The sequence below is a fragment of the Pseudoalteromonas sp. genome, from assembly GCF_036960685.1.
Taxonomy (GTDB): domain Bacteria; phylum Pseudomonadota; class Gammaproteobacteria; order Enterobacterales; family Alteromonadaceae; genus Pseudoalteromonas.
Genome location: NZ_JBALXK010000025.1, coordinates 1 through 57,671, shown reverse-complemented (window position 1 = coordinate 57,671; position 57,671 = coordinate 1). Strand labels below are relative to the sequence as shown.

Sequence of the window (57,671 nt, the reverse complement as noted above, 5' to 3'; positions counted from 1 at the left end):
CGGAACATGGGGTCGCGTCTTGCCTTTTGCCATTTATTTTTTGAATGACCGCTCATGGCATATATGCGACTATCCGATTTGATCAAAATCTAAAAATCACACCTGACAGATTAAGTTAAGACTTATTCAAATTACACTACTGTCGCCATAAATGACGACTTACATGCTAAGTTGATCTGGTCAATTGATTTAATATTCTACCCTCATTCACTTCTCATTTTCTTCTCTTTGTGGAAACACAGTACAATAATAAGTTAATTTTACTTTTTCTCATCCAGTAGCGTGACCATCATTTGCTCGATGTTTTTTACACTGTAGGTGAGTGCGCGGAGTAATTCGACTTGGCTTTGTGGCTCATCAGCTTTAGCCTTGCTTGGTTTTGTTTCGGCTAGATTGTCTTTTTGCGTTAATATCGCCTCGCGAAACTCACTGGCATCAACTACCCCAAGTAACGATACTAATGCGCCATGGCCAGACTGCCCTGCCGTTTCAAAGCTTAGTCGATATAAACCAAATAAACGCATCAATGGTCCTTGGCTTAAACCAACGTCAGTAATTTTTTCAAGTGGGATGGACTTTTCTTCTTTAAAAAATACCCCACGCTTTACCACCAGCTTACGCTCTAAGAGCACTGCTGACATTGCTTTAAGCATACGCCCTGCCACGATCCAAATTATTAAGGCTACTATTGGAATCAATGGGATACCAACCAAACACACTAAGCAGGTAATGACTCCTAACGTGATCCAGTAAGATTTCACTTTAGGGTTAAAACTGGCGGTTTTCAGGGCTAACTCAGACATTCATTACCTCCTTGATATTTATTCTATTAACCTAGGGAATATTGTGGCTGAATGCAACTATAATAAAAAAGCCGAGTATAAAACTCGGCTTCGGCTATCTTAGTGAAAGCTTATTGTAAGTTAACAATAATAAAAGGCGCTTCGAGATCATTTGCATTAACCACAAAGCGATATGCTCCTTCGGTTTCAATTAACAAGCTCAAGTTATTATTAGAAGCCGCTAAAGGTGTTTCACTCCCTAATATTACTTCTGAGCTATCTCCACCAGCTCCTAAATTTACAGTACTCCAATCACTGGTGGCCACTTTAAACTCATATGCATCACTTTGTGCACTAAGCTGTTTAGAAAAAGTATATAAACCATCACCACTGTATGTGAATTGATCGTCCGTCCCCCACAAACTACCAGCCTCATTTAAACTGCCACGTAAATACAACGACACATTTCCAAATGGCCCTATTTTTACCACTGTCAGAGTTGGGTTTTCTTTATCTGAAGCATTAAACGAGAACAAATAGTTATCCGCTGTGTCAGCCGTAAAACTAATATTAGCTCCGTTAGAACTAAGTTGTTTTTCTACTTGCAATTGAACAACAGCTTCTTGTTCTGAGGTGGCACCAAAATTCACGAGGTTCCAACTCTCTGAAGCAACTTTGAAACCAAAGCTTTCCCCAGCCGTTAGCGCCTTCATAATTTGATACTCGCCGTTACCAACATATTCAAATTGATCAGAGAGCCCCCACTCATTTAAATCACCACGAAGATACACCTCAGTGCTGCCATAAGGGACGATATCTGGCGCACCAACAGTTGCATCAGCACTCAAGCCAGCGCCTTGGCTCTCGCCTTGTGGTTTAACAAACACAGCCATAGTGTAAGCAGGCACAGTGAACGTGCCGTCGGTTTCACTGGCCGTAAAACTCACTTCCGTCATGCTACTATCTACACTGTTTTTAAGAGTTGGGTGTAATTCAAACCCAGTAGCCGTAAGTACCGTGTGTGAAAGTGCTTGCTGCGTCGCATTAATAACAACAACAACAGCATCTACTGCGGTATCTAAATCAACGAGACCTTCACCATCGTCAATACTCATTACTATCAAACCATGCTGCTGGTTTTCACCCACATTATGAAAGCCCACACGATCAATTACATCTTGTTCGGTGGTTAATCTAAATAATGGGCTGCTACTGCGAATTGCTAAGAACTCTTGGAACACATCGCCTGCATAAGCAATATCTTGTGGCATTGCCTGTGCATCAGAGTTAGCAGAAATAGGCATGATCTCAGGCCATTTCTCTTGGTTCTTCTCGGCATTTGGTAGACCAATGTTCCAGTTATTATTCTCTTTGGTTAAATCAACAGCATTAAACCAATCACCGGCATTATAACTATCACGATCCATTGACTTAGAACGCAGTAAATCAGCACCCAGTTGCATAAACGGAATGCCTTGGCTCATAAGTGGAATAGACAACGCCATGTTGTGCGCACGCACACGTTGCTCAATACTCATGCTTGATGCATGCTTATATTGCAACTGATCCCACAGTGTTTCGTTATCATGCTTAGATACGTAGTTAATGCTATCTGCTGGGTCTAACGCATAAGCCGTCGGCTGGGTGTTCCAACTAAAGCTATTGCCCTTTGCTGAGTTACCGTTAAAGTCTTTTAGTATGTAGTTTTGTAAGTTACCCGCCAGCGATAAACGTAACGTATCTTGCTCCGCTAGGTTGCCATCTGTCGGGTTATTACTAAACATTGCACCACCACGCACGGCTTCACGAATACGGTCGTTAAATGTACCAACCTCTGAGCCTGCCATATCAGCTTGCTTAGCTTGAGTGAATAAACGATTGTTGGCTACTTCACCAAAATCCCAACCTTCACCGTAGAAGTAGTTATCTGGGTCAACTGCTTGTACTGCTTCGCGCGCTGCTAAAATTGATGATTTAGGCATGTGGCCCATTACATCAAAACGGAAGCTGTCATAACCAAAGTCGCGAGCAAGAATAACCATTGAATCTGTAACGAATTTGTCCATCATTACATGTTCTGTAGCTGTGTTTTCACAACATGTTGAGCGCTCTATCGTACCTGATACTTCATTGTATCTGTGGTAATAACCCGGCACGAGTTTATCAAAAACAGATTTTTCCCAAATGCCTGATGACGTTGTGTGGTTGTATACCACATCAAGTACCACACGAAGTCCTACTTCTTGTAATGATTGCACCATGGCGCGTGTTTCAAGTACGCGAGCAATACCTTCGCTGCTTGATGCATATGAACCTTCAGGCGCAATAAAGTGATGAGGGTCATAACCCCAGTTAAAGCCGTCTAAATCACGCATCGCACTGGCTAGTGCTTGTGCATCATCTGAGCCAGGTAGGTAACTTTGCATAATATCGACAATGGTGCTGTTTTTATCTTCGATTTTACAGGCATCTGCTTCATCGTTTATACGCTCACATAATTTACCTAAGGTGTCAGTGATTTCAACGCGTTGCTCTGCATCTTCTTCAATAGTGCCAATATCAGTCACTGGGAGTAAATGAAAGTGTGTTAAGCCTTTATCAGCTAATTGCTTAAGGTGCTGCATTGGCACGCTTTCAAGTTCAGTGAATGCCAGGTATTTACCGCGATTTGCTTCGCTCACTGACTGATCGCGAACACTAAAATCACGTACATGGCCTTCATAAATAACCGCATCTTCTGGGTTAGTAATTGTCGGCACGATACGCTCATCCCAGCCTTGTGGTTTAGTGTCGTCATCGCTCAAGTTGATCAGCTGTGAATAAAGCCCATTACTAGATACATTTAACGAATAAGGGTCTGTACTCCATAGGCTTTCGATTGCTTTGGTGGTTGGATGATAAACATCAAACGCAAAGCGATAATAATGGCGGTCGTATTGGCTGTCTAAACTGACTGACCAAATACCTGTATTGTTATCTAACGTCATGGCGGTGCTATGCACTTGTGCTTTATCAGCGTCAAATACATTGATCATCATATTATTTGCAGTGGGTGCCCATACTGAAACATCAATTGCATTGTTATTATAATGCACGCCTAACATGGCTTCATTCGCGTCACTTTCACCTTGGGTGTACAGTGCATCAAGGGCTTTTGCTGTTTGTACAAAACTTGCTTCAAGTAGCTTGCCTTCTGCATCGTAGCCCGCTACAACGAGCTGTTGTTTTATAAGCTGCTTTGCAGTAGAGGCATCCCAATTACCTTGATAAGCAGTCCACTCAGCTAAATGAGGTACTTTTGCAGCTTGCTCATCACTTAACTGTGTTGCTGTAAGCTCAACGGTTTCACCATTTAAACCTGTATCTAAGTCAACCTCTAGCTCAGCGGTTGTAGATGAGTGTAACTTGATGATTTGCGAAAGCTCATTACTAGGCTTATACAATACCGTATTTAAATCAATCCAATGTGCTGATGCGCCATCAATCGCAACCGGGCGTTCACCTAGGCTTGCAACTGGAAACTCAAATACAGATGGCTCACCATCAAAAGTAAAGTTCATACGTACAAAGCGCTCATCGTCTTGCATCAGTGGCATGGTTAAATCCACATCACCATGCGCTTTGCCTGAGCCTTCTGTGCCAATATGAATAATAAAATTAGCGCACTCGGTGTAACCGTCTTTGAGTGCCACAATCCAGTAAGCACCATAATTTGGATCAATACCGTCGTATTCGTGGCCATCAGCCCAATCTGTTGCATCAAACGGTGGCGCATAAGCATCACAGCCGTCGGTATTCCATGAATGTAAGCGGTAGCCTTCGTACCCTTCATTTTCATCGCGCTTATAAAATAAAATAGCCTCGCCTTCGCCTGCAAATACAACTGGGTCTGGTAAGTCAGGGTTATAGCCATTGATACAGCTTTCATTGTTCGCATCAGGAAACAACGGTGCGTCGCAAGAAATAGGCTCGGGATCAACGCATTGAGTCCCTTCGGTGTTAGGAACTTGTGGTACATCACACGTTAAAAGAGTTTGCCCTGCTTTTACATCGCTACTACCTGAACCACCACAGCCAAACAGTAACGTTAAGCTCACTGCAAGTAGCAAATGAGTCATTTTAGTTATTATATTCATTATGTATGCTCCAATTTGCATTAATGGCTATAGGTAAAACCTAAATAAACCTGACGTCCAAAGTACTGGGTAGTCCCAGTAATACTTTCATTTCCAAAGTAGCTTTGAGTGGGTTCATCGGTGAGGTTATTAACCTGTAGCAACATGCCAAATGAGTCTGTAAATTGGTAAGAGGTTTGAAAATCGACTACGGTCTCGGCGTCAAAATTTACCACTTGTTCATTAATTGCCACTTGCTCTGAAACAAAGTCTGAGCGATAGCGCACGTTAAGGCGGGTTTCAAAGTTATCTTGGCTGTAAAACAAAGTGCCGTTTAACACGTTTTTAGATAAACCAGGTAAACCTTGAGTCGTCGTGTCGCCCCCTAAACTAGTGATAGATTCAACTTCGCTCTCTGTGTATGAGTAGCTGCCGTTAAAACCTAAACCATCAAAAGGTGCGGGTAAGAATGAAAATACTTGTGTATACGCAAGCTCAATACCGCGAATGTAACCGCCATTGGCGTTATTAACCGCCGTTGTGTAAGTGCCGTTAGTGGTGGCTACTTGCTCGCCACTTTCTGGGTTTTCAATATACTCGGGGACGTTAAAACCATTGCCTTTAAAATCAAATCCCTCTATCGCAATAGTATCGATAAACGAATCTATATTTTTATAAAAACCAGCCACAACAAGCGCACCATCTGATTCATCAAAATAATGCTCGTAAGAGATATCGTATTGGTCGGCATAAAATGGTTTTAAGAATGGGTTGTTAGTACTTGAGCCATTTATTTTACCGGTGGTTTTATCTGCCTGCGCACTGGCATCCCCTGCCAATCGGTTGATTGGCGGACGCGACATCACTTTAGCCGCCGCTAAACGCAATTGCGTGTTATCAGTTAACTGAAAGTTTAAGTTAAGCGATGGCAAGTAATCGGTGTAAGTAGTGCCAAGCACATTAGGTAGATAGTTTTGATTTACAATGCCGATGCTATCGGTAATATTTTGTGCGCCCAGCGCTAAATCCCCGTTGACGTTCTCTAAAATCGTGGCCGATTGGTCGGTATCGACACGGCGAATACCAATATTACCCAGCACGGGCATATTGCCAATCTCAGCATTAATATTAAGCATAGCGTACGCTGAAAGCACTTCTTCATACACTGAGCCACTTTGTAACATAGTCCATGAATAGTTTGTGGTGTAACCTTGTGGGTCAACCACCCCATCAGCGTTACCCCAGGTGGTCACCGGTGTAGGCGCACCTTCTGGGAACCACGCATTGAGCGCTTTATCTACATCAATCGCTAAATACGATGGAAAGTAACTAAACTCGCCTTGCCAATCCACAACATCAACCATGTCATCAGTTAAGTGCAGTGGCGGCTCGCTTGCTGAAAACGCACCATCATCACCATACTCAAACACAGAGCGGTTATTGCTATATTCACGATCAGAATAACGCGCACCAAACTCAACAGAGCTAAACCAGCTGTTATCCAACTCGTATTTAAAATCAAGTCGATAAGCACTTACTTCATCTTCATTTTGATATGGATAAATACCGTATTTACTTACCATTACCCGGTCGATATCGCTAAATGCAGCTGCTTGATTAAAGCCGACATCCGGTAAATTTAAACCATTAAGCTGATAGTTTATTGATACGTTTTTATCTAACACTGGCTCTTGCGCTGTCGCATCTTCGGCAACCAATGCCCACAATAAACCATTGCGAAAATTACTCTTTGCTCGCGACAAAGACACATCCATATTGACGTTTAAACGCTCTGTTACTTGCCAGTCCGCGTTAACGCCGTAACTGTCTACTTCGTCAAAATCTTGGTTATCATCGTTAACGATTTCAATTCGGGTATAGCTTTTTGAGGTGCGATTAACAGAGGCGCCAACCACTGAATTGCCCTCTAGCTGAGCGTTTGTATAAGTGGCCGTTGGGCCGCCTAACTTCACTCGTAAACCACGGGCAAATGACTCAGTGTCAAAGCGTGATAAAAACACATCACCCTTTAGCTTAAAGTTATCTACAGGTATCCATTCAATTGCTGCCATGTAACCGTTACGGGTTTCTTCACCACCTAAATGCTGGAGCTCAAAACCTTCACTAATGTATTCATTTTCTGGGTTTACTTCAGGGCCATTAGTATCATTTGCCAAGCCATCTATATCTTTATTATCGTTATAAGCTAGACCAATAAACTGTGTTGCTACACTAGGTTGAAATAAACGCGCATAGCCAAGCGCAACACCTAAAGTGTCGTCAAGATACTTACCTTGGTAGGAAAAGCTAATGCGGTCGCCAAACTCAGTGGCATCGTTCACCTCAGACGCTCGGTCGTTGTACATGCCTCTAGCGTTGACCACAAACTTATGCTGCTGTTCATTATCAAGCGGGCTGGCTGTTTGCAGCTCTACCGTACCTGCAACACCGCCTTCAATAAGCGAAGCTTTTGGTGATTTATACACGGCTGCTGAGCTGATCAATTCAGACGGGTACTGATCAAACTCAATACTGCGACTGCCACTGGTTGATACTTGCTCACGGCCATTTAGGGTTGAAAACACAAACCCACCCGACATACCACGAATGTTTATTTCGGCGGCTTGACCACCGGTTCTTACAGCTGAAATACCTGGTAATCGCGTTAGTGCATCTGCCATTGATACATCAGGTAACGCTCCTAAATCATCGGCAGATAGCTGCTCTGACACTGTATCTGTAAAACGTTTTTGGTTAAGTGATTGAATTAAGCTTCGGCTAAAGCCGGTTACTTCAATAACTTCTAAATCCTCATCTAACTGTGGATTGACTGTTGCTTGTGCCTCACTTTCAGCTGCAGCCAATGCACTGCTGGCTGCAAACATTGCGAGCATTAATGCACTCAGTTTAAATTTCCCCATGAGCTTCCTACCCTATTGATTTTATAATTGTATGCTGTTTATTTTTAAATTGTGGATAAAATAAAACCAATAAAGTGTAACTAAAAAGTAAATTAAGTGTGATGAATACGTATGCACTAATAGGGGTAACGTCTAGCCTTGATAGGTAACGAGTAGCTAAATGCTACAATTGTGCAGCTAACGTGAAATGAATAGAGGATTTAGCATAAAAAACAGGCAAGCAATAAATGTTCAGCCTGAGCTAAACAACGGCTTTTTGATAAAGCACTATAGGATGATTCAATGCAAACAAACTAAACCATTAGAACCACTCGCACAGCAAGGGCTATAAAAATCACCGCTAATATTTTATCAAGCCAAGGGGAGGATTTAGTAAAAGCAAAGCGCTTTTTTGAAAGCTCAGTCAACGCTGCAACAATCAAATACCAGCCAGTATCAATAACAAATACGGTCAAGCACATGATCATACCCACTTTAAAAGTTAGGTTTGCAGGGTCTATAAACTGTGAAAATAACGCTAAAAAGAACACCGCAAGTTTGGGATTCAAAAACGCAATAGCAAATCCATCTTGCAGTGCTTGCTTAGAGTTGCCACTTTGCTGCGCAACTTGAAGCTCATCACCACTGGGTTTTGCTAATAAAATTTTAACACCTAAATATGCTAAGTAGGCTGCACCTAAGTAAACTAACACTTGATATACAGTGGGAAACTGTAACATCAGTGCGCCAAGGCCAAGCAAGGATGCCGCGGCATAAAAGCCAACGCCGACCCCATGACTAACAGCCGCCAGCATGCCGTTTTTCATACTGCCATGAATGCTATGCTTTAACACTACAGCCAAACTTGGTCCGGGAGACATCGCACCCATCATACAGACAGCGACTAAACTGAGCCAAAGTGATAGTGTCATTTATCACTCATTATTTTCAATCAGAAGAACATAACCATAAACTTGGCCATATAGCCCCGTTGAGGCGCTAACATTTATTACTTTCCAGCCGCCTTGGTTTAATTGATAAATTCGCTCGTTAAGTGCATCAATATCAATGCCACCTCTAAAATAACCACGCTGTTTTTTAAATTCTATTATTTTTTGCATTGCTATTACCTTTTAAAGTTGATACTCAAAATCATAAAAATGAATACCAGCTTCGATGCGAATTGCCATTTTCCCGCTAAGGCCGGTAAGTTCATGGCTACCAGAATCTGGCACTACATTTAAAATCAATGAATCTTGGCCTTTATCCATAGAGCCAAAATGCTGCAATACAAAACTACCTTGTTTGCCTGCAAGAGTGCCAACTACTTGCTCAATTGCCACATAACCGGCACTACCTTGGGTGGCGGTCATGGCGCTGAGCATTTCGCCAGTACTGGTTGCATCAAGCTTCCCAGTAAAGGTTTTATCAATCGACATACGACCTAAATTTACGCCATCAATGCCTTTGGCATAGCCTTCGATTGGGTTGAGTTTAACGTTAAATTCACCTGTTACTTTATGAGTTGCCATGATAGTCCCTTTGTTGTTATGAAGTTAGTTATTGAAATTACGATTTAAGCAACCATATCTATACCCTATTGAACAAAAAGAATCCAGCATGAGCACCAGCAAAGCCGAACCAAAAGACAAAGCAGCTTTTAGTAGTTTAATTCCTATTTTCCAGTTTATTAAGCCTTATAAATGGGTGGTTTTTGCAGCTCTTGCAGCATTACTTGTTACTGCTGGGGTTAATTTATCATTGGGCCAAGGAGTTAAATTTGTAATCGATCATGGCTTTATTGCCGGCTCCCAAGCGCAATTAAAACAAGCCATAATCGTGCTAATTGGTTTGATCAGCCTATTAGCCATCGGTACCTTTAGTCGCTTTTATTTAATGTCGTGGATTGGTGAGCGGGTTAGTAACGATATTCGCAAAGCAGTATTTGATCGCATAGTTACCCTGCACCCAAGCTACTTTGAAGAAAACCGCAGCGGTGAGCTCATGTCACGCTTAACCACTGATACCACCTTACTGCAATCAATTATTGGTTCGTCATTTTCAATGGCACTGCGCAGCGCACTGATGCTGGTAGGTGGTTTAGCTATGTTGTTATTCACTAACTTAAAACTCACGTTAGTAGTGGTGGCCTGTGTGCCTTTGGTATTAGTGCCTATGATGGTGTTTGGCCGTAAAGTACGCAAACTTGCCAGCTCCAGCCAAGATGCCATTGCTGACATCAGCACTTATGCGGGTGAAATAATTCAAAATATTAAAGTAGTGCAAAGTTATAGCCACGAACAACGTGAGCAACAAGCCTTTGCCCTAGAAACAGAAAAAGCCTTTAAGGTGGCTAAAAGTCGTATTAAACAACGTTCGTTTTTAATTGCCGCAGTGATCTTTTTAACCTTTAGCGCCATTAGTGTGATGTTATGGGTTGGCGGTAGTGACGTACTGGCGGGGACGATGAGTGGTGGTGAGCTGGGTGCATTTGTGTTTTATGCCATTATGGTGGCAATGTCGGTGGCGACCGTGGCTGAAGTTTATGGCGAGCTACAACGTGCAGCGGGTGCTGCCGCAAGACTGCTTGAATTACTCGCGGTGAAAAGTGAAATAGTAAACCCAATCCAGCCACTTGATGAAAAGTTACAAAGCAACACTGATGCAGCTGCTATAGAACTCAATAACATTACCTTTAATTACCCATCTCGCCCTGATGTAAGCGCACTTAAAAACGTTACGCTTAATATTAAACAAGGCCAAACCGTGGCAATTGTAGGCCCCTCTGGTGCGGGTAAAACCACCTTATTTGAATTACTACAGCGCTTTTATGATCCAGCCAATGGCGAGATTAAATTCCACGGCATTGATATAAAAGATCTCTCCCTAAACACGTTACGCAACAGCATGGGTATGGTGGCACAAAACCCAATTTTGTTTAGCTCTGATGTAATGCACAATATTCGTTATGGCAACCCAGATGCAAGTGATGAGCAAGTATATGCTGCCGCTAAGCATGCCCATGCCGATGAGTTTATTGCACAACTACCAAACGGCTATGCCAGCTTTTTAGGTGAGCAAGGCGTTCGCCTATCAGGTGGCCAAAAACAACGTATTGTACTAGCACGCGCAATATTAAAAGACCCTGAAATACTGCTACTCGATGAAGCAACCAGTGCGCTGGATGCGCAAAGTGAGCATCATGTACAAGCCGCGCTTGAACATTTAATGCAAAATCGGACCACACTGATCATTGCCCACCGCTTAGCTACAGTAAAACACGCCGATGTTATTGTAGTGATGGAGCAAGGTGAAATTATCGCAACCGGTACTCACCAACAATTATTAGCGACAAATCCGCTTTATCAAAAATTATGTGAGCTGCAGTTTAATAGGGATTGAAGCGGTAAGCGGTAAGCGGTAAGCGGTAAGCGGTAAGCGGTAAGCGGTAAGCGGTAAGCGGTAAGCGGTAAGCGGTAAATAATCTCAATCACCAGCTAATAAACAAGTGATTGAGATAAATAAATGTAAATAACTAGCCTTCGGTGTTTGGTACGATTTGAATTTCTACTCGGCGGTTTTGTGCGCGGCCGTTGGCGCTGTCGTTACTGGCGATTGGTTGGGTTTCACCGTAACCACGGGTGCTGATACGCCCAGCTAGGATTTGTTGATTCACTAAGTAACTTTTAACACTCTGAGCACGTTGCTCAGACAAGGTCATGTTGTAGCTGTCTTTACCTGTGCTGTCAGTATGACCTTCAATGCTTAGGTACGTTTTTTCATATTTGTTCATTACTTTTGCAATGGCATTTAAGGTGTTATGAAACCCAGATGAAATATACGATTGATCTGTTGCGAAGGTAATATTAGATGGCATCACTAAACGTAAGTTATCACCTTCACGTACAACTTCAACACCGGAGCCTGCCAGTTCATCGCGAAAAGCCGCTTCTTGCTTATCCATGTAATCACCAACAGCAGCACCTGCTAGCGCACCAATAGCAGCACCAATGAAGATACGTTTATCATCATGATCTCCCGTTGCCTTACCTAGTACAGCACCCGTTGCAGCACCAATGCCAGCGCCCATTCCTGTGTTGGTGGTTTCACAACCTGTTAGTAATAGTCCAACAATTGTTGCCGTTAGTAATGGTTTGGTTAAAGTCATGGTATCTCCTTGGTTATTATTTCTTTCATTAACATCTAGTATGCAAAAATCGCAATGAACGAATCATGAAGAAAGAGTTAAAAGCGCAGCATCTGCCCATAAATTGCCATGGTTTTCATTTTTACGCAGATACAACCATCATGAAGCATCTAAATGTCACGAAAATTTGTCATAATGCGATAATCTCAATATTAAGAGCGATAAATTTATGTTGTTTGTTATTTTTAAACAGTTTTTTTTACTTGGATGTATGAGTTTTGGCGGCCCTGCGGCACATCTAGGTTATTTTAAGCGCCACTTTGTTGATAACTTGCAATGGCTCAATGCGCAGCGTTATGCGCAACTGATCAGTCTTAGCCAAGCACTGCCAGGGCCAGGTTCTAGTCAAGTCGGTTTTGCTATTGGTGTTGAACGTGCAGGAGTATTAGGTGGTATTGCGGCATTTGTTGGCTTTACCTTGCCTTCATTTTTGATCATGGCGTTACTCGCCATCAGCGCCCATCAATTTGACGCTATTTATTTCGCAATTATTGCTGGCTTAAAATTATTTGCAGTGGTGATCGTCGCTGATGCAACCCTAAGTATGGCAAAAAGCTTTTGCACAAGCTGGGCTCTTAAAGCAATTGCTGTGTTGAGTACTTTAGCGCTGATATTGCTGCCTAACTTAAGCGGTCAGATTTTAGTACTCGTTATTGCCTCACTGATCGGCGCTTTTTATCCTTTACTCAAACTTGGTGCGAACGAAGCCCCTCTAGAAAGCACTAGCCTCGCTATTAATTGGCCTGCATTAATACTATTTGCGCTGTTATTACTGGTTAGTTTTGTCCCATTAGGGTCTCAATTTTCAGTGTTCGCACCTTTTTATCAAGCGGGAGCGATGGTATTCGGCGGCGGCCATGTTGTACTGCCAGTTTTACAAGCAGGTTTGCCAAGCTTACCAACCGAGCAATTTTTAAGTGCCTATGCCAGTGCGCAAGCCGTACCAGGCCCTATGTTTACCATTGCCACTTATCTTGGTGCTGAACTCAATAATAACCAGCCATTGCTGGGCGCTGTGATTGCAACCTTATTGATTTTTACTCCCGGTTTTTTATTGATGTTAGCATTTCAAAAAAGCTGGCTACAATTAGCTCAACGTCCACGTTTTGCAAGCTGTATAGCGGCGCTTAATGCTGCCGTTGTGGGGTTTTTAGCTGCAGCGTTGTATTCACCGATTTGGACATCAGCCGTTCACTCTATTTGGCATATTGTGATTGTTGCCGCTGCTTTTGCATGGCTAAGGCTTGCGAAGCCACCTATTTGGTGGCTGTTAATCGCATTTGTTAGTCTTGGTCTACTTCAGTATTATTTGCCACTTTGATCGTGGGCTTAATACCGGTTGGGCTAATAGGCGCAGGGCTAAATTGCCCTGTAACACTTTGATAGGCACGCAAGTCAAAAATCGGGAGTACTGCAAGTAAATGATCCATGATCTCTGCTTGTAAGTGCTCGTAGGATATCCAACGCTTGTCTTCACTAAAACAATAAAACTCAATAGGTAAACCATGGTTTAGTGGTTGCAACTCACGCACCATTAAGGTCAGCGAGGTATTGATTTTACTGTGCTGTTTTAAGTAGCCTTCAGCATAACGACGAAACAGCCCTAGGTTTGATACCGGATCTGGGAGCGTATTCATTTTAATATACTCTTTCAGCGCGATAGTTTGGCCAATGGTTTTAGTAAGCTCATCGTCAGCTAAACGAATACTGTTCATATCAATATTGAGTGAACGCTTAATTCGACGCCCACCCGACTCTTGCATACCGCGCCAGTTTTTAAACGAACCTGCCACCAGCATATAAGTCGGAATAGTCGTAATGGTGTTATCCCAGTTGCGTACTTTTACGGTGTTTAAGCCTAAATCAATCACCTCACCATCTGCGCCGTAATTATCTACTTGGATCCAATCGCCGTAGGTTACTAAGCGATTCGCTGCTATTTGAATGCTGGCGACAAAGCCTAAGATGGTGTCTTTAAATACCAACAAGGTCACCGCAGCTATAGCACCAAAACCAGAGAGGATATAAGTTGGCGATTTTTCAAGTACGATACTCACAATCAAGATTGCGCAAATCATAAAAGTGATTAACTTAACAACTTGAATTAAACCTTGGATAGGCACTTCGCGGGCAAATTCCAGTTGATTATAAATGCCACCAGCAATACTGACAATGCTACTAATAATAAAACCAACATGAATAATAAGCAGCGTTTGACCTATGGTTTTAAATACCTCAGCGGAAAATTCACCAACGGGATAAACACTGTCAAAAGTTGCCAAAAATAGTACGCAACACAACATGCCAGCAAAACGGCGATTGAGCTTAGTGAGCATTGGCGCCAATAGGCCAATCCGTTCAGGAGAGAGTTTTGTCACCACTTTTTGAATGCCTGGCAACATTAATCGACGAGTAAATAAATACACGATCAAGAGCGAGAACACCCCAATCGCGGTAGCGGTAAGAGAGCTGAACAATGCCGTATCCGGCATGCCTTCAAACCAAGGTGTAACTAATTGCTGTAGACGAGTTTGTGTAGTCACGATTGTTCAATCTCCTTATTATTGATTATTACAGCTTCAGAGTCGCGCTCTGCATAGGCTGCAGCCAATTCACTATCTTTACTTAACCATAATTGGTTGATCGATTCTTGAAAACGAACTCTAAACTGGCTATCGAGCTGGTAGTTACCCAATAGCTCAGGGCTTACAGGAACTAAAGTAATATTAATGGTTACTCGATTTAATCGTCCGCGCAAAAAACTACCACAAATATGATTACTTTGCGCTTGGTACAATAGGGTTGTATTGAGAATAGCATCAAATTGATCGCCAAGTACTTCTAATGCAAATGCAATGCCGCCCGCTTTAGGCTTTAATAAATGCGTAAAAGGACTTTGTTGTGCGTGATGCTTTGCTTTGGTAAATCGGGTGCCTTCTACAAAGTTAATGATGGTGGTTGGGTGGCTACGAAAATTACGGCAGCTATGCTTAGTGCGTGCAACATCAAGGCCTTTAAGTTGTGGGTTTTTAGCAAGCTGGGCTTTACTAAGACGTTTCATAAATGGCATACCCATAGCCCATGCACCAGAGCCAATAAGCGGCACATATTTAAGCTCATCTTTTAAAAAGAACTTAGGTGCGGGCAACACATCAATGGCACTAAGTACCACAATATCAAGCCAACTAAAATGATTTGATATCAGTAAGTACCAACCGAGTTTATTGACATCCCCATTAATAACTGTGGTGATCTCTGCGTTGCTTAACTTTAAACCGAGTCGGTTACCACTGCACCAACCCTGATACGCGCTATGCAGTAAGTTACTTACCCAAGCCATAGGCAATACTAGCTTTATTAACCCAAGTGCTAGCACAACACAGCCCCACAGCAACGTATTACTAAAAAGTACAACGCCTACAGTAAGGCCGTTTAGCCATTTCGGTATGATATTTTTTAGCATGTGTACTCACTGTTAAAAATCACTTAGCTTGTTGCTCAAGTTTAACAAGTTGCTGCTCTTTCTCTTGCCATAAACGATTTAATTCTGATTGGAAGCTTACTCTAAACTCTGAGTCGCCAGTGTAATCGCCAATTAATTCTTCACTTACCGGTATAACCTCAACGTGTACGTTGATCTGCTTAACTCGGCCACTGGCAAAATCAACAAAGGTGGGTATGCCATCAGGATACTGAATTGTTACGTTTACTACTTTAGATATTTGCTCCCCCATTGCTTGCATTACAAATGCAACACCACCGGCTTTTGGTTTCAACAAGTGTGGAAACGGACTATTTTGACGCTGGTGCTTTGCCTTTGTAAAACGCGTACCTTCTACAAAGTTAACAATACTCACTGGCATTTCTTTAAATTTTTCGCAGGCTTTACGCGTCGTTTCTAAATCTTTACCACGCAGTTTGGGGTTCTTTTTAAGCTGGCTTTTACTGGTGCGGGTCATAAACGGGAAATCTAGCGCCCACCACGCCAAGCCTAAAATTGGCACATAGAGTAGCTCTTTTTTTAAGAAGAAGTTTAAAAATGGAATACGGCGATTCAATAAACGCTGTAGTACCAAAATATCCACCCAGCTTTGATGGTTGGCAATAACCAAGTACCAGTCTTTTAACTTAACGTCCTCAAGACCTGTGACGTTTAATTTATACGGTGTAAAGGCATTTTGATTTAACGAGTTACAAGTAACCCACATAGTCGCACACTTTTTAGCCGCCCAACTCATGGCTTTTTGCAATGGTTTAATCGGCAGTAATTTAATTAAGCCACAAATAAAAATAGGGATAAACCAAATCACAGTATTTATGGTGTAGAAAAAGATACTAAAAATACAACGGATCAAAGACATTACTACTTAATTCCTTTCAATTAAAACTGTTTGGCAATGTATACCCAAACCACCTCAAAAACGCTGAATTCTGCATCTTGAGGTGGTTTAGGTATATGACGCAATACGCAGTATCGCAATTAATCTTCAAAATAGGTATACCCTTCAAGGCCCGCATTTAGCTCCGCTAAATATTGCTGCTTAACAGGTTCACTAATATCTAACTGCTGTACTGTGGTAGCAAAGTTATCCGCAAAAATATCGCTATCATAATCAACAAACTTTAATACATCCTTAACGCTATCGCCCTTAATCGCGTTAGTTAACTGATAGCCTTGCTCGGTGAGTTCAACGTGTACAGAATCAGTATCACCAAACAAGTTATGTAGGTCTCCCAATATCTCTTGGTACGCCCCAACCATAAACATGGCAATGTGGTATTGCTGACCAGGCACATATTGTGGAATTGGCAAGCTAGTTTCAATCCCTGCACCTTCAACATATTCACGAATTTGACCATCAGAATCACAAGTAATATCTTGAATAATGGCACGTTGTGTTAGCGGCTTGTCGAGATTTTCAATCGGCATTACCGGAAATAATTGCTGAATGCCCCAAACATCAGGCAATGATTGAAATAATGAAAAATTCACAAACAGTTTATCAGCCAATTTTTCATTAAGGTCATCAAGCACTTCACGGTGCGCACGGGCATTGCTTAAAGAGGCACGAACGCGATGCAAAATAGTAAAATAAAGCTGCTCTATTTTCGCCCACTCCAACATGCTGACTAAACCATGGACGTATTGATCATGTGCTTCGCTGAATAAATGCATTGCATCGTGATAAATTTCCAGTGCCATACGTGGATTTAAACGCTGTAAACATTGCCACATTTCATCAAGTACTAAGGCACTATTAGGCTCAGGTGCACTTGGGTTACTATGATTAGGCGCTTGTTCAACGTCGATAACATCAGTGATCAACACCGCATGGTGCGCAGTAAGTGCGCGGCCTGACTCTGTAATAATCGCAGGATGCGTTAAATCATGCTGCTCGCATACTTCTGCAAAGGCATTAACCACATTACGGGCGTATTCTTCTACTGTGTAATTCATTGAACACGCGCTGCGTGAACCGGAACCTTCGTAATCAACGCCGAGTCCACCGCCCACATCAACGGTGTTTAATGGCACACCTAGCTGAGTTAGCTCAGCAAAGTGGCGGGAACATTCACGTAAAGCGCGGTGAATATCACGAATATTGGCAATTTGTGAACCAATATGAAAATGCACCATTTGCATTAAATGCAGCTTATTATGCTGTTTAAGTACTTCAACTGCCGCTAATACTTGCCCAGCAGTTAAGCCAAACTTACCTTTTTCGCCACCAGTATTTTGCCACTTGCCTTTACCCACTGAATTTAAACGGATACGAATACCAATAGCTGGTTCAATACCTAAATCTTCAATTTCAGCTAACAAGGTTGTTAATTCAGAAAGTTTTTCAACCACGATTTTAACTTTGTGGCCCATTGCTTGACCAATACAGGCTAAACGTAAAAACTCGCTATCTTTATAGCCATTACAAACGATAGTAATTGGCTGTTTAGCGACACCTAAAATTGCCATTAACTCAGGTTTTGAGCCAGCCTCTAAGCCCACTAAACCACTCGGGTGTGCTAATAGTTTGCTGACCACTGAACGTTGTTGGTTTACTTTAATTGGGTATACGCAAGTATATTGCCCTTGATAGGCACGAGCATTGCGCGCACTGCTAAATGCACTGGTCATAGTATCAACACGATTTTGCAAAATATCGGTAAAGCGTACTAATACAGGTAACGTTAACCCTTGCTTTTTGAATTGCTCAGTCAACTCGGTTAATGAAATAGCGGCTTTAGTTTGATCGCCATCCGGATAGGCAACAAGCTCACCTTGGCTATTGATATCAAAGTAACCATCGCTCCAATGTGCGACGTTATATGTAGAGCGTGCTGTATCTAAACCCCAAGTCATGGCAAATTCTTCTATAGTTAACTGTTTTTGGCGGAATCACGTATTTTAATACGTCATAACTCCCTACGCTAACAAAAAATGACCTTTAAACCAAAGCTAGGATAAAATATTCGCTATACTGGTTAAAATTTCATTGAGCAAAACGCCAAGCACTGGCAGAATTGCCCCTTTTTCATACTCAACTCAAAAGTGTAACTAGCGACATGGCAAATTTAGATCAAAGTAAATGGTTTACCGAAATCAGCGAACGTGACGGCAGCGCGTTTTCTCTACGTATTAACAAAAAGTTAGATGAGCAGCAATCACCTTTCCAAAAGGTTGAAATGTATGAAACTACCGATTTTGGCAACCTAATGATAATTGATGGTTGCACTATGGTAAGTAGTCGCGAAAACTTTTTTTACCATGAAATGATCAGCCACCCAGCTTTACTTGCTCACCCAAACCCGAAAAATGTAGTGATTATCGGCGGTGGTGATTGCGGTACATTACGTGAAGTACTAAAACACCCAAGCGTTGAGGCTGTTACACAAATCGATATCGACGAAGTAGTGACACAAATGTCATTAAAATACTTCCCTGAATTATGTGAAGCAAACCAAGACCCACGTGCCACCGTAATGTTTGACGACGGGATTAAGTACATGCGTGAGCTTGCTGCTGATTCAATTGATGTTGTTATTGTTGATGGCACCGATCCGGTAGGCCCAGGTGAAGGTCTATTCAACCATGCATTTTACACTAGCTGCTTAAATGCCCTTCGCACTGGCGGCATTATGGTGCAACAAAGTGAATCACCATTAATGCACATGCCATTATTGGTTGAGATGCGCGATGCAATGACAGACGTTGGCTTTAAAGACTTACAAACACTACCATTCCCACAGCCGATTTACCCAAGTGGTTTATGGTCAGTGACACTCGCGCGTAAAGATGAAGCTTTCGCAGGCTTTAGAGAAGATGCTGCCGCAGAGCTTGCCCAAGGTACTGAATACTATAACAGCGGTATTCATCACGGCGCACTGGCAACTCCTAATTATATGAAGCGTGCTTTTGCTAAACAGTAAGCTTTGTATATTTGATTGATCTAAAAAAGGGTTCATGCGAACCCTTTTTTATTGCCTGTCACTGTATGTGCTGCTTTGGGCTAAACTTTAAAACGTTGTACCAACCGGTTCAGCTCATCGGTTAATTGATTCATTCTTACAGCCACTTCCTCGGTGGAACGCGCAAGTTCGCCACCTTGCATAGTTTGGTCATTTAAGGACGATAAATTATGGCTAATTTCTTCAGCAACCGCGGTTTGCTCATCGGTTGCTTGCGCTGTTTGCATCGCCATATCATTCACTTTTATTGATGATTGCTGCATAGCATTTAGCACATCATTAGTTTGTGTAAATGAGCTTACCGCTTCATCAGCGAAGCGCTTACCACCATTAATTGCCGTTAACGACTGTTCTACGCTATTGGCAAATTGTTCCACCATTTTTTGTATATCATTAGTACTTTCTTGGGTGCGAGTTGCCAAAGTCCGGACTTCATCAGCCACCACCGCAAAGCCTCGACCTTGCTCTCCCGCTCTAGCAGCTTCAATAGCAGCGTTCAACGCAAGTAAATTAGTTTGCTCTGCAATTGCACGGATCACCTCGAGTACTTTGGCGATATTATCAGAGCTTTGCTGTAGCTCGGTTGATTTATTACTCGCGTGTTCCATGTTGTCAGATAACGCGACTATTTTATCACTCGAATTAGCCACCGCCGTCAAACCCTGTTTAGCTAGTTGTTGTGAATTATCGGCTTCTTTAGATGACTGCTGCGCCACATTAGCGACTTCGCGACTAGCGACACTCATTTCATGCACCGCACTGACGATAGACTCAGATGCTTGGCTGAGCTTTTGGTTGATCTGATTATTTTGATTAGCAAACTGATTGAGATCAACACCTAAGTGATTTAGCTCTTTTGCCTGCTCTAAAATATCTCGTATAAGTTGTTGTAGGTTATCTAAAAAACGATTAAATGCCGTGGCTAACTCAGTAAACTCATCCTTGCTTTTCACTGCTATTCGCCCGGTTAAATCGCCATCACCTGAGGCGATATCGTTGATTCGCGCAGTCACATAATTCATTTGCTTCGTTAATTGCCGCGGAATGCTATAGCTAAACCAACCAGAGATAGCTAACAACACTACTACCATAATCAATAAAAATCCTTTGGTGGTGGTGATTTTTTCAAGCAGTTTTTGCTTTTCGTTTTTAGATGTTAGTTCGGCTTGCTCACCGGCTTTATCTAAAATGTCACGTAGTGCCGCGAATTCTGTATCAGCTTGAAGGCTCTTTTGCTGATTTTGTGGATCATTAATATATGCATTTGATGCCGATAGCCAGTTATCAAAAGCGCGGTTAAAATTTGTAAATTGCGCTGTAACTTCTGGATAAGCGGATAAATACTGTAAATACAGCTTAAATCTTTCAGCCACTTGCTCGGCATTTTCTTGATGTTCTTGTCGCTCTTCTTTACTGCCTATTTTATTAGTAACTAGATGTAACTCTGCTACTTTAGCTTGATAGAGATCGCGATCGCCATTAACGACTACTGAAATTGCATTTAGAAACCGCTCAGATTGTGCATCTAAAGCCGCTTTTTGTAGATTAATTAAATATGTGTAACCTGTGATCAGCACAATTATTGCAACCCCAAGTAGCACAATTGGAACGGAGCTTTTAACACGAATACTCTGTAATCTCATGCCTCACCTTTACCTAAAAATTCAGTATCAATCGATATTTAAAGGTAGTTCAAATGCAAAAAAATTACCATTAATAGCGCCACTGCACATTTAAGCTCAGCTGCTGTTGCGATAACGTCTTAGCAACTCCCATTGCCTCACGATTATCAGCCTGGCTATGCAGGGCTGAACCTTCAATGCCCAATTGCCACTGCGGTGTTAACTGATAGCGCCATGTTGCAGTAATACCTTCCCCATGGCTAGCGTTTGGATCAAACGCCCAATCATCGTGATCGGTTACCTCAAAAAAATCATACCGTATCGAGAACCGGTGTTTTGCGATTTTATGGCTAAGTAATGCAAAATGGCTGTAAAAGTCATTATTAACACCGCGACTTTTGCCCATTGCCGTGTTGCCTGACATAGCTTGCACTATTAAGCGGGTTTGAGCTGTAAACTTATAGAGCCAAGCTGCGCTGGCAAAGCGTGTGTCCCATGCATACTGACCTGTAGCATAATTTAGCGCAGCAGGATCGCCATTATTATCATAATAATAAAAACGAAATTGTGATTTTTTTAAGTAATCCCAATGCATTCCCAGGTAATAACCAAACCGGCCATCCACCTCTTCAAAAGGAAGAACTTGATTTGCCTGATGCTGCAATTGTGGCGTACTAAAAGATGCAATCGGTGCAAAAGCGACACTTTCATTGAGAGTCGTTTGACGGTCATGTAATGCAAATCCACGCCACGCAAGTAAGGTTCCTGCCGGATCATTGCCTTTAAAAGTAGCACCAACAAAACTAAAGCTATGCGCACTATTGAAACTTCGTCCAGGGCGTTTAATAGTTGCCTCTACGCCTAGGGTACGTATTTCTTCGCCTACCCATGAGTTTATTGCAGAGTTAGTATAATTATAAGGTGACAGCCAACCCATATCGGGGTTTTCTAATGATAACTGCGGGTAAAAAGCACCAGCGCGTACATGCCATTTATAATGACTTGGTGTGAGTGGCTGATACTGAAAATAGGCTTGGCTAAAACCTAACGTCGCCTGCGGATCTTGATAGGCATTAATTACCCCATGCGCTGACCAATTAGTACTTAAATCAACTCTGAAATCAAGCAAACCTTGTGAAAGCATCACCCCATCATTTTCGCTATCATAGCGATAAAGCCCAACACCACCCTCTTGCCAGCTTAGTTGTGGATCGCCTTGTACTGCACTTAACTGTATAAGACCTTTAACTTCAGCATTCGCATTAAACGCGATAAATACACTGATTAATGCTAAAAAAAGCAAGCTGTAATTAGTAATCATCGAATTCATCTACACCTACAGCAATTCTTGGGATTACTTTTTGTTTAAGTCGATAACTCAAGTCAGCTTGCGACAAAACCACTGGCTGAGACTCGATGTTACTAATATCTGCAAACCCTTCATGCCAAACATTCAACGTATAATTACCCTGCTCAATGTTTAATGACACTCTGCCCTGCTCATCTGTAATAGCATAATAAGGACTATCAACCACCACAATATAACCCAGCATCCAATCATGGATGTTACAGCCGAGCTCAACAACACCTGTTTGCTCAAAGCGGATCGGCGCTTGCGGTTGTTCACGATACAATTTTAATTCAAATGATTTAGCGTTTGAGAACGAGTAAACGTGATGCATGATTGAATCTGCGTTTGGAAACTCAACTTGCGAATTCTCAGGTACAACTAAAATATGCGGAGTGAATTGCCTATCTTTTTGCGTCATTACAAATGGGGAGCTTTGCAATTCAGATGATGCTTTTATTGCAGCAGACGACAACCAAACCACTGCATTAGGCTGAGGGCGTTGCTCTTGATCATAAATAGTAATCACCCCTGCAAAGCTTTTACATGCTGTAATAATAAATAAAAATACGAGTAAACGTTTCATTGAGTCAAAGTCTTATTATTTGATTTCCCTAATTATAGGCTTTTTTCTATCACTTTATTGTTAGATATTGTTCGCGATTCAAAATTAATTGCTCACACTAACTAAGTGAATACGTATGCAGCCATCTCGTAATCAAAGCACTTGCGCTTTATGCTAAATGATTCAACACACATCAAGGAACAGCTATGCGATTACCTTTGCTACTTCTACTTGGATTTTCAAGCGCTTGCTTTGCGAAAGACGCGACAATTCAATCTCCGAACGGAAATATAAAAATAACCATTTCGGATCAGCAAGCTATGCCAAGCTATAAAATCAGCTTTAACGGCAAACATGTTATCGAAAACTCATCTCTTGGCTTTGAATTTAAACAACAAGCCCCTTTTGCCGAGGGTTTCAAAATAACTGACGTAAAACACGCTCAACACGAGAGCCAATGGCAACAGCCTTGGGGAGAGCGCGAAACAGTTATTGATAAGCATAACGAAGTGGCCGTTACCTTTAGCAAAGCTGCCCCTCACGCTGGCACTTACACCGTTCGTTTTAGAGCTTTTGATGATGGTGTAGGCTTTCGTTACGAAGTACCTAAACAAGCTGGCTTTGAAAACATCGAAATAACCAAAGAACTCACAGGGTTTGCTATTGCGGGTGCAGATAAAGCGACTGCTTGGTGGATCCCAGCTCGTGGCTGGAATCGCTATGAATACGTTTATAACACCACGCCATTACAAGATGCTGCGCTGGTGCACACACCATTTACGTTTAAAAATGCTGACGGTGTTCATGTCAGTATTCACGAAGCAGCACTGGTTGATTACGCAGGCATGGTACTCAATCAACGCCGCCCAGGTACATTACAAGCCGATTTAACTCCTTGGTCTGATGGTATTGCAGTTAAAAAACACGGCGCGTTTAATACACCGTGGCGCACCATTCAAATTGGCGAGAAAGCCGTTGATTTGATCAATTCAGATATTATTTTAAACCTTAACGAACCAAACAAACTCGGCGATGTGTCTTGGGTTAAACCCGGTAAATATGTCGGTATCTGGTGGGGAATGCACATCAATGAGACTACTTGGGGGAGCGGAGAAAAACATGGCGCAACCACAAAAAATACCAAGTATTACATGGATTTTGCAGCTAAGTACGGCTTTGATGGTGTTTTGGTTGAAGGCTGGAACATTGGCTGGGATGGGGACTGGTTCTTCAATGGCGACGTGTTTAGCTTTACTAAACCTTACGATGATTTTGATATCGCTGAGCTAACTCGCTACGGTAAACAAAAAGGTGTGCAATTGATTGGTCACCATGAAACTTCTGGCAACGTAACGAACTACCGCGAGCAAATGGAAGACGCTTACGCACTATACGAAAAATCTAATGTCAGCCAAGTTAAAACCGGTTATGTTGCTGATGGTGGCAACATCAAACGCATTGATGAAAATGGCATTGCCCGTCACGAATGGCACGATGGCCAATTTATGGTTAACGAATACCTACACAGCATCAAACTAGCCGCTAAACATAAACTCAGCATTAATACCCATGAGCCAATTAAAGATACTGGCCTGCGCCGTACGTATCCAAATTGGATCGCCCGTGAAGGTGCTCGCGGCCAAGAGTTTAATGCGTGGGGCACTCCACCAAACCCACCTGAGCATATTCCAATGCTTGCTTTTACTCGCATGCTGGCAGGACCTATGGACTTTACCCCGGGTATTTTTGATATGAGCTTTAATGGTTTAGGCGCTGATACTAACCGCCCACAAACCACCTTAGCTAAGCAGCTGGCTTTATATGTTGTAATGTATAGCCCAATTCAAATGGCCGCTGATCTACCGCGTAACTATTTGGCAAAGCCTGATGCGTTTCAGTTTATTCAAGACGTACCAACTGACTGGCAGCAAAGCATTGCGCTTGATGGTGAAGTTGGCGACTACGTGGTATTTGCCCGTAAAGAGCGCAAACGCGATCATTATTCAGGTAACGATTGGTACTTAGGCGCAGTGACCGATGAGCAAGCCCGTAGCATAGAAGTTAAACTCGACTTTTTAGAGCAAGGCAAAAAGTTTGAAGCACAGATTTACCGTGATGGTAAAAACGCTGAATGGAAAAATACCCCGTATGATTTAATCATCGAAAAACGTGTTGTAACAGCGGCAGATAAATTAACCCTAAAGCTCGCCACCAGCGGTGGCACCGCCATTAGATTTAAAGCGCTGTAACGTTAGTCATAAGTTTTAGCCGTAAGCGATAAGTTGCTTACGGCTAAAAGCTACTTAGGTAAATAAATTTGCGCACTTAAACCACCTTCTGGGCGATTAACAAGCTTAACTTTACCGCCATGCATATCGATTATTCGTTTGATAATTGCCAAGCCTAAGCCGCTGCCTTCACTTCCTCTGGCTGCATCACCTTGTTTAAACGGTTCAAACACGGTTTCCAGCTCACTTTCTGGAATACCGGGGCCATGATCATTGACCATCACCACAGCGTATTTTTTATCACTGCTGATCGCCGTTTCAACTTCAATGTCGCCACCTGAATAACGAATGGCATTTTCAATCATATTGGTAACAACGCGTTTAATTGCCACCATACTTAAAGGAATATTACTTATACTGGGATTTTCAGTAAAGGTAATGACTCGTTGATGTTTTTGCTCTGAGTGCACCACTTCTGAAACAATCGCGTTAAGATCTTCAAGCGCGAGCTCTTCACGTTTGTGGTGGCGTAAATATTCAATAAATTGATCGATAATGGCATTCATATCTTCAATGTCGTAGATGATCCCTTCTCGCAGGTAGTCTTCTTCATCCGACATCATTTCGGTAGCAAGGCGAATGCGTGTCAGTGGCGTACGTAAATCATGTGAGACACCCGCCATCAATAATCGACGGTCATTTTCAAGTGCAGCAATACCCCGTGACATTTGGTTAAACGCCCGTGTTACTTCAATCACTTCTGTTGAACCATGTTCTTCAAGCTTAGTAGAAAAATCACCAACACCTACTTTAACAGCCGCTTGCTGCAATGCTTTTAATGGCCGATTTAAGTGACGGGCAAAAAGCCAGCCGCCAAGCACACTTAAAAAACCGATACTGGATAAATAGAAGGTCAAAAATTCGAGGTTGTTTTCTTTAAAACCAGTTAGGGGGACTTTAACCCAGTAACCGGGGGCTTGCGGTGCTTCAACCCAATATACTAACGGATCGGTTTGACTGATGCGCACTCGGGCAGAGCCATTTAATTGCTCAGACATACTGCGTGATAGCATTGAATACTCACGGGTTTGGCCGAGCCCCTCGCTCATCGCTTGGCGCTGACTCATGACTTCAATACCGGTTATTTCAAAAAACTTATTCGATACTTCATCGCTGATCTCAACGCCATCTTCCCAATCAATAAACACGGTTTTGATCTGTTTGGCTAAAATCAGATTAACTTGCTCAATAGTGGGCTTAACGACATAAAGACTCACGGTGATATACGATACCACTTGGTTGATCAGCAATAATGCCGCTACCAAAAACACCGTTTGGCCAAATGCACTTTTGGGAAACATACTCATAGGAGGTTATTTTTCACCATCAGGTACAAATACGTAACCTAAGCCCCACACAGTTTGGATGTAACGTGGATTAGCGGCATCAACTTCAATCATGCGGCGCAAGCGCGATACTTGTACGTCGATACTACGTTCTAGTGCGCTGTAATCACGGCCACGTGCTAAATTCATTAACTTATCTCGGCTTAGCGGCTCTCGCGGATGTGTAACAAGCGCTTTTAATACCGCAAATTCACCACTGGTTAAAGACATAGTCTTGTCGCCTTGGCTCATTTCTCGTGTTGCTAAATTAAGTGAAAATTCCCCGAACGTAATTTCATTTTCTTCTGCGGCGGGCGCACCGGGTACCTCTTTGGCACGACGGCGTAAAATAGCTTTAATACGAGCTAATAATTCGCGAGGATTAAATGGCTTTGGAATGTAGTCATCAGCGCCAAGTTCTAAGCCAATAATTCGGTCAACTTCATCACCTTTAGCGGTAAGCATTACAATGGGGATTTCATTTTCTTTTTGACGTAAACGTTGGCAAATAGATAAGCCATCTTCGCCCGGGAGCATCAAATCAAGCACCATTAAGTGAAAGTTTTCACGTTCTAGCAAGCGGTCCATTTGTTCTGAGTTGCCCGCTGTACGTACAATAAATCCTTGTTCTACCAAATAGCGCTCTAACAAGCTGCGTAAGCGCATATCATCATCAACGACTAATACTTTTGTGGTTTCATGTCCCATTACTTTCATTCTTATTGTTTTGTACTGTTACTGATTAATATAAATGAAAAACTTGATAATAAAAAACTAATTAGGTCACTAGATTGTTACTGAACATTTCAAGCCAGCATAAATGTTGACGATAGTGAAAATCAGCTCGACAAGCCAACAAGATTTTTATACCTTGCTTACGTGTTTCCTAAGATAAAAAATTGCAACGTGAAAACTAATTTAGTCACCCGCGAAGGGTATTTACAACTACAACAAGAACACGATCATTTATGGAATGTAAAACGCCCAGAAGTCACTAAAATAGTAAGTTGGGCCGCCAGTTTAGGCGATCGCTCTGAAAATGCAGACTATCAGTACAATAAGCGTCTACTCAGACAAATAGATCGCCGCGTACGTTATTTACGTAAGCGCATGCCTGATTTAAAGATCATTGACTACTCACCTCAACAAGCAGGAAAAGTCTTCTTTGGGGCGTGGGTCGAGATTGAGAATGAGCAAGGTGAAATTCTAAAATTTAGAATTGTTGGTCCAGATGAGATTTATGACCGCAAAGATTACATTTCTATAGACTCACCAATGGCGCGAGCATTACTCAAAAAGCAAGTTGATGATGAGTTTTATGTTACCACCCCGCAGGGTAAAAAAGAGTGGTACGTAAACAGCATAAATTATCCTGGTGCCGACTGACACTTTGCGCAAACATAACAGGTCCCCATTTATTATTCAGAAAAGGTTAATTATTGATTGTCTAAAGTGAATTTGTAGACTATAAATAAAGATACTCAAGTAAAGCATTTCGCGCTTGAGTTTGGAATTGGAAGGTCGTAGTTATGTCAAACGCAATACATCGCATAATAAGTAATGCCATGTTATTTGCACTTTTACTAAGTGTGAGTTTGACTTCTTTTGCGCATGACGGTAACAATTCTAAAGAATTAGCTTCTCCAACCCCACACTACTTTGCTTGTGACACAGCAGAGCAAACCAACCCTGACGTTGACTTAGACACACATGTTGACGGGATCTCTATCAGGGTGATTCAACCACTCCCTGAAAATACTTCATCACTTTATGTGAGTGCGATTTTAACACAACCTTTTAGCCAAGCTTACCAACGTGGTCCACCTAGTTATTTAGTTTAATTTATTGCTTAAAACTTTATTAAATTTAATAACATAATTGGTGATTACTATGGCTAACTTTAAAGAACTTCGTACTCAAGATATTTCTAAAGGCGTTTTATCTCATACTTACAGTGAAACTCAGCCGTTAATTGATTTAACGTCTCCGGCTTTAAAAATGGTGAATAACTTTACTCAAAAAGATCCGCTACGCGCTCATTACGAAACCAGCATTGTGGATGCATTGAAACAAATAACCAGCCAACATACCGATTTTATTCTCGTGGTCGATGACAACAAAAAACTTGTGGGCATAGCCTCTAGTGCCGATCTGCAAAGTTCAAAAATAATGATTTTAGCACAGCGCTTAAATGTTGCTCGCAATGACGTTAGCTTACGTCATGTAATGACTCCGCTTAGCCATTTGACGGGTGTAAGCATGCAAAGCTTAAGTTATGCATGTATCGGAGATGCACTGCAAACGATGGAGCAAAACGGTATTATGTTTTTATTAGCTACCACCGCGCACAATGAAATCTGTGGTTTGATCTCTGCCCGTGAGATTGCAAAAAAATTGCAAATTCCAGTTCATATTAACCCTATTGCCCACTCTTTTAGTGAAGTAATGGAGCATATTGAACACCCTCATTAAGCACGGATACATGTTTAATTGAGTCACCTCTTTGAAAGGCCTTAAAGTATATAAATAGCATGCTTTAAGGCCTTTTTATTAAGCCCTGCTGTGATATTATTCAAGCAATTATTTACGCCAAAACTATCGTTCTGGTCTTCAAATTGTTTAATAAGGTTTTTGCATGAGCAATATCTCTGCACGTTTAGCCACTGAGCTAAATGCTCAAGAGCAACAAGTCGTTGCTGCTACAAAATTACTCGATGAAGGTTCAACAGTACCTTTTATTGCCCGCTATCGTAAAGAAGTAACGGGTGGTTTAGACGATACCCAATTACGCTTACTAGAGCAGCGCTTATCTTATTTGCGTGAACTTGAAGAGCGCAGAACATTTATTTTAGCGACTATAAAATCGCAAGATAAACTCACTCCGAGTCTAGCCGCTGACATTAACAATGCCGATAGCAAAACCGAGTTAGAGGATCTGTATTTACCTTATAAGGCAAAACGCCGTACTAAAGGGCAAATAGCGATCGAAGCAGGTATACAGCCGTTAGCTGATGCCCTATTTAATGATGCTTCATTAGATCCAGAACAACAGGCCGCAGGTTATTTAAACCCTGAAGCCGGCTTTGCAGATGAAAAAGCAGTGCTGGATGGCGCTAAATTCATTTTAATGGAACGCTTTGCCGAAGATGCCAAGCTACTCGCTAAGTTCCGTAGCCATATTAGTCAGCACGGCCAAATTGAAGCGAGCCTGATTGCAGGTCAAGAACAAGCTGGCGCTAAATATCGTGATTACTTTGACCATCAAGAAGCACTTAAAAAAATACCTTCGCATCGTGCCCTAGCCATGTTGCGCGCTCGTAACGAAGGTATTTTGCAACTGAGCATCAACCCTGAACCAAATTCAGAAAACCCCGCTCAGATGTGTGCTGTAATGATTGCCGATCACTACCGTCTTGATATTAATAACCAAGCAGCAAGTGCATGGTTGATGACAGTGGTGCAATGGGCATGGAAAATTAAACTTGGCCTACACCTAGAGAATGAATTTTTAGCGGCCATGCGCGAAAAAGCCGAAACTGGCGCTATCGACGTATTTGCAAAAAATTTAAAAGATTTACTGATGGCAGCGCCAGCAGGTGCACGTACCACTTTAGGACTTGATCCTGGTTTACGTACTGGTTGTAAGATTGCCGTTGTTGATAGCACTGGTAAGTTACTGGCAACGCAAACAATATTCCCACATGCGCCACAAAATCATTGGGATAAATCAGTACGCACCCTTGAGCAATTATGCCGTCAACATAAGGTTGAGTTAATCGCTATTGGTAATGGTACTGCATCACGTGAATCGGACAAGCTGGTTGCTGAACTAATCAAAGCGAATAGCGAGCTTAAACTCAATAAAATCATGGTTAGCGAAGCGGGTGCCTCTGTTTATTCTGCTTCGGAGTTTGCAGCCAATGAATTCCCTGATCTGGATGTATCGTTACGTGGCGCAGTGTCTATTGCTCGTCGCCTGCAAGATCCTCTTGCCGAACTTGTTAAAGTAGAGCCTAAATCTATCGGTGTAGGTCAATATCAACACGATGTATCGCAAAGTCAGTTAGGACAAACGCTAACAGCAGTGGTTGAAGATTGTGTAAATACCGTTGGCGTTGATTTAAATATGGCCTCGGTGCCGCTGCTTGCTCGTGTATCAGGACTAAATAAAACCTTAGCGCAAAATATTGTTAATTATCGTGATACCAATGGCTCATTCACAAAACGCTCAGAACTTAAAAAAGTAGAGCGCTTAGGACCAAAAGCGTTTGAGCAAGCTGCTGGCTTCTTAAAAATTAGCAATGGTAGCGATCCACTTGATAAATCATCCGTTCACCCTGAAGCTTACCCTGTTGTTAAGCGTATTTGTGAGCAAAATAGCCTTGATGTAAATACTCTCATTGGCAACTCAGAGCTATTAAATAAGCTAGTTGCTAATGACTATATTGATGATAAATTTGGTTTACCAACAGTCACTGACATAATCAGCGAACTTGATAAACCGGGTCGTGATCCTCGTCCTGATTTTAAAACCGCTGAATTTAAAGCCGGTGTTGAAAACATTAGTGACTTAAAACCAGGCATGATTTTAGAAGGCGTGGTTTCAAACGTTGCTAACTTTGGTGCTTTTGTTGATGTGGGTGTACACCAAGATGGCTTAGTGCATATTTCAGCAATCACTAATAAGTTTATTTCTGATCCGCGTGAAGTGGTTAAAGCTGGCGATATTGTGAAAGTAAAAGTAGTGGAGGTTGACGCTGCCCGTAAACGCATTAGTTTCACCATGCGTTTAGACGATGACATCGATACCAGCAACAAGCCCGCGCCTGCAGCTAAGCAAAAGCCGCAAAATAATACTCGTGGCAATAATCATCAGCCTCGTGCCGCTAAACCAAAACGCGATACCGGTAATGCCATGATGGGCAATGCCTTTGCAGATGCCTTCGCCAATGCCAAAGTGAAAAAATAACTGGTAAACAAAAACGCCACAAATTGAGTTTGTGGCGTTATTTTTCATAACTAAAAATTAAAAGTAATAACGTAATGTAGCTGTTATGTCTGCATACTCATCAACATAGCGGTATGAAGCCGCTAGATTTATTCTTTGTGTTATCGCGTAGTTCAAACCTGCTTTTAACACTAGATTATTATCACTTTCATCATCATGCAAACGCTCGTAACCAACCCCTGCGTTTACTTCAAATTTGCTCGTTAATAAATGCCTAACCTGCGCATTTATTGCAAAAACATCGCTTGTATCTGAGCTGTTATAGCTTGATTTTGAAGAATAAAAAACATCTCCTGCGAATTCACGTTCATACAAGATTGCTGCATCAGACTTAACTTTGAGTTGTCCATAATTCAATGCATAATCAAATGAAGTAACATCTGAAAAATGCTGAATATACCCAAAGCCAAGGCTATAACGAGTTAGCTCCATATCGATGACACTGCTATATGTATCGATAACATCGCTTGAATAAGTCCCATCAGGCAAAGGAGGAGACAAGTATTTAGCAACGCTTGAATAGTCAGCGCTACTTTGAGAATACGAGCCTGTAAAATACCAATTTTCAGAAAATTGCTTACTGAGGTTTATAATATAACCACCATAACTAGGCGCACCAAAGCGGTCTACATCCGTTTTATCATTGCTTTTAATGTCAGTTCTTGTGTAGCCAACTTCAATATAATCGTAGCTCAAAAATGATGTTTGATTTGCTGCGGCGGTGATTGAGAAAAGTGATAAAGCACCTGCTAATACGGTATATTTCATTTAATTTTATTCCATAAAAAACGCCACAAACTGACTTTGTGGCGTTGTTGTTTATAACTAAAAACTAGAAGTAATAACGTAAAGTCGCTGCGATATCTGCATACTCATCAACATAACGGTACGAAGCACCTAAAATTGCTTTTTCAGTCAATGTGTAATTAACACCCGCTTTTAACACTAGATTATTATCACTTTCTTCATCATGTAAACGCTCATAACCAATTCCCGCATTTACTTCTAATTGCTTGGTTAATAAGTGCCTTACTTGGACATTCGCAGAAAGAATATCTGCGTTATCTGAATTCGAGTAACCTGACTCAGTCGATGAGAGCACCTGAGTATTAAACTTTTCTTCTTCTAGGATGGTAAAATCAGTATTGTATTTAAGTTTACCTAAATAAATACTGTAATCTATATTAGTTACTGCCGATAAGCGTTGAATATAACCTGCGCCGAGTTCGATACGAGTAAATTCAGCGTCGAGTGTCCCTTGTGTATTAAGGGTTGATGTTCCTACATATTCACCATTTTGATAAATATCACGATAATCCTCAGAGACACTATTTGACATCTCATCTGATGTACTCGCATACATACCGGTTAAGTACCAATTATCACTAAGCTGTTTACTGATCTTAACGGCATAACCGTCAAAGCTAAGTTCATCTAAGTCATCTACGTCCATTTTGGCATAGCCAACTTCAACGTAGTCGTAGCTTAAGCCTGATGTTTGGTTTGCCGCTGCGGTGATTGAAAAAAGAGATAAAGCGCCTGCGATTACTGCATATTTCATTTAATTGTCTTCCATAATAAAAATCGCCATAAAATAACAGCTTTATATTGTTTCAACAATCTAAGGTTCTGTTTTAGCGTAAATCAATGTAAAGCCACGTATATGCTGGCTTAAATTTTAACAATAAAAAAGCCGCAAATTTTGATTCGCGGCTTATATTACTATTTAGGGAAGCTGGTGCTCGCCTAATAGTTGACTACTAATTACTTACGACGACGTGCGCCTAATAATGGCAGTAGTAATAGCATTAAGTAACCGAATGAACCACTATCGTCTTCTTCTTCAACTTCTGGGTAAGTACAGCTACCATCATCAGTATTCGCTTCAGGGTCAAAGTTAGTTGCTTCTGGATACGTACAACCAAGCTCAATACCATCTGAAATAACAGATAAAGTAAAGTCAGTCATCAATGATTTACTGCCACTAGTCAGTGTTACGCTTACTGGTATATTACCGAAGAAATGAGCAGTAGGTTCAATACTAAATGACATACCATCAACAACTACCATCGCATTTTCAGCAGATACTGATAGAGTAAATTCCTCATCAGTCTCGCGTGAAAGGGCTACGTTAATGTCTTCTAGCTTGCCATTTTCAATCACCGTCATATCTGCCAATTCAACAATCGCTAAATCGCTAGGTGTTACTGTTACCATAAACTCAGTGGTTAACACATTTTCAGTGCCAGTTAGCGTCACAGTGACAGGAATTTCACCAAAGAAACCAGCATTTGGTGTAAGGCTAAATTCCATACCATTGATGGTCGTTGTCGCGTTATCCGCAGCAACTGAAAGCGTAAATGCCTCATCTGTTTCACGTGAAAGTGCAACAGTGATTGCATCTAGCACACCATCTTCCATTACTGTTTGATCTGCAATATCAACAATTGTTGCTGGTGCATCGATACCATCTGAAACAACCGTTAACATGAAATCAGTGCTCACTTTATCCGTTGGATCAGCTTTATCTTGAACAGTGACCGTAACATAAGTTTCACCAAAGAAGTGAGGGTCTGGAATAAGGTTAAATGACATACCATCAACCTCAGCAGTAACCCCTTGGCCAGAGATAACCAGTTCATTTGGTGACTGATCAACGTCTAGTACTAGTACTTCAATACCATCAATACGGCCATTTTCAGCCACTGTCATATCATCTAAAGCTGAGATTTTCAGGTTACCGGCAACATTAATTGAGTGAGTAATGGTCTCTGTTTCAGCGTTACCTAGTTGGTAATCAAGAGTGATATTTTGAATTGTGCCTTTCGCCTCTGGTTTTACTGCCGCTTTAAAGCTCAGCTCTACCTCACTTTGCTCAGGGCCTACATAGTCAAAACAAATCACTAAGTCATCATGAAGTAGTTGATCAAGGTTGTTATAACCAAGCATTTCGAATAAATCACCATCTTTAAAGCCATAGTTACGAGAATACTCTCCTGATCCACCTTCAACAAATATAGCCCCTTCAGCAACATTTGCTCCCAGATTATCATAAGCAAAAATCATTTCATGCATACCTGGGTGGTCATCTATACCGCTACGTAAAATCACTTCGTAGTCAAACGACTCGCCAGTGTTTTTATCAGTGACATTATCAAACTCCATGAACAGTAAGTCGCCTAAGTCTGGGCGATCACTCTTATATTGAGTTGCCAGCGTTAACCCTTTTGGATCTGTTGGATTACGTAAGTATTCAACTTCAAATGAACCCCGCCAAAATGGCGCAAGTGCCTCTAGTAAGAAACCCGGTCCACGATGCTGACTCATAAGCCAGTAATAAGGTGTAAGCTGTAACGCTCCCACTGTGTGCATACGTATTTCATTTGTATTAGGCTGATTATACAGTTCAAACTTAGCGTCATCTAACATAAATAACCAATCAACTGGCACATCAAAATACGACTTGTCAGCTCCTACATACCATTCGGCATTAGGTTGCATGCCAAACTCATGTAAGTCGATATAACCACCTGTTGAATATTCATCAATCAATGGTGTATGACACATAGTGTCTGTGACATTGGTTGTCACTTTATACTCACGCTCAATGTTTCGCGTAGCTTCTTGAGTACTTTTGATAGTAAGTTTATTACCTTCAATAGTAATGAGATCAGCAACATTTGGGTTGTTACTTTGTAATGTATCAGCTGCTAAGCGAAGACCTTCAGGGATAGTGACAGACATATCATAGGCACGCTGCGCTGATTCATGGTTAGCTTTTAGCTTAACATTAACATCAACAACATCCATGCTACGGGCGCTCTGCTGATTAACATTTAACGCAATTGCATCTGCATCTCGATATAAATCAAGCGCGGTGAAACCTAAGCTACCTTCGGCACCGGGCATATCACCTAGCTCAAAACCGCCATAGTAAACATCACCTGCTTGAGCTTCAGGAATATCCCAGTTTATTTCCAACGGATAGTAACCATTTCCATCATGTGATGCCGGAGCAGAAACACTGATGTTATTAGTGTTTGTCTCTTCACCTATTACTGCATAATGCATTGTAGCGCGATAATTTTCACCACGCAGGCCACCAAGGTTTGCTGTTACAATCCAGTATTGACCTGGTGCGGGATCGATGATGCTACAATAGTTAGCTTCTGCATTACTTGATGAATAACAAACCATCTCTTCGTAAAGTGCATCTTTGATAGTAACAACATTGTTGTCTATTTCCTCTTGCGATGGCATAAAACCATCACTGTTGTTACGGTCTGCTCCTATCATCAGGTGTGCAAAAGCACGCTGAAAACGCTCATCTTGAATATCATTCAGACCCGTTAACTGCTTAGTTTCAGGTACTTTTGCCACTAAACGTTTAGTTCCCTCGGGTACATCAATAAGTTGAATATTCCAGCCAGCTTCGATGCGATCTGGAGTAACAAAAGGAGAAACAGCTTCAATTTCAAAGGTTGATTCAGTTGGTTTTACAAGACCGTAATAGCTTGGCGTAAATTCACTATAGCTATCAGTATTAACGTAGATTGTTTCACTGGCTTGATTACGCGCCATGTGAATTTCTTCTTTAAGTGGAAGTTCATCTAAATTATTACGTGCAACAATCGGTAAATGAGCATCGGGGACTGCACCGTTGATCTCGGTTAACACAACCTTACCATTAAACATTGCACCTATATTTTGCAGCATCTCCCAAGGAGCACCAGGCTCTGTAGGATCTAACTTATGCTCTATAGCATTCGGTAAAGACATGGTGATCAACAAGTCCTGTGATTCACCCGCTTTTAAATCAAATTGCGTTGGCGTTACAGTAGCAGATACCCCCGCTTCTTCCGTAAGGCCGAGTGCTGTCCATGCTAATGCTTCAGCATTCCAGCTACCATCTTGAGTGGCAGTCACTGTACGCATCCAGCTACAGGTTAGCTCACAATCCATTTCAACCATAGAAGGTAAGTTTAGCCAATTAACCAAACCACCGTTATTAGGGTTTGCCGCTTCATAACTCTCAAGTGGCACATCCATGATCAAGCCTGATTTAGCCGCATCAGCAACATTAATCGCACCGGCACCAGCCATAAAGTTATAATATGGGTCAGTTAAGCCTGAGTTAGACATAATTTTCACATTATGCGCGGTCATCATTAGCGCTGATTGTATTTCTGCTGGTGTCCAATCAGGGTGTAGTTGCGCTAATAGTGTCATAGCACCAGTTACGTGTGGGGCAGCCATTGAGGTGCCGCTCATAAACGTCCAATCTGATGCACGCGGGCCCGCAGTAAACGGTTGCTCATCCGCATTGGCAGCATAAATATCAACACCAGGCGCGGTTAAATCCGGCACTAAGGTATTATTAGTTCTACTTGGCCCCATTGAGCTAAAGATAGCTAATTGATTACCCGCAACCGGGTCCAACTCATAGTTATTCTCTGCTGCTGAAATAGTTGCGATAGCTTCACCTGCAGGATTACCGTTTATCCAGTTTCTAAGTTTATAGCGATCAGCTATTGCGACCTGAATACCAGGAATTACATAGTTATCTGTTGCTAGGTCATTCGCGCTATAGCTAATATTTTGTAAAATAAAACCACCAGCACCACCAGCGGCAACATTTTTCGCTTTATCTACACGTGGGGCATCCCCTCGCTCACAGATAACAATTTGATCTGCTGTAAATGTCCCTGCTGGGAAAGGCACATTACATGATGCTGCATTGAAAGCATCAGACTCATCTGGGTCTGGGTAATTTTCTGCTAATACAACGGATCCTGTGATACCACCAGAGAAGCTTTTGCCTGAGATCTCTCCTCCGCTAGGTATTTTTTCACCTTGGAAGTTACTAATAGTTTTATCACCAAATGAGGCAACACGGTCGTGAGTCGAAGCACCCACAGTAGTTACCCAAGGAGAAGCATGATCGGCACTATAATAGGCTGGTCCAGAGTTACCAGCGGCAGCAGCAACATTGATACCCGCTTTACGGGCGTTTAAAAAAGCTAGTTCCATTGGGTCTTCCCACGGGAAGCCTTCAGCCCCACCAATCGAGAAATTTATACTATCAACGCCATCAGCAATGGCATCTTCGAACGCTGATAAAATTGCAGATTCTGGGCAGCCTGAGTAAGGATCTCCACCGTTACCCGCCCAACACACTTGGTACGAAATAATGTGTGCACGAGGCGCTACACCACTAGTTTGTGCAAAGGTAAATGGTAAGTTTTCACCATCACTTACTTTTTCGCCAGTGGCGGCTTGCAGTGGTGTATCTAATAGAGTGTTACCTGCAGCAGTGCTTGCCGTGTGCGAGCCATGACCATTGTAATCTTCACCATTTTCTGGCCGGCGATCATCACGATCAAAAATAGAATCTCTATTTGCTGAGGTTATTTCCGGATATGAGCGCACACCAATTAACTTATCATTACATAAGGTTGCGTCTTCAACGCAGTCACCAACAAAGTTACCTGCACCGAGTGGATTCATTTGTGAAAATTGCTCATCACTGGCAAACGCTGGATGGTCGGTATTAATACCTGTATCTATGATACCAACAACCATCCCCTCACCTTTGGCTGCAATACCGCCGATATCGTTATCACCTTGCCAAATACGGTCAGCGCCAATAAATTGTGGCCCACGGTCTGTACGTAATTCAAAAATACGGTTAGGAGTAATACGTTTAACCCCTGACTGCTTAGCGAGTAACAATGCATCTTGTTGGGTCATTTCAACAACGGCAGCATTATTTGCCAATGTGAACTGCTTTTTCACCTCAATACTAGCACCCTGACCACGAGCACTACTAAGTACCGTATTTTGACGCTGCTTTAAAAATGTTTGATAATTGCGCACTTCACGAGATTGCGTGTTAACACGCTCGCGTACCATAACTGAACGTAATTCTTTTACCGCTGTTGCAGCATAACCTTGAATATCACCTTGATAACTCGTTACCGGTTCTTCATCAAGTTGCACAATATAAGTTTGCTTACCAGTAACACCTTGTTGCGGTTGGAATACCTGCTCAGGTGTTTGGTTTTGATACTGCTGATTTAAACGACCAACATTACCACGCAGCAAACCATTGTTTTCAATTGCTTGTTTTTGTTCTTGATAGTTTGCTACATCTTGTGATGTAAATGTTGGCTCATATAAGTCGACATTTGTCGTCTTTTTAAAGCCAGGTTCGGCCACTGCATATCCTGTAGCTCCGACATATATTGCTGTAAATATAGCCAAAGAGCTTTTTTTGAAATGCACTTTCTTGTTATTGCACGGCTGCATATTCATCCTATTACATTCGTTTGTTAGGCAGATACTCTGCTTTGAATTATTCCTATTGATGCTAAATCTAATTAGCAGGATGAGATATACAGCGGGATTTTTAAGCGGTCAATTTTGCCTCGACCTAAAAAAGAGACGAAATTAACACCAAATAAACATAAAAGTCACATACGGCTTAACTTTGCACAGCTAAAATGCAAAATGTAGCAATTTGTAGCGTTATAACCAGTGACTCCAATAAATACGTCAAAGTTTTAAAAAAAATTATATAAGTGAAGTAAAAGAGGAGAAATTATAATGCAGTGAGCCGCAATCAAATTGTTGTAGAAAATTGACTATTACTACGAGGTTCTGAGGTGAACTGATAAAACTGAGCAATGCGACCCGCACGGGCCTCAACATCAGCAGAGCGTTGTGGAAAGTTTTCAATAGCGTCGTCATCTGTAGAATCGCTAGCTGCAAACTCATTATCAATTTTAAATGATGATTTATTTTCATCATCATCGGTGTCAACTTTATCTGTATTAGCAAGCTCAGCTTGCGCTGCGGCAAGCTTTTGAGTCGCATCAGCAGCAATAGAACGATCAGCACCAGAAGGCTCTGCAGGAGCAAGCGCAGCTGCGCGCACAGTTTGCATTTTTTCTATTGTTGCTTGCGGATCGCCCTCAATTTCCGCAACGTCAATTTGAACTTCACCACCAACGGCGTAATTGGTCCCATCAGGGCCGCGCTGATATTCATAGCTAGGGGAACCTGCATATTGCCCACCAACAGAAGCATGCGCTTGTTCATGGATACGCACTTCGGTATCACGCACTTTGAGCTCTTTTATTTGCTCAGCATCTTGTTGCTCTTGCTGTGCAGCTTGCTCTTTTTGCTGCGCTTCTTGTTTGGCTTCTTGCTGCTGTTCGCTTTGCTCTGGATTTTGCTGTGCATCACCTTGCTGACGCTCTTGAATTACTTTTTCATCGGCAAGTTTACCCTTGGCGTCGTATGTACCGGTATCATTAGTACCAGGTTGTTTAGCTTTTTCATTATCACCGAGGGTTTTGTTTTCAGCATTACTTGGCTTGGCTGCAGCAGGAGGTGGAATAACTTCGCGGAGCTGGTTGTCACGCCGAGCCGTTTCCGTATAAACATTGGCGGTGTTTATATTTACATTAGGAAATGGCGTGACAATATTCATGCTTAATTAAACTCGCACATCAATTAACGTACCCAGTACTTCATCTGCAGTTTGAATCGATTGCGTATTCGCTTTGGCATTAAATTCTTCAACTTTTAGATTTACCAAGGCTTCATCAATACGAGCAGGTTGCGATACAGGCGCGGTGACCGCTTCATCAGAACGTGCGGCCTGTAGCTGACGCTGCTGGGCAAGCTGTGCATCATCTTGTTGTTCAATGCTGGCGCGATTGATTTCTGCGCTGGCTTTTTCAATGCCCTGACTGGCACGATTAAAACCTTCAACACCATTATTAAAAACAGATCCGATTGGCATATTAGACTCCCACCAATGATATATTGGTTAATTATCGCTCATAAAACAGCCAAAATAAAGCTTTGCGCCTGAGTTTTTGGGACTCCTTTAGCGTTACTTTTTAAAGCATTGATTTGATGGCGGATAAAAACTCTTTTTTATGAGAAATAAACGGGGCATGAGATGCTTTATCTATCACTTCATACTCAAAGTCACTATTTAACGCCTGCATTTTAACGACTGCGCGATACGGCACTAGAGCATCTAAACGACCAAATACACCGCGAATTGGCACCGTACAATTTGCAAATGCATTGCGTAAATCATCATGCTGTAAAATGTCTAAGCCAACACTTAGGGCACTTTCTTGCGGTGCTGGATATTCATTTAATAATTTTTTCAGCTGCTTTATATCATCACGGGCGCTATCACTGCCCATCGCTTGTATCGCTAAAAATCTCTCTATGGTTTTCTCACGATGGGTTACTAGTTGATCTTTAAAAGCAGTGAGTACATTGTCTTTTATCCCAGGCCAATCATCGGTTTCAGCAAAAAATGGCGTTGAGGCAACTAATATTACTTTCGACACTTTTTCAGGCCAATGTTTAGCAATATAAACCGCAAATAAACCACCCAAAGACCACCCCATCAAAGTCGAGTTAGGTTGCAATTGTTCACTTAATTGTAGCGCGGCAGCATGCAAGCTATAAGGGTTAGGGTATCTTTCACTATTACCATAACCGGGTAAATCAAGGCAGCGTACAGTATCAGCATGAATAAATTCAAGCTCAGGTAAAATTAATTGCCACACTCCTTGATTCATTCCCCAACCATGTAATAACACTAGCTCATTTTGCATTTTCACCAACCCTGTTCCAAACTTAGCGCTCATAATAGCGCTTAAGGAAATGAATGCAATGGCTGCTTTTAAGCAATCTCTTCAACACCTCGGAGATTGGTTTTTCCCTTCTTTTTGCGTGCAATGCCAATGCGTTGTTAATAGTAATAATAGCTTGTGCGAACAGTGCTTAGCTGACTTGTCATTACTGGATTTACGTGAACATCCAAATCTATTGTATCGTCCAGATATAGTAGAGCTGTTTCCTGATTGCCAATTTGATCATCTATTTGCTTGCGCTTGGTATCGGCCTCCGTTTGATAGCTGGCTCAGCCAACTAAAATTTAGTAATCAAATTCATTATAAAAAAGCTTTATCACTAATAATTAGCCTGCAATTTACTATCAGTAAACACACCTGCGACTCATGGCCTGAGCTATTTATCATTTTACCTTTGCACCAACAGCGCTTTTTAAAACGAGGGTTTAATCAAGTATCGCAATGCTGGTTGCCTTGCTTAAAAGATGAGCAGGTTGATTTTCTGAGCTTACAGCGCAGTAAAAAAACACAAGCGCAATCATCACTTAGCAAAGCTAAACGGATTAAAAACTTACAGAATGCGTTTATATGTAATACCGATATGACAGGTAAAACAGTCGCCATTATTGATGATGTGATGACTACTGGTGCCACTTTAAATGCAGCCACAGCCGCACTTAAACAAGCAGGTGCTAAACAAGTCTGGGCGTTTGTGACTTGCTTAACACCATTGGGGGATTAATCCTTAAGCGGAGTAATTATTCTGCATTTGCGCTAAATGTATGACCGAAAAATAACGCATTGCTCAATAACCGACTCGTGCCGTACCAATACCCTCTAAATACAGGATTATCTGTCATGCCAATTACATTTCCTCGCCCATACGAATGTGCCACTAACCCCGCCGCCCCAGCAACTTGTTCAATATTTACGTCATCGGTAAAACCAGCTAGTAATGGCTTATGCGTGTACTGTAATACGTTGACAAATGGTGCTGGTGACATTTCAAGTAACCAAGTACTATTTTTAAATACTGGCAAAGTATTACGCTGTAATGAAAAAGTAAGCGGGTGCGTTAAATCTACTTTAGTATTGAAAATCGCCCCAGCTATCCGTTGGCGCCCTGCGAGATGATCTTTATCACCATAATGTAAGCCATCTGTTTTGAAGGCACTGGCAACATCTCGGCGTGATAAATAAGTGGTTTTTAGTAGTTGTTGATCGACTAAGAACTTTGCTCCGCCTTTATGTCCCCATATTACACCGCCTTTACGCACCCAGCTTTTAATTGCTACTTTGTCTGCATCCGAAAGCTGATTGTAATTACCATGCGCCAACACAATATGGCTGTAATTGCTAAGCTCTAAATTACCAAAACGTTCCATTTCCACAATCGTTGGTGATACACCTACAAAACGGTCTAAGTAATACCACACTTCACCAACTTCATATTGACTAGTCCCTTGACCTCCCACCAGTAACACTTTAGGTGCTTTGACTACCGCAAGTGTTCGAGAACCTAGATCTGCACCTTGCGAGGTCAAGCCAGAAGTAATTGGCGTGATAGCAATACCAAACTCATTTTGCGCATCATTTAATAATGTAACCCATTGTGGGTTAGTTTGAATTCCCGCAGGAACAATAATACTCCCTGCGGCAAACTCTTCAGTGCTCGTCAGTGATTTAGCTGATAATGGACTTAAAGCGACACGCGCCTGCACGCCTTGTTGCAATAACTTATTAAGCATTTTTGGTGCTAGGTAATTATCCCACTTAAAGCCAAACGCATACTGTGCCTCCAATGCTGGAAATTGAGCTTGCTCAGGTTGTTGCCATGCATCTTTGCTAACGTCCAAGCCCCAGCCGCTTTTTATAGCTGCAAACTCTAAATTAAAAGCATGAGCTAAAGTCCAACCTGATACGTCATAAAAAGTATTATCAACAAAGCGCTTTTGCTCACTGAAAATCGCTTTTACTAAGCGAAATTGTGGCTGCGCAAGTGGTACAAAATAGCTAGTGACTGAAAAACTCTTCCCATCTGCTTTGACAGCTTTATTAAGTGGGTATGCCTGAATTTGATGCTGCTTTAATAGATCTAAAAAAAGCGTCATACGGGTAGTATCAGCACCACTTTGCACAACATACCCTTTATAGTCTTCATCATTAGCAAGCTCGATAGCATGATTATAAAAACTGGCTTGATAATCAAGTAACGCCTGACGGTTATCTATCGCAGCCTGAAATGTAGATAGGCTCGTAAGCAGCTGATTTTTAATTGTGAAAGGAAAAGTTAAAGTTCCGTTTTGTGTTTCCTGTACATGCCCCCGTGAACTGGCTTGTTCAAATAAAATGCCCACGCCACCGTTTACATCTGGGTAGGTAGAGCCTTTGCCATAGTAAAAGTCATCAAAGCTTTCTTCGGTAAAATACAAGGCATTATGTTCATCTAATGTTTTTGCATGGTAGTTACCTATCGCCTTTGTAAGGCTAACATTTTCATCAGGAGTGATTGGGTGCTTACGTGATGGAATACCTGGCTGAAAGAAAAAGGTGCTATTAGGGCCCATTTCATGAAAATCAGTAAGAATATTAGGCTTCCAATGATGAAATTTAGCAATTCGCGCTCGTGATTCTGGATGCTGTAATAATAACCAATCGCGATTTAAATCAAACCAGTAATGGTTAGTACGGCTACTTGGCCAGCTTTCAATATGCTCTCGCGTTTGTGGATCAGACGATAAGTTCATGCCCCGATTGCTATTAGCCCAATTAGCAAAACGCGCTAAGCCATCGGGGTTTAATGAAGGATCGAGCAAAATAACGGTATTATTTAATAGGGTATCTATTTCTTTACCTTGCGCCGCAGCTAAATAATACGCCACCAACAAGGCTGAATTACTACCTGATGATTCATTACCATGGACGCTATACCCCATCCATACTACCGCAGGTTGATCGGTCTCTTTGGCTTTTTCTGGATCAGCTAAACGCGCTAAATGCGCCTGACGTAGTTGCTCTACATTTGCTAACTTAGTAGCAGCAGTGATCGTAAGCATCACCAGTGGACGCTGCTCATGAGTGCGACCAATCACTTCAAAATTAATTCGATCACTCTTTTCTGCCAATATCTCCATATAGCGCACAAGTTGATCATGGCGGACATGCCACTGGCCAACTTCATAACCTAAAACCTGCTCTGGGGTAGGAATTGTTGGATCAAATTTCACATCATTATTGAAATAATAGGAAAGCGGTTGTGCTAAACAAGAAAAGCTCAGCAATAGTGTAAAGATTGTTATTATCAAACGCATATAAAACACTCAGTAAATGATCAATGTTTGCACGCTACCACTGCTTAAAATAGATGCCAAATTTTTACGCTCAACACTGGCGACAACGCGATGAGCGGAGTATGATAACCAGTATCCGAGTAATTTAGTCAAGTATAGTTGTTTTATGATTTCTATTTCCGAAACCGCACAATCGCATTTTGCAAAATTATTAGCTGACCAAGCTGAAAAAACAAATATTCGTGTATTTGTTGTTAACCCTGGCACATCACAAGCGGAATGTGGTGTTTCTTATTGCCCAGAAGATGCAGTGGAAGCCACTGATATTCGCCTTCCTTTTAACGGTTTTGATGCTGTTGTTGACGCTGAAAGCGCGCCATTTTTGGCCGAAGCTGAAATTGATTTCGTTACCGATAAAATGGGCACGCAATTAACACTTAAAGCACCTAACGCAAAAGCCCGTAAAATCGGTGATGATGCAAGCCTTAACGAACGTATTCAGCACATGCTAGAAACAGAAGTTAACCCTCAGCTTGCCAATCACGGTGGCCAAGTAAGCCTTGTAGAAGTAACAGCTGAAGGTATTGCGGTACTACAATTTGGCGGTGGCTGTAATGGTTGTTCAATGATCGACGTTACGCTAAAAGAAGGCATTGAAAAAGAAATGATTGCTAAGTTTGATGAGATCACCGGTGTTGCTGATATCACAGACCACAAAGCTGGCGATCATTCTTACTATTAATCGCCCATCATAATGTTAAAGCAGCTGATTTATCGCTTAGGCTCTGAACCTAAGCTCAGCTTAAAACGCTTTTTACGCGGCCTAGCACTGTTTGTGCTGGCCGTGGTATTTATTGCCCTCGGCTATTATAGCCACTACAGTTTACAAATCATCGGCTTAGCAATTTTAGCAATCGCACTGTTCTTCGCTGCCTGGGGTTACCTTGGTATTTTTGCTAATCGATTCTCACAGGTATTAGATAGACAAGGTTCCCGTACAGAAGACGATCCTGATCTTTGGAAGTAGGTTCTAGGTTCTAGGTTCTAGGTTCTAGGTTCTAGGTTCTAGGTTCTAGGTTCTATCAAAATGCTGACATAAAAGGGTTGCGAGAGCCAGAGTTTATCAAGAGTGAGCGCCTCACGCAGTGATGACGACCTTCGGGTTATGAGCAGCATCAACAAGATATTCACTGAATTTCAGACATAAAAAAACACGCTTTAGGCGTGTCTGTTTAATATTCTACATTGTAATTTCAGTTGGTTGCGGGAGCCGGATTTGGATAGATGACCTTTGCTGGCTAATGGAGAGCTGAGACCGACGAGCTATCCATTTCACTGAATTTCAGGCATAAAAAAACACGCTTTAGGCGTGTCGATTTAATAGAACTTGTTATTTCAGTTGGTTGCGGGAGCCGGATTTGGATAGATGACCTTTGCTGGCTAATGGAGAGCTGAGACCGACGAGCTATCCATTTCACTGAATTTCAGGCATAAAAAAACACGCTTTAGGCGTGTCTGTTTAATATTCTACATTGTAATTTCAGTTGGTTGCGGGAGCCGGATTTGAACCGACGACCTTCGGGTTATGAGCCCGACGAGCTACCAGGCTGCTCCATCCCGCGCCTGAAATTGCAGATTTATTTATAGTTGCTATACATTACAACTTGGCTTTCAATTCCCTAAAGAATTGGTTGCGGGAGCTGTGAAAGGTGAAGAGTGAACCGACGACCTTTATAAACTACCTACAGTAACCTCAAACCCCTTAAGGAAATTGGTTGCGGGAGCCGGATTTGAACCGACGACCTTCGGGTTATGAGCCCGACGAGCTACCAGGCTGCTCCATCCCGCGCCTGTATATTTTAAGTCTATCGACTAGTGATTTTTAACTCTCACCAAGAGTTTACAGTAACCGCTTCTTTAAAAGTATTGGTTGCGGGAGCTGTGAAAGGTGAAGAGTGAACCGACGACCTTTTAAAACTTCTAATGCACCAAATCATTTAAGGAAATTGGTTGCGGGAGCCGGATTTGAACCGACGACCTTCGGGTTATGAGCCCGACGAGCTACCAGGCTGCTCCATCCCGCGCCTGTAATTTCTTATTCAACAATTTCGCGTTTTTTGCGAGCCTGTTTCGAAGAGAGCGCTATAGTATAGGAATCAAATTATAATGCAACAGTTAAACTGCTTAAAGCTGTTCAACCGCACAAAAAGCAAGCAAACAGAGTAATTAAACGGCTCTTTGATGCGGATTTATCATTTTTTGCCATTCCCAATCAGGGTGGCCCATTACTATAAAATCAGGATTCTCTGTACTTTCACGTTGGTTGTAGGTTAGCGGGTTAAACTCAGCGTCAGTAATACAGCCACCTGCTTCTTCAACAATTATTTGCGATGCCCCCGTATCCCACTCGCCCGTTGGTCCAATCCGTAAAAAACAGTCTGCCTTACCTTCAGCAACAATACAGGCTTTTAAAGAACATGAACCCACTGCAACCGTTGCAAACTGCATATTCAAGTACTGACTTACCGCTTCAATTTTTTGACGACGACTTACTGCTAAAGTTAAGTTATCAGGTGTAGCAACATTAATTTGTTGATCGTCACCATCAATACGCTTAAATGCACCATTTTGATAACTGGCAAAATAAGTGGTTTCTTTCGCAGGCCAATAGATCACCCCAAGTACCGGGCGATTATTTTCAATCAGAGCGATATTCACTGCGAAGTCGCCGCTTTCTAAAATAAACTCACCAGTACCATCCATTGGATCGAGTAACCAGTAACGCTGCCAATCTTTTCGATCAGCCAAAGCTGGGATCGGCGTCTCTTCTGACATGATAGGAATATCAGGTGCCAGTGCTTTTAATCCAGCAACCAGCACATCATTAGCGGCTAAATCAGCTTTAGTGACTGGTGTATGATCTGACTTTTCTTGCTGACCAATATCGTCTTTTTTATAAATCGCCATAATAGCGGCGCCGGCATTTTGTGCAAGTTCAATACACGGCTCAAGTAATTCAATCATTCGCAGCTCCTACTTCTAAATACTTAGTTAATAATAGCAAAGCTGCAACGCTTCGTGCTTCTGTAAAATCAGATTGTTGTAATAATGACTGCCAATCTGTTAATGGCCACTTAACAACCACTAAAGGCTCTGGCTCATCGCCAACGAGTGTTTGTGGGTAAAGTTGTTGAGCAAACAGTATGTGCATGGTGGCATTAAAATAACTTGGCGCCATAGACACTGTTTTTAGTGGCTGTAATTGCTCTGCGCCAAAGCCTACCTCTTCTTTTAACTCTCGGTTAGCTGCTTGCTCTGGAGTTTCGCCTGGGTCAATCAACCCTTTTGGAAAACCTAGTTGATAGTCATTAGTGCCCGCACAGTATTCGCGTACCAACAGTAGCTCATTATCAGCCGTTAGTGGCACAATCATTACAGCGCCTCGGCCACCGCCGCGGATCCGCTCATATTGACGCTGTTCGTCATTTGAAAATTTTAATTCAAGTGATTCCACCGTAAATAATCTGCTTTTAGCAACGACTTCGCTACTAAGGATTTGTGGTGGTGTTGGGTGCTTTTTCTGTGTCATTGGCATTAATTTGCTATCATGGCAGTTAGTTCAATAATAAACCCTATGAGATGAAATTCCTATGCTAAATTGGTCGAAAATCGATACAGTGCTATTAGATATGGATGGTACTTTGCTCGATCTCCACTTTGATACTCACTTTTGGCTTACCGTGATCCCTGAACAACACGCCATTGTACAAAACATTAGCTTAGCGCAAGCTAAAGCAGATATTCTCAAACGTTATCAAGCGGTCAGCGGGCAAATTCAATGGTATTGTTTAGAGTACTGGGAGCAACAACTTAACCTGCCAATTATGGAGCTCAAGCGTCAACACCAACATTTGATCAAAGTACGTGAAGATGTACCTGAGTTTTTAACTGCACTACGCAAAGCAGGCAAAGAGTTAATATTGCTGACCAATGCACACCCAGAAAGTGTCATGCTCAAGTTTGCACAAACCGACATCGATAACTATCTCGATGGCGTGATCTCAACGCATCAATATGGTGTAAGTAAAGAACACCAATCATTATGGCAACAAGTACAAGCTGAGTTAGGGTTTAAGAAACAACGAACGTTATTTGTTGATGATAGTTTAGCCGTGCTAAATGCAGCTAAAGAGTATGGGATAGGTCATTTATTGGCGGTTGCTAACCCTGATAGCAAACAACCGCACAATGAGCTTAGTGACTACTTAAACGTGACTGACTTTCGGACTCTACTTCCTTAGTTTTTCGGGTAACGAGCCTCTAAGCCTTGGTAAACAAGCTTTGCGAAATCGGCATGCTCAGTATCAAGGCTTTTAACAACTTCAACTAAATGCTCGTTGTCTTCTTGGCCATTCCACACTTTAATATAGCTACCATCTTTATAACCGTGATCTTGGCGGAAAAAGTTAAGTGTGTTCTTACCAACATAGCCACGATATAAATCATCGATATCCATGCCTATTTGTGCCATACAACCTGCAAAAGCAGCCGCATTAAAGGTTTTATCAGCAACAGCTGATGCAGCTAGCGTTTCTAAAGTTTGTTTAAAATCATCGGCTTGTTGCGGTGCACTTAATTGTTGCTCAAGCTGCTTAGCCAACTCCAAATAGCTCGTTTCACCATCAATACGCAGTGATAAGCCAAAATGAAAAATATCAACAAGTTCTAAAATAACTTGTTCAGTATCCGGTGTTTGTTTTTTCCACCATTTCCAACCGTAATGATCAAGCATTTCTGCACATTCAACCCAAATAGCACGATACCATTCAAAGCCTTGGCTAAACCATTGCTCATGAACTTTGGTGTTCATCGCATTTTGCATTTCTAGCATCACCACTAGTTTATTTAAATTGGCAGACATATCTCTTCCAGTTACTATTTTCAAATTACGGTCAATAATACAGATATCTCAGATCTATTGAAATTATTTCTGTTGTTAGCCTGTCTAGTTTCAATATCTAAATCAATTAAAAAGAGAGCTACATGCTAAAATCAATTTTACTTACTTGTTCTATACTCATAAGTACTGGTGTATCTGCAGCCACAGCGACCAACATTGCGAATCAAGCTGAAAAAGTTAGTCCGCTGATGCCCGGCTTAACAATTCCAGCAATCACACTGAAAGATAAAACCGGTAAAAATGTTGTTTTAGCTGAACGTTTTGCTGAAAAAACCACGGTGCTTATCGTATACCGTGGCGGTTGGTGCCCATATTGCTCGAAGCAATTAGCGAATGTGCAAAAAATTGAAGCTGAGCTAGCTGATTTAGGTGCGCAAATTATCGCAGTATCTCCTGACAGCCCTGCGAAGTTAGCTGAAACTAAAATTGATTCGCCTAACTATCAGCTACTATCGGACGATAGCTTAGTCTTAAGTCAGGCACTAGGTTTAGCTTTTTATCTGGATGATAAAACAGCGACCATTTACCGTAATAAGTTGGGGGTGAACTTTGTTTCTCTTGAAGGTAAAGCAAAGGTAGCCTTACCTGTGCCGGCAGTGTTTGTAATTGACCAAAAAGGCTTAGTGCATTTTCAATACGCGAATCCTAATTACAAAGTTCGCCTAACTGAAAACTTACTATTAGCGGCAGTAAAATCAGTTGCGGAGCAATAACATAACACTAGTAGAGAGCTGCGGCTCTCTACTTACCTTCCGGTGATAAATTCTTGCCACGAATTAATCAGGTCTACAAAATCTTCAAAACCACAGCCGCTACTTAAACCGTTTTCTTCAAGCATCAGTTCATCGTCTTGATAAGCAAATAAGTCTTCAGAGTCTTGATGCAAGGCATGGGCTTCAAAAATGGCTTCATCTTTATTTAAAATCAAATCAATTTCTTGACCTTGCAGTGTCAGCGGTTCGAAACTTCTGGCAACTGAGGCGATTAAAGCCTGCACCATGGCGATTTTATCTTTACCGATTTCTTCATTAAGCCAACGGCCAATAACAGCATGTTCACTGCTAATTTTGATACGTAAGCCACTGATTGGATCACGTATAAACTGGTATTCCATAAGGTTCCCTAAATACAACTAATGATCGGGATTATACCCTAGTCAGCTATGAATAAATAAAGCCAGATACAAAAATAGCGCTAAAAAGCGCTATTATTTTAAGTAACACAGCTACCGATAACTTCTGAACCGAGCCGCATCAATGATTGCCCAAATATAAACAATAGGGAGCAAAATAAAACCGACTACGACATAGATAAGTGCTCCACTAATAACCCACGCCAAGAAAAAGAAAATTGCCGCCAGTATACGACCTTGCACTAATTGCCCAAGACCTGGAAAAAATATATTACAAATCGCCGCAATTACATTACCGCCTGAACCTTGCTCTGCCATGTTAACCTCAATTATTAATTTAATCTTATTGTTATGTACTTACATTCTTTATGCCAATTATTTAATCATTACAAATCAATAGATTAAAATTAAATATTTTCCCAAACACTGGGCAACGTAGTGATTTTTACTAAATATAAGTCAAATTGGCGATGTCATTTAATACTGTTGTTCTAGCTTAGCTAAAAAATTGCTATAAATGAATCATTAACTTTTTAAAGGCTAAAGAGGATCCGTTAAATTAACTGGTTATAAAAACAGTATTTTATTTAGCCTAACAAAAACACCTGTTATACTGCTTTTAATATTGATTGAAAAGGCGTGATGATGGACGTTTCAGAATTACTCGATGGTTTAAATGATAAGCAACGGGATGCAGTTGCAGCCCCACTTCAAAATATGCTGGTGCTGGCTGGCGCAGGCTCAGGAAAAACTCGAGTTCTCGTTCATCGTATCGCTTGGCTGATGCAAGTAGAGCAAGCTTCTGCTTACAGTATTTTTGCGGTAACTTTTACCAATAAAGCAGCCAAAGAAATGCGCACGCGTGTAGAGCAAGCCCTTCAAGCGCCCGTTGGTGGTATGTGGATCGGTACTTTCCATGGTTTATCGCACCGAATTTTACGCGCCCATCACCGTGAAGCAAATTTACCAGAAGCGTTTCAGATTTTAGATTCAGACGATCAACTACGAATGATCAAACGCTTACTAAAGGCGATGAATATTGATGATAAAAAATGGCCTGCAAAACAATTTGGTTGGTATATAAGTGCCAAAAAAGATGAAGGTCTGCGCCCAAAAGATATTCAAGCCTATGATATCAATGAGCAAATGATGCTTAAAGTCTATACCGCTTACCAAGAAGCGTGCGACCGTGCAGGATTAGTTGATTTCGCCGAAATATTACTGCGTAGTTTTGAGGTTTTGAAAAATAACCCTACGTTATTACGTCATTATCAGCAACGCTTTGCTCACATGCTAGTAGACGAGTTTCAAGATACCAACACTATTCAATATGCATGGCTTAAGTTACTCGCTGGCGACACTAATAGCATTATGATTGTTGGTGATGATGACCAGAGTATTTACGGCTGGCGCGGTGCAAAAATTGAAAACATCAAACGCTTTTTAACCGACTTTGAGGCCGAAACAATCCGCCTTGAACAAAATTACCGTTCAACGGCGACCATTCTAAAAGCATCCAATGCGCTTATTCAAAATAACTCAGATCGTATGGGAAAAAGCCTCTGGACTGATGGCAATGACGGCGAACCTATTTCTGTTTATGCCGCCTTTAATGAACTCGATGAAGCCCGCTTTGTAAGTAGCAAACTGCGCAGTTGGCTCAATGCCGGTAACGCACTACAAGATGCGGCAATTTTATATCGTAGTAATGCGCAATCGCGGGTGCTTGAGGAAGCCATGCTACAAGAAGGCTTAAAATACCGTATCTATGGTGGTATGCGCTTCTTCGAACGACAAGAAATTAAAGATGCGCTGGCGTATCTACGCCTGGTAGGTAATCGTCAAGACGATGCCGCCTTTGAGCGTGTTATTAATACCCCTGCACGCGGTATTGGCGATAAAACCTTAAGCCATATTCGTGACTGTGCACGAGCTGAATCGCTGCCACTTTGGTATGCGGCAAAAGCTATTGTTGAGCAACAACACTTATCAGGACGCGCTGCAAGCGTGGTCACTAAGTTTGTTGAGTTGGTTGAACACATTGAAGAGAAAATTGGCGATCTCACGCTTGAAGAACAAGCCAAATACGCCATTCAAACATCAGGCTTAATGGCCATGTACCAAGCTGAAAAAGGCGAAAAAGGCCGTGCTCGGGTAGAAAACTTAGAAGAGTTAATTAGCGCTTGTGGTCAATACGAATTACCAGAAGATGAAGAGTTTAGTTCTCCGCTACAGGGCTTTTTGGCCTACACCTCACTTGAATCCGGTGATGGACAAGCAGAAGAACATGAAGATGCAGTGCAAATGATGACTTTGCACTCAGCGAAAGGGCTAGAGTTCCCACTGGTATTTATGGTCGGTGTGGAAGAAGGCATGTTCCCATCACAACAAAGTAACGAAGAATCGGGTCGCTTAGAAGAAGAACGTCGTCTTTGTTATGTGGGCATGACCCGTGCGATGGAAAAACTCTATATTAGTCACGCTGAGAGCCGTCGCCTCTACGGACAAGAAAAATACCACAGCCCGTCACGTTTTTTACGTGAAATGCCAGAAGATTGCATTGAAGAAATACGCATCAAAACTCAAGTATCGCGCCCGCCAGCAGCTGGGCGGTTTAGTTCATCAGTGAGCCATGCAGCATTTGAAGAAAGCGGCTTTAACTTAGGCCAGCATGTATTACATGCTAAATTTGGTATGGGGACCGTTATTAATTACGAAGGCAGTGGTGCACAATCACGTGTGCAAGTTAACTTTGATGACTTTGGTAGTAAGTGGTTAGTAACTGTTTATGCACGACTACAAGCTATTTAACCCGCAACTAGCAACATTTCTCACGCAGCTTGCCTATGCAAAACATAGGCAACTGCTATTAGTTTCTGGCGAGCAAAATTGGTGTTATCAGCAAGCCAATGAGTTATTCCAACAACTGAACCATCCCATTTGTAAAGTATTATCAACCAGTCGTGAGCTCATAAATAATAGCTGGCCTGAACATATTCATCAGATCCTCGGACAAGAATTTCAACATGTTATTTATGATGGCTTTAGTGGCTTAAGCCCAGATAAACTCGCCGCACTTAGTGGCACAGTGCAAGCAGGCGGGTTGTTTATCTTATTGTTACCAAAGTTGGCTGATTTACAGCATTGGTGCGATCCAGCCCTCGAGACTTTTCAATCATTTGCGCAACAAAGCCAGCACAGTTACTTTAATCAACGTTTAGCGGGTTTGCTCATCGATAACTCACTACTGCATTTTAGCCAAACTGAAGGTTGGCAACCACTTCCTAAAATAAGCGCTGAAGCTGGTGTACTATCACTGACAGAGCAACAGTATTGTGTTGAGCAAATAATTAAAACGGCAACGGGAAGAGCAAACCGACCGTTATTGATCAGTGCTGATCGTGGCCGCGGAAAATCTGCAGCACTTGGCATTGCAGCTGCAAAGCTTAGCGATAAAAGCATTATTATCTGCTCACAACAATTTTCAGCTCTGCATAGCTGCTTTAAACATTTTGCTGCTGAGCGAGGCTGCCATTATCAAGCACAGCAAAAACAACTCGCTAACCTACGCTACATTGCACCAGATCAACTATTAAGTGAGCAGCCTCAATGCGATGTGCTGCTAGTTGACGAAGCCGCAGCAATTCCAGTACCTATGCTTATCAAAATGCTTGCTCATTATCCGCGCATTGTATTTGCCAGTACTATGATTGGTTATGAAGGTAATGGCCGCGGTTATACTTTACGCTTTAAACGCTATTTAGAACAACACTTTAAAAATATGCGTAGTGTTAATTTAGAGCTACCCATTCGCTTTGCACCAGCGGACCCTCTTGAACAACATATTTGTAAACTTTTAGCCCTAGATGCAGACTATACAAGCAGCGAGTTTACTAATACGGCACTTAAGTTTAGCGAGCTGCATGCAACGGATCTGGTCAACGATGAAGCGCTACTTCGCCAAGTAATGGGCTTGTTGTCGTTAGCGCACTATCAAACTAGCGTAAATGATTTACGCCACCTCCTGGATGCCACAGCACAGCGTATATTTATCTGCCAACAGCACAATACAATTCTTGGAGTCTGTTTAATTGCGATTGAAGGCGGTTTAAATGCCACGATAAGTGAACAAATTACCAGTGGCCAACGCCGCCCACAAGGGCATTTAATGGCGCAAACCTTAGCACAGCTAGCCGTTGAGCCAAATATACTCACTTTAAACTGTGCTCGCGTTGTACGCATTGCTGTTGCACCATCACATCATAACAATAAAATTGGCTCAAAATTACTTGCGCATTGCGAGCAACAATTAACAACAAGCTGCCATTGGTTTGGTGCTAGTTTTGGCGCAAGTGCCAGCTTACTCAATTTTTGGCAAGCGGCGGGGTTTAATTTAGTCAAACTCGGATTCAAACAAGATAAAGCAACCGCAGAGCATGCGGCACTAGTACTAAAAAGCTTAAGTCGAGAGAATACCTTAAACGACCAACTAGAAAGCGAATTTCAGTCTGATTTTGCATTACAACTACTCGATCATTTCAATCAGCTCGACCAGCAATTAGTCGAACAAGTACTAACAGCTTTTATGCCATGCCATGTTGATAGCCATTTAGATAAACGATTAAAGTCTTTACTAACAACAGACTATCAGTTGCATGCCATAAAGCCTTTGCTTTGGCGGACACTTTGGTGCACACCACGCAGCCTGTTAACCTGTGATGAAAATACCAAATGCCTTTTTATTAGGCTAATATTACAAAACTGGTCACCTCAAAAGGCACAAATAGCGCTACAGATCAGCGGTAAAAAATCACTCGATAAACAATTAAAACAGGCTGTAACTGATTGGTATGAGCAATATTTACTTAAGAAATTACCTTAACGTTGTTTTATTGTTGCTATTTTTTAACAGCAACTTTGTCTATGCCGAAGATAAAGCTGTAATAAAGCTTGGTATGTCTACCGCCTTAACAGGACCAGCCAAACAAATTGGTGAACAACTTTATCAAGGTAGTAATATCTATTTTAATAAGGTCAATAAAAGTGGAGGCATCAATGGAGCTCTAGTGCAGCTCATTGTTGCTAATGATGGGTACGAACCAAGACAAGCAGTACGTAATACTCGCCACTTTATTTATAAAGACAAAGTCGATGCTCTATTTGGAGCCATGGGCACGCCAACAAGCTTCGCTGTTTCTGCTCTGCTTGAAAAGTTACAAACTCCCTATCTGATGCCTTACAGTGGCGCCGAGTTTTTGCATTATCAGCCAAAAATGAATGTGTTTAACCTGCGTGCTAGTTATGAAGACGAAGCTGACGAACAAATAAAATACCTAGTCAAAGAAAAGAATCACAGCCGTATTGGGTTGTTAATTCAAGCTGATGAGTTTGGCTTCGTCGTTGAGTCAGGGCTAAGAAAGTCACTCGCTAAATTTAGCCTAAAACCAGTCAAAGTAGCACGCTATCAGCGTAACAGTCTTGATATTGCAAACGCCCTAAAAACACTAAAAGCCAGTGGTGTAACAGCCATTAGTTTGGTGGGTACTTATAAGCCATTATCGGAGTTTATAAATAATGCCTATGAGCAACAATTTAGCCCTGAATATACCAGCGTCTCTTTTGCTTCAAGCTCAGATCTATTTGCTCGACTTAAATATCCCAGTGAAGTGATGGTAACTGAAGTCGTGCCAAACCCAAATACATGTATAGTTTACTGGTGTCTAGAGTTCTTAAAGGATATGGCTCTGGCCAATATTAACAAACCAAATCGCATACACTTTGAGGGCTATCTGAATGCAGTGGTATTTACTGCCGCAGCACAACGTTGTACACAGCCATTAAAGCATGAGTGCTTAATGCAACACTTAAATATAATTTTTAGTGAAGATCAAAAAATATATGCGTTATTCATTAATAAAACTGATAAAAACAAACATATCGTCTACCGCTCTATGCTGTAACAAAATAACTGCTTTTTCTAAATAATGTTCTATCCTTAATCTATCAATCTAGGAGATGAGGGCTGTATGGATTTAATTAATTTTAGGGTAGGCCAGAAGACGATTTCATTAAAAATTCTCGACATACTTTTAACTGAACGCTTCGAAGATAATTTAACCTCATTACCAAACGACAATAAGAGCTTTATTGGTGTTAAAGATTATATGGAAACCCCAACCCCGATATTTGATTTAGGCATTATCCTGAATAAACAATCAACACAAGAAACCAATCAATCATTAGTCGAATTATTTAGCGAGTGGCAACAAAAGCAACAAGAATGGTTTACTGCACTAGAGAATAGTATCAAACATAATCAGCCGTTTAATCATAATACCGACGTTCAGCAGTCAAATTTTGCAAAATGGTACAGTCATTTCAAAACTGAAAATGAAGATCTCAAAGCAATTATAGAACGCTTTAAAACCCCTCATAGTCGGCTATATACAAAAGCGAATAAATTAATCGAGTTGGTAAAACAAAACAACGAAAAACAAGCGCTAGTTGAACTGAGCATAGAGCGTAACAGCAACTACATGCAACTCATCAGATTGTTTGAATCTGCCAAAGAACAGATCTTGCTCGATCATAAACCCATTATCATCTTCACCACAAAAGATGGCAGAACCCCTCACATAGGTTTACTCGTTGATAAAGTCGAAGATAATATCAGCTACAAAAAAGAAAATATCAAACCGTTAGATAAGCTCACAGATGTAGGTTTTGATATTGATCCGCAAACTAAGAATATGATGCGTGGCCTTATTAAGCTGGAAAATAAACACAGCGTACTCATAGACCCGAGTGCTATTTTCAGACCACAGCACTTAAAACACCAACAGGCAGAAGAAACACAAGAGTATGGATTATTTTAATGAGATAAAACGTAAAAAAGCCCGGCTCTTTCGAGTCGGGCTTTCTTGTATTTGGAGCCTGGCGATGACCTACTTTCACATAACAAATGCTACACTATCATCGGCGCTGTTTCGTTTCACTACTG

At 41.7% G+C, this 57,671-nt stretch carries 45 protein-coding genes and 3 tRNA genes; 17 read left to right on the top strand and 31 right to left on the bottom strand.

All coding sequences use genetic code 11. The features are described from left to right. Nucleotides 1-260 precede the first annotated feature (260 nt). From V7783_RS17540 to V7783_RS17515, 6 genes are all read right to left on the bottom strand, one after another. Nucleotides 261-803, bottom strand: a complete 543-nt coding sequence (locus V7783_RS17540) for a PH domain-containing protein (protein ID WP_335679819.1) — start codon at nucleotides 801-803, stop codon at nucleotides 261-263. 110 nt (nucleotides 804-913) lie between these two features. Continuing rightward, nucleotides 914-4,918: an alpha-1,6-glucosidase domain-containing protein gene (locus tag V7783_RS17535; protein WP_335679818.1), complete on the bottom strand. Its 4,005-nt coding sequence runs from the start codon at nucleotides 4,916-4,918 to the stop codon at nucleotides 914-916. A 20-nt stretch (nucleotides 4,919-4,938) separates the two neighbouring features. Beyond that, nucleotides 4,939-7,818, bottom strand: a complete 2,880-nt coding sequence (locus tag V7783_RS17530; RefSeq protein WP_335679817.1) for a TonB-dependent receptor — start codon at nucleotides 7,816-7,818, stop codon at nucleotides 4,939-4,941. Nucleotides 7,819-8,111: 293 nt separating this feature from the next. After that, a complete protein-coding gene (locus V7783_RS17525; protein WP_335679816.1) occupies nucleotides 8,112-8,729 on the bottom strand; it encodes a LysE family translocator in 618 nt (205 codons plus the stop codon). A gap of 3 nt (nucleotides 8,730-8,732) precedes the next feature. Continuing rightward, entirely contained in the window at nucleotides 8,733-8,918 is a 186-nt protein-coding gene (locus V7783_RS17520; protein ID WP_335679815.1) for a hypothetical protein, read from the bottom strand. 12 nt (nucleotides 8,919-8,930) lie between these two features. Continuing rightward, nucleotides 8,931-9,329 (bottom strand): DUF3224 domain-containing protein, encoded by a 399-nt coding sequence (locus V7783_RS17515; protein ID WP_335679814.1) that lies wholly within the window; start codon nucleotides 9,327-9,329, stop codon nucleotides 8,931-8,933. Nucleotides 9,330-9,417: 88 nt separating this feature from the next. Between V7783_RS17515 and V7783_RS17510 the strand changes: the two genes are divergently transcribed. Beyond that, nucleotides 9,418-11,199: an ABC transporter transmembrane domain-containing protein gene (locus V7783_RS17510; protein WP_335679813.1), complete on the top strand. Its 1,782-nt coding sequence runs from the start codon at nucleotides 9,418-9,420 to the stop codon at nucleotides 11,197-11,199. A 133-nt stretch (nucleotides 11,200-11,332) separates the two neighbouring features. On the opposite strand, the gene V7783_RS17505 is transcribed toward V7783_RS17510, so the two are convergent. Beyond that, on the bottom strand, nucleotides 11,333-11,965 hold the full coding sequence (locus tag V7783_RS17505) for an OmpA family protein (protein ID WP_335679812.1): 633 nt from the start codon (nucleotides 11,963-11,965) through the stop codon (nucleotides 11,333-11,335). A gap of 208 nt (nucleotides 11,966-12,173) precedes the next feature. Between V7783_RS17505 and chrA the strand changes: the two genes are divergently transcribed. Further along, nucleotides 12,174-13,325: a chromate efflux transporter gene (chrA, locus tag V7783_RS17500; RefSeq protein ID WP_335679811.1), complete on the top strand. Its 1,152-nt coding sequence runs from the start codon at nucleotides 12,174-12,176 to the stop codon at nucleotides 13,323-13,325. Here chrA and V7783_RS17495 read toward each other — a convergent pair. The 4 genes from V7783_RS17495 to speA all read right to left on the bottom strand — a co-directional run bounded on the left by V7783_RS17495 (nucleotide 13,288) and on the right by speA (nucleotide 18,362). Further along, complete coding sequence (locus tag V7783_RS17495; RefSeq protein ID WP_335679837.1) at nucleotides 13,288-14,496, bottom strand: mechanosensitive ion channel family protein; 1,209 nt, start codon at nucleotides 14,494-14,496, stop codon at nucleotides 13,288-13,290. The two genes, chrA and V7783_RS17495, sit on opposite strands and share 38 nt — an antisense overlap. Nucleotides 14,497-14,543: 47 nt before the next feature. Then, nucleotides 14,544-15,467, bottom strand: coding sequence for an acetyltransferase (locus tag V7783_RS17490; protein WP_335679810.1), 924 nt, complete (start codon nucleotides 15,465-15,467; stop codon nucleotides 14,544-14,546). 19 nt (nucleotides 15,468-15,486) lie between these two features. Further along, the gene (locus tag V7783_RS17485; RefSeq protein ID WP_335679809.1) at nucleotides 15,487-16,365 is read right to left on the bottom strand and encodes an acyltransferase; all 879 of its coding nucleotides are present in this window, start codon (nucleotides 16,363-16,365) and stop codon (nucleotides 15,487-15,489) included. Between the two features lie 119 nt (nucleotides 16,366-16,484). Then, complete coding sequence (gene speA, locus V7783_RS17480; RefSeq protein ID WP_335679808.1) at nucleotides 16,485-18,362, bottom strand: biosynthetic arginine decarboxylase; 1,878 nt, start codon at nucleotides 18,360-18,362, stop codon at nucleotides 16,485-16,487. A gap of 203 nt (nucleotides 18,363-18,565) precedes the next feature. Here speA and speE point away from each other — a divergent pair, with 203 nt between their 5' ends. After that, nucleotides 18,566-19,429, top strand: coding sequence for a polyamine aminopropyltransferase (gene speE, locus V7783_RS17475; RefSeq protein WP_335679807.1), 864 nt, complete (start codon nucleotides 18,566-18,568; stop codon nucleotides 19,427-19,429). A gap of 80 nt (nucleotides 19,430-19,509) precedes the next feature. Here speE and V7783_RS17470 read toward each other — a convergent pair whose 3' ends face one another. The 3 genes from V7783_RS17470 to V7783_RS17460 form a co-directional block, all read right to left on the bottom strand. Further along, nucleotides 19,510-21,111, bottom strand: a complete 1,602-nt coding sequence (locus V7783_RS17470) for a methyl-accepting chemotaxis protein (RefSeq protein ID WP_335679806.1) — start codon at nucleotides 21,109-21,111, stop codon at nucleotides 19,510-19,512. 70 nt (nucleotides 21,112-21,181) lie between these two features. Continuing rightward, nucleotides 21,182-22,411: a hypothetical protein gene (locus V7783_RS17465; protein ID WP_335679836.1), complete on the bottom strand. Its 1,230-nt coding sequence runs from the start codon at nucleotides 22,409-22,411 to the stop codon at nucleotides 21,182-21,184. Next, entirely contained in the window at nucleotides 22,401-23,024 is a 624-nt protein-coding gene (locus tag V7783_RS17460; RefSeq protein ID WP_335679805.1) for a methylamine utilization protein, read from the bottom strand. The genes V7783_RS17465 and V7783_RS17460 overlap by 11 nt, the downstream gene beginning before the upstream one ends. A 185-nt stretch (nucleotides 23,025-23,209) precedes the next feature. Here V7783_RS17460 and V7783_RS17455 point away from each other — a divergent pair, with 185 nt between their 5' ends. Then, nucleotides 23,210-25,252, top strand: coding sequence for a glycoside hydrolase family 97 protein (locus V7783_RS17455; protein WP_335679804.1), 2,043 nt, complete (start codon nucleotides 23,210-23,212; stop codon nucleotides 25,250-25,252). A 50-nt stretch (nucleotides 25,253-25,302) separates the two neighbouring features. Here the strand turns inward: V7783_RS17455 and envZ are convergent, their stop codons facing one another. Further along, nucleotides 25,303-26,598 carry a two-component system sensor histidine kinase EnvZ gene (envZ, locus tag V7783_RS17450; protein WP_335679803.1) on the bottom strand — a complete coding sequence of 432 codons (1,296 nt, stop codon included), beginning with the start codon at nucleotides 26,596-26,598 and terminating at the stop codon, nucleotides 25,303-25,305. 6 nt (nucleotides 26,599-26,604) lie between these two features. After that, nucleotides 26,605-27,324, bottom strand: coding sequence for an osmolarity response regulator transcription factor OmpR (ompR, locus tag V7783_RS17445; protein ID WP_064668508.1), 720 nt, complete (start codon nucleotides 27,322-27,324; stop codon nucleotides 26,605-26,607). Between the two features lie 198 nt (nucleotides 27,325-27,522). Here ompR and greB point away from each other — a divergent pair, with 198 nt between their 5' ends. The 4 genes from greB to V7783_RS17425 all read left to right on the top strand — a co-directional run bounded on the left by greB (nucleotide 27,523) and on the right by V7783_RS17425 (nucleotide 31,585). After that, on the top strand, nucleotides 27,523-28,002 hold the full coding sequence (greB, locus tag V7783_RS17440) for a transcription elongation factor GreB (protein WP_335679802.1): 480 nt from the start codon (nucleotides 27,523-27,525) through the stop codon (nucleotides 28,000-28,002). Nucleotides 28,003-28,145: 143 nt separating this feature from the next. Continuing rightward, nucleotides 28,146-28,457 carry a hypothetical protein gene (locus tag V7783_RS17435; protein ID WP_335679801.1) on the top strand — a complete coding sequence of 104 codons (312 nt, stop codon included), beginning with the start codon at nucleotides 28,146-28,148 and terminating at the stop codon, nucleotides 28,455-28,457. Between the two features lie 49 nt (nucleotides 28,458-28,506). Then, nucleotides 28,507-29,088 carry a CBS domain-containing protein gene (locus V7783_RS17430; protein WP_335679800.1) on the top strand — a complete coding sequence of 194 codons (582 nt, stop codon included), beginning with the start codon at nucleotides 28,507-28,509 and terminating at the stop codon, nucleotides 29,086-29,088. A 163-nt stretch (nucleotides 29,089-29,251) separates the two neighbouring features. Next, a complete protein-coding gene (locus V7783_RS17425; RefSeq protein WP_335679799.1) occupies nucleotides 29,252-31,585 on the top strand; it encodes a Tex family protein in 2,334 nt (777 codons plus the stop codon). A 57-nt stretch (nucleotides 31,586-31,642) separates the two neighbouring features. Here the strand turns inward: V7783_RS17425 and V7783_RS17420 are convergent, their stop codons facing one another. The 6 genes from V7783_RS17420 to bioH all read right to left on the bottom strand — a co-directional run bounded on the left by V7783_RS17420 (nucleotide 31,643) and on the right by bioH (nucleotide 41,271). Beyond that, nucleotides 31,643-32,392 carry an outer membrane beta-barrel protein gene (locus V7783_RS17420; RefSeq protein WP_335679798.1) on the bottom strand — a complete coding sequence of 250 codons (750 nt, stop codon included), beginning with the start codon at nucleotides 32,390-32,392 and terminating at the stop codon, nucleotides 31,643-31,645. Between the two features lie 64 nt (nucleotides 32,393-32,456). Then, nucleotides 32,457-33,185, bottom strand: a complete 729-nt coding sequence (locus V7783_RS17415; protein ID WP_335679797.1) for a hypothetical protein — start codon at nucleotides 33,183-33,185, stop codon at nucleotides 32,457-32,459. Between the two features lie 203 nt (nucleotides 33,186-33,388). Beyond that, complete coding sequence (locus V7783_RS17410; RefSeq protein ID WP_335679796.1) at nucleotides 33,389-38,842, bottom strand: S8 family serine peptidase; 5,454 nt, start codon at nucleotides 38,840-38,842, stop codon at nucleotides 33,389-33,391. A 403-nt stretch (nucleotides 38,843-39,245) separates the two neighbouring features. Next, complete coding sequence (locus tag V7783_RS17405; protein WP_335679795.1) at nucleotides 39,246-40,118, bottom strand: putative metalloprotease CJM1_0395 family protein; 873 nt, start codon at nucleotides 40,116-40,118, stop codon at nucleotides 39,246-39,248. 6 nt (nucleotides 40,119-40,124) lie between these two features. Beyond that, a complete protein-coding gene (locus V7783_RS17400) occupies nucleotides 40,125-40,433 on the bottom strand; it encodes a hypothetical protein (protein ID WP_335679794.1) in 309 nt (102 codons plus the stop codon). Nucleotides 40,434-40,533: 100 nt separating this feature from the next. Then, complete coding sequence (gene bioH / locus V7783_RS17395; protein WP_335679835.1) at nucleotides 40,534-41,271, bottom strand: pimeloyl-ACP methyl ester esterase BioH; 738 nt, start codon at nucleotides 41,269-41,271, stop codon at nucleotides 40,534-40,536. Between the two features lie 58 nt (nucleotides 41,272-41,329). Here bioH and V7783_RS17390 point away from each other — a divergent pair, with 58 nt between their 5' ends. Beyond that, nucleotides 41,330-42,031 carry a ComF family protein gene (locus V7783_RS17390; protein ID WP_335679793.1) on the top strand — a complete coding sequence of 234 codons (702 nt, stop codon included), beginning with the start codon at nucleotides 41,330-41,332 and terminating at the stop codon, nucleotides 42,029-42,031. Nucleotides 42,032-42,047: 16 nt separating this feature from the next. On the opposite strand, the gene V7783_RS17385 is transcribed toward V7783_RS17390, so the two are convergent. Further along, a complete protein-coding gene (locus V7783_RS17385) occupies nucleotides 42,048-44,600 on the bottom strand; it encodes a M14 metallopeptidase family protein (protein ID WP_335679792.1) in 2,553 nt (850 codons plus the stop codon). Nucleotides 44,601-44,745: 145 nt separating this feature from the next. On the opposite strand from V7783_RS17385, the gene nfuA reads away from it, so the two are divergent. Together nfuA and V7783_RS17375 are read left to right on the top strand one after the other, a co-directional pair. Further along, on the top strand, nucleotides 44,746-45,321 hold the full coding sequence (gene nfuA, locus V7783_RS17380) for a Fe-S biogenesis protein NfuA (protein WP_335679791.1): 576 nt from the start codon (nucleotides 44,746-44,748) through the stop codon (nucleotides 45,319-45,321). 12 nt (nucleotides 45,322-45,333) lie between these two features. Beyond that, entirely contained in the window at nucleotides 45,334-45,606 is a 273-nt protein-coding gene (locus V7783_RS17375) for a hypothetical protein (protein WP_335679790.1), read from the top strand. Between the two features lie 518 nt (nucleotides 45,607-46,124). Here the strand turns inward: V7783_RS17375 and V7783_RS17370 are convergent. The 5 genes from V7783_RS17370 to nudE form a co-directional block, all read right to left on the bottom strand. After that, nucleotides 46,125-46,201, bottom strand: a tRNA-Met gene (locus tag V7783_RS17370). Nucleotides 46,202-46,351: 150 nt separating this feature from the next. Further along, nucleotides 46,352-46,428: transfer RNA gene (locus tag V7783_RS17365), tRNA-Met, on the bottom strand. Between the two features lie 158 nt (nucleotides 46,429-46,586). Continuing rightward, nucleotides 46,587-46,663, bottom strand: a tRNA-Met gene (locus tag V7783_RS17360). Between the two features lie 142 nt (nucleotides 46,664-46,805). Next, nucleotides 46,806-47,603, bottom strand: coding sequence for a 3'(2'),5'-bisphosphate nucleotidase CysQ (gene cysQ, locus V7783_RS17355; protein WP_335679789.1), 798 nt, complete (start codon nucleotides 47,601-47,603; stop codon nucleotides 46,806-46,808). Continuing rightward, entirely contained in the window at nucleotides 47,596-48,168 is a 573-nt protein-coding gene (nudE, locus tag V7783_RS17350; protein WP_335679788.1) for an ADP compounds hydrolase NudE, read from the bottom strand. The genes cysQ and nudE overlap by 8 nt, the downstream gene beginning before the upstream one ends. Before the next feature lie 61 nt (nucleotides 48,169-48,229). On the opposite strand from nudE, the gene yrfG reads away from it, so the two are divergent. Next, entirely contained in the window at nucleotides 48,230-48,880 is a 651-nt protein-coding gene (gene yrfG, locus V7783_RS17345; RefSeq protein WP_335679787.1) for a GMP/IMP nucleotidase, read from the top strand. On the opposite strand, the gene V7783_RS17340 is transcribed toward yrfG, so the two are convergent. Beyond that, nucleotides 48,877-49,500: a dUTP diphosphatase gene (locus V7783_RS17340; RefSeq protein WP_335679786.1), complete on the bottom strand. Its 624-nt coding sequence runs from the start codon at nucleotides 49,498-49,500 to the stop codon at nucleotides 48,877-48,879. The two genes, yrfG and V7783_RS17340, sit on opposite strands and share 4 nt — an antisense overlap. Nucleotides 49,501-49,622: 122 nt before the next feature. Between V7783_RS17340 and V7783_RS17335 the strand changes: the two genes are divergently transcribed. After that, nucleotides 49,623-50,252, top strand: coding sequence for a peroxiredoxin-like family protein (locus tag V7783_RS17335; RefSeq protein WP_335679785.1), 630 nt, complete (start codon nucleotides 49,623-49,625; stop codon nucleotides 50,250-50,252). A gap of 32 nt (nucleotides 50,253-50,284) precedes the next feature. Here V7783_RS17335 and V7783_RS17330 read toward each other — a convergent pair whose 3' ends face one another. Next, a complete protein-coding gene (locus V7783_RS17330; protein WP_335679784.1) occupies nucleotides 50,285-50,653 on the bottom strand; it encodes a YacL family protein in 369 nt (122 codons plus the stop codon). A 111-nt stretch (nucleotides 50,654-50,764) separates the two neighbouring features. Beyond that, nucleotides 50,765-50,989 carry a hypothetical protein gene (locus tag V7783_RS17325; protein WP_335679783.1) on the bottom strand — a complete coding sequence of 75 codons (225 nt, stop codon included), beginning with the start codon at nucleotides 50,987-50,989 and terminating at the stop codon, nucleotides 50,765-50,767. A gap of 327 nt (nucleotides 50,990-51,316) precedes the next feature. Between V7783_RS17325 and uvrD the strand changes: the two genes are divergently transcribed. The 4 genes from uvrD to V7783_RS17305 all read left to right on the top strand — a co-directional run bounded on the left by uvrD (nucleotide 51,317) and on the right by V7783_RS17305 (nucleotide 57,546). Then, complete coding sequence (gene uvrD / locus V7783_RS17320) at nucleotides 51,317-53,482, top strand: DNA helicase II (RefSeq protein ID WP_335679834.1); 2,166 nt, start codon at nucleotides 51,317-51,319, stop codon at nucleotides 53,480-53,482. Continuing rightward, entirely contained in the window at nucleotides 53,460-55,553 is a 2,094-nt protein-coding gene (locus V7783_RS17315) for a GNAT family N-acetyltransferase (RefSeq protein WP_335679782.1), read from the top strand. Before uvrD ends, V7783_RS17315 begins: the two co-directional genes overlap by 23 nt. After that, nucleotides 55,522-56,631 (top strand): ABC transporter substrate-binding protein, encoded by a 1,110-nt coding sequence (locus tag V7783_RS17310; protein ID WP_335679781.1) that lies wholly within the window; start codon nucleotides 55,522-55,524, stop codon nucleotides 56,629-56,631. The genes V7783_RS17315 and V7783_RS17310 overlap by 32 nt, the downstream gene beginning before the upstream one ends. 66 nt (nucleotides 56,632-56,697) lie before the next feature. Beyond that, nucleotides 56,698-57,546: a chemotaxis protein gene (locus V7783_RS17305; protein WP_335679780.1), complete on the top strand. Its 849-nt coding sequence runs from the start codon at nucleotides 56,698-56,700 to the stop codon at nucleotides 57,544-57,546. Nucleotides 57,547-57,671: the final 125 nt, after the last annotated feature.

Bases quoted from the DNA above. Each gene is read 5' to 3' on its own strand.
- V7783_RS17535 (WP_335679818.1), bottom strand. From the start codon at position 4,918: ATGAATATAATAACTAAAATGACTCATTTGCTACTTGCAGTGAGCTTA.
- V7783_RS17385 (WP_335679792.1), bottom strand. From the start codon at position 44,600: ATGCGTTTGATAATAACAATCTTTACACTATTGCTGAGCTTTTCTTGT.
- V7783_RS17470 (WP_335679806.1), bottom strand. From the start codon at position 21,111: ATGAGATTACAGAGTATTCGTGTTAAAAGCTCCGTTCCAATTGTGCTA.
- V7783_RS17490 (WP_335679810.1), bottom strand. From the start codon at position 15,467: ATGCTAAAAAATATCATACCGAAATGGCTAAACGGCCTTACTGTAGGC.
- envZ (WP_335679803.1), bottom strand. From the start codon at position 26,598: ATGAGTATGTTTCCCAAAAGTGCATTTGGCCAAACGGTGTTTTTGGTA.
- speA (WP_335679808.1), bottom strand. From the start codon at position 18,362: ATGACTTGGGGTTTAGATACAGCACGCTCTACATATAACGTCGCACAT.
- V7783_RS17520 (WP_335679815.1), bottom strand. From the start codon at position 8,918: ATGCAAAAAATAATAGAATTTAAAAAACAGCGTGGTTATTTTAGAGGT.
- V7783_RS17510 (WP_335679813.1), top strand. From the start codon at position 9,418: ATGAGCACCAGCAAAGCCGAACCAAAAGACAAAGCAGCTTTTAGTAGT.
- chrA (WP_335679811.1), top strand. From the start codon at position 12,174: ATGTTGTTTGTTATTTTTAAACAGTTTTTTTTACTTGGATGTATGAGT.
- V7783_RS17465 (WP_335679836.1), bottom strand. From the start codon at position 22,411: ATGATTACTAATTACAGCTTGCTTTTTTTAGCATTAATCAGTGTATTT.
- V7783_RS17315 (WP_335679782.1), top strand. From the start codon at position 53,460: ATGCACGACTACAAGCTATTTAACCCGCAACTAGCAACATTTCTCACG.
- V7783_RS17330 (WP_335679784.1), bottom strand. From the start codon at position 50,653: ATGGAATACCAGTTTATACGTGATCCAATCAGTGGCTTACGTATCAAA.
- V7783_RS17390 (WP_335679793.1), top strand. From the start codon at position 41,330: ATGGCTGCTTTTAAGCAATCTCTTCAACACCTCGGAGATTGGTTTTTC.
- V7783_RS17515 (WP_335679814.1), bottom strand. From the start codon at position 9,329: ATGGCAACTCATAAAGTAACAGGTGAATTTAACGTTAAACTCAACCCA.
- bioH (WP_335679835.1), bottom strand. From the start codon at position 41,271: ATGCAAAATGAGCTAGTGTTATTACATGGTTGGGGAATGAATCAAGGA.
- V7783_RS17485 (WP_335679809.1), bottom strand. From the start codon at position 16,365: ATGTCTTTGATCCGTTGTATTTTTAGTATCTTTTTCTACACCATAAAT.
- V7783_RS17430 (WP_335679800.1), top strand. From the start codon at position 28,507: ATGGCTAACTTTAAAGAACTTCGTACTCAAGATATTTCTAAAGGCGTT.
- nfuA (WP_335679791.1), top strand. From the start codon at position 44,746: ATGATTTCTATTTCCGAAACCGCACAATCGCATTTTGCAAAATTATTA.
- V7783_RS17420 (WP_335679798.1), bottom strand. From the start codon at position 32,392: ATGAAATATACCGTATTAGCAGGTGCTTTATCACTTTTCTCAATCACC.
- V7783_RS17335 (WP_335679785.1), top strand. From the start codon at position 49,623: ATGCTAAAATCAATTTTACTTACTTGTTCTATACTCATAAGTACTGGT.
- V7783_RS17540 (WP_335679819.1), bottom strand. From the start codon at position 803: ATGTCTGAGTTAGCCCTGAAAACCGCCAGTTTTAACCCTAAAGTGAAA.
- V7783_RS17400 (WP_335679794.1), bottom strand. From the start codon at position 40,433: ATGCCAATCGGATCTGTTTTTAATAATGGTGTTGAAGGTTTTAATCGT.
- V7783_RS17340 (WP_335679786.1), bottom strand. From the start codon at position 49,500: ATGTCTGCCAATTTAAATAAACTAGTGGTGATGCTAGAAATGCAAAAT.
- V7783_RS17525 (WP_335679816.1), bottom strand. From the start codon at position 8,729: ATGACACTATCACTTTGGCTCAGTTTAGTCGCTGTCTGTATGATGGGT.
- yrfG (WP_335679787.1), top strand. From the start codon at position 48,230: ATGCTAAATTGGTCGAAAATCGATACAGTGCTATTAGATATGGATGGT.
- V7783_RS17530 (WP_335679817.1), bottom strand. From the start codon at position 7,818: ATGGGGAAATTTAAACTGAGTGCATTAATGCTCGCAATGTTTGCAGCC.
- nudE (WP_335679788.1), bottom strand. From the start codon at position 48,168: ATGACACAGAAAAAGCACCCAACACCACCACAAATCCTTAGTAGCGAA.
- V7783_RS17435 (WP_335679801.1), top strand. From the start codon at position 28,146: ATGTCAAACGCAATACATCGCATAATAAGTAATGCCATGTTATTTGCA.
- V7783_RS17305 (WP_335679780.1), top strand. From the start codon at position 56,698: ATGGATTTAATTAATTTTAGGGTAGGCCAGAAGACGATTTCATTAAAA.
- V7783_RS17405 (WP_335679795.1), bottom strand. From the start codon at position 40,118: ATGAATATTGTCACGCCATTTCCTAATGTAAATATAAACACCGCCAAT.
- ompR (WP_064668508.1), bottom strand. From the start codon at position 27,324: ATGGGACATGAAACCACAAAAGTATTAGTCGTTGATGATGATATGCGC.
- V7783_RS17505 (WP_335679812.1), bottom strand. From the start codon at position 11,965: ATGACTTTAACCAAACCATTACTAACGGCAACAATTGTTGGACTATTA.
- V7783_RS17310 (WP_335679781.1), top strand. From the start codon at position 55,522: ATGAGCAATATTTACTTAAGAAATTACCTTAACGTTGTTTTATTGTTG.
- V7783_RS17325 (WP_335679783.1), bottom strand. From the start codon at position 50,989: ATGGCAGAGCAAGGTTCAGGCGGTAATGTAATTGCGGCGATTTGTAAT.
- V7783_RS17415 (WP_335679797.1), bottom strand. From the start codon at position 33,185: ATGAAATATGCAGTAATCGCAGGCGCTTTATCTCTTTTTTCAATCACC.
- V7783_RS17425 (WP_335679799.1), top strand. From the start codon at position 29,252: ATGAGCAATATCTCTGCACGTTTAGCCACTGAGCTAAATGCTCAAGAG.
- V7783_RS17460 (WP_335679805.1), bottom strand. From the start codon at position 23,024: ATGAAACGTTTACTCGTATTTTTATTTATTATTACAGCATGTAAAAGC.
- V7783_RS17455 (WP_335679804.1), top strand. From the start codon at position 23,210: ATGCGATTACCTTTGCTACTTCTACTTGGATTTTCAAGCGCTTGCTTT.
- cysQ (WP_335679789.1), bottom strand. From the start codon at position 47,603: ATGATTGAATTACTTGAGCCGTGTATTGAACTTGCACAAAATGCCGGC.
- V7783_RS17495 (WP_335679837.1), bottom strand. From the start codon at position 14,496: ATGCCGGATACGGCATTGTTCAGCTCTCTTACCGCTACCGCGATTGGG.
- V7783_RS17375 (WP_335679790.1), top strand. From the start codon at position 45,334: ATGTTAAAGCAGCTGATTTATCGCTTAGGCTCTGAACCTAAGCTCAGC.
- speE (WP_335679807.1), top strand. From the start codon at position 18,566: ATGGCAAATTTAGATCAAAGTAAATGGTTTACCGAAATCAGCGAACGT.
- uvrD (WP_335679834.1), top strand. From the start codon at position 51,317: ATGGACGTTTCAGAATTACTCGATGGTTTAAATGATAAGCAACGGGAT.